Origin of the sequence: Pseudoalteromonas sp. SWN166 (assembly GCF_015864485.1) — a bacterium.
GTDB lineage: Bacteria > Pseudomonadota > Gammaproteobacteria > Enterobacterales > Alteromonadaceae > Pseudoalteromonas.
The window spans coordinates 115343-173013 of sequence record NZ_JADYXB010000002.1 but is presented as its reverse complement, the minus strand read 5'-3'; the positions used below and the strand labels follow the sequence as shown (position 1 = coordinate 173013).

Here is a 57671-nt window from a genome sequence, read left to right as displayed (position 1 = left end):
ACAGTTGCCTTCATCTAATGCATTACGGTAATCATCTGCTAGAGCTTTAACTTCTTGTTCAGAGAAAGAGCCTTCTGCAATCAGTTGATCAGCGTAAATTAAACGTGGAACTGGGTGTTTTTTAATTTTTTGGTACATTATAGGCTGAGTTGCATTAGGCTCATCAGCTTCATTGTGACCATGGCGACGGTAACATACTAAATCGATAACTACGTCGCGTTTAAACTGATTTCTGAAATCAAGTGCAAGTTGTGTAACAAATGCAACAGCTTCAGGATCATCAGAATTAACATGAAATATTGGTGACTGAACCATTTTGGCTATGTCAGTACAATATACAGTTGAGCGAACATCATCTTGTTTAGACGTTGTAAAACCTACTTGGTTATTTACAACAATGCGTATACTACCACCACAGCTAAAGCCATTAGTTTGTGACAAGTTAAATGTTTCTTGTACAACACCTTGGCCAGTAACTGCAGAGTCACCATGTATTGTAATTGGTAGAGCTTTAATACCAGAGCTGTCACCTAAGCGATCTAGGCGAGCACGAACTGAGCCCATAACTACCGGATTTACAATTTCAAGATGAGATGGGTTGAACGCAAGCGCCATATGAACATTGCCACCTTTAGTAGCAAAGTCAGATGAGTAACCCATGTGATATTTAACATCGCCAGAACTTAATGTTTCTTTGTGTTTACCGGCAAATTCATCAAATAATTCTGATGGATTTTTACCAAGTACATTCACAAGAACATTCAAACGACCACGGTGAGCCATACCAATAACAGCTTCTTGTTGGCCGCTTTCACCAGCGCGGTGAATAAGCTCTTTTAGCATTGGAACTAACGCATCGCCACCTTCGAGTGAGAAACGCTTAGCACCTGGGAACTTAGCCCCTAAATATTTTTCAAGACCATCAGCAGCCGTAAGACCTTTTAGGATACGTAGCTTTTCATCTTTTGAGAATTTTGGCCTAGACTGAACAGATTCTAAACGCTGTTGTAACCAACGCTTTTCCTCTGTTGATGTGATGTGCATATACTCAGCGCCAATTGAACCACAATATGTAGTTTTTAGTGCTTGGTATAGTTCACCTAAAGGCATAGTATCGCGCCCTACGGCAAACGACCCTACGTTAAACTCGCGGTCAAAATCACTTGAAGATAGGTCGTGGTACTCTAGCTCTAAATCTCGTACACGCTCTCGTTGCCAAATACCTAATGGATCTAGGTTTGCATTTTGGTGTCCACGAAAACGGAAAGCATTAATAAGTTGTAGAACTTTAACCTGTTTAAGGTCACCGCCACTACCCTCTGCTACCACTACTTCTCTATGCTTGTTTTTTGCAAGCTGTGCAAACTGCGCTCGAACTTCTGAATGTTTTATTTCAACATCCACACCATCAACTTTAGGTAATTGTTCGAACACTTCTCGCCATTCATCTGGCACAGAAGTCGCATCGTCTAAATACGCTTCATAAAGCTCTTCTACATAAGCAACGTTGCCGCCGTTTAAATGTGAAGATTCTAGCCATGCCTTCATCACACCTTCGTGCATTTATAAGCCCTTTTCTTTAGCGCAGAAATTAATAGTTATCATAACAAGATGGCTAATAATCTGTATTAGCCATCTTACGTTTACTAAGTAATCAAACCGCTCGGTTTAATAACATAGATTTGATTTGTCCAATTGCTTTGGTCGGATTAAGACCCTTAGGACAAACGCTAACACAGTTCATGATACTGTGGCAACGGAACACACTGAACGCATCGTCTAAATCCGCTAAACGTTCTTCAGTTGCTGTATCTCGGCTATCAGCCAAGAAACGGTAAGCGTGAAGAAGGCCTGCTGGACCAATGAACTTGTCTGGATTCCACCAGAACGAAGGACAAGATGTTGAACAACATGCACACAAAATACACTCATATAGCCCATCTAATTTATCACGTTCTTCAATAGATTGAAGGCGTTCGCCTGCTGCAGGCTGATCATTAATTAGATAAGGTTTAACTTTTTCGTACTGAGTGTAGAACTGACTCATGTCAATAACAAGGTCACGAACCACCGGTAAACCAGGTAAAGGACGTACTACGATTTTACCTTTGCCATTTTTTTGCAGCGTAGATAAAGGAGTAATACATGCTAAACCATTTTTACCATTCATGTTAACACCATCAGATCCACACACACCTTCACGGCATGAACGACGGAAAGATAATGTTGGATCTTGTTCTTTTAAAAGAATAAGTGCATCCAATACCATCATGTCGTGACCTTCCTCTGTTTGCAAGGTGTATTCTTGCATTCGAGGAGCGTTGTCAACATCTGGATTATAACGATAAACTGAAAATTGTACTTGTGCCATCGTCTATCTCCTAGTAAACACGTGCTTTAGGTGGGAAAGCTTCACGCGTTTTAGGCGCATAGTTTACATCACGCTTGCTCATTTCATCCGTTAATGGATTAAATACTGAGTGACATAACCAGTTTTCGTCATCACGATCTGGGAAGTCAAAGCGAGAATGTGCACCACGGCTTTCTGTACGGAAGTTTGCAGCTACTGCAGTTGAGTAAGCTGTTTCCATTAAGTTATCTAGTTCAAGACATTCGATACGCTGCGTGTTGAAGTCTGATGATTTATCATCAAGACGAGCATGTTGCAGACGTTCACGAATTTCTTTAAGTTCTTGAAGACCTGAAGCCATTGAATCACCTTCACGGAATACCGAGAAGTTAAGCTGCATACATTGCTGTAGGTCTTTTTTGATTTGAACTGGATCTTCACCTTGGCCAGCCGTTGAGTTTTCCCAACGATTGTAACGTGCAAGAGACGCTTCTAAGTCAGATTCTGAAGCCGCTTTAGATATTTCAACGTCATTCAGGTACTTACCTAAGAAGTTACCCGCAGCACGACCAAACACAACTAAATCTAGTAATGAGTTACCACCTAAGCGGTTCGCACCGTGTACAGATACACAGGCAATCTCACCTACTGCAAATAAACCTTGAACTACTGTTTCGTTGCCTTGAGCATCAATTTGTAGCGCTTGTCCATTTACATTAGTAGGAACACCACCCATCATATAATGACAAGTTGGAATTACTGGAATTGGCTCTTTAGCAGGGTCAACGTGAGCAAATGTTTTAGCAAGGTCACATACGCCTGGAAGACGTAAGTTAAGCGTTTCTTCACCTAAGTGGTCAAGTTTTAACTTAAGATGTGGACCCCAAGGACCATCACAACCACGGCCTTCACGGATTTCAGTCATCATTGAACGCGCAACAACATCGCGAGACGCTAAGTCTTTTGCGTTTGGTGCGTAACGTTCCATGAAGCGCTCGCCATCTTTGTTTAAAAGATAACCGCCTTCACCACGACAACCTTCAGTTACTAGCGTACCAGCACCTGCAATACCCGTTGGGTGGAACTGCCACATTTCCATGTCTTGCATAGAAATACCAGCACGTGTTGCCATACCAACACCGTCACCAGTGTTAATGTGAGCATTAGTTGTTGATGCAAATATACGACCTGCACCACCAGTAGCTAATACAACTGCTTTAGATTTGAAGAAAGTGATTTCACCAGTTTCAATCTCAATTGCAGTACACCCTACTACATCACCATTATCGTTTTTAACTAAATCAAGTGCATACCATTCAGAGAATACATTTGTTTTGTTTTTAACGTTTTGTTGGTAAAGAAGGTGTAATAAAGCATGACCAGTACGGTCAGCAGCAGCTGCAGTACGTGCGGCTTGTTCACCACCAAAGTTTTTCGATTGACCACCGAAAGGACGTTGGTAAACACGGCCATTTTCAAAACGAGAAAATGGTAAACCCATGTTTTCTAATTCAGTAATAGCTTCTGGGCCAGTTTGACACATGTATTCGATAGCGTCTTGGTCACCGATAAAATCGGAACCTTTAACGGTATCGTACATATGCCATTCCCAGTTGTCTTCGTGTGAATTACCAAGCGCTACCGTAATACCGCCTTGAGCAGATACAGTGTGTGAACGCGTTGGAAATACTTTAGATATTAATGCACACGTTTTGCCAGATTCTGTAATTGCTAAAGCAGCGCGCATACCTGCACCACCTGCACCAATTACTACGGCATCAAATTCACGAACAGAATATTTCACTTAAACACCCCATAATACGATTAGACCAATAGCTACGTAAGCAAGTGACATTAGGCTCAATACAAAACCTAAAGCTGCACGAAGCTTAGCGCACTTAACATAGTCTGTAAGAACTTGCCAAAGGCCAATGTGGGTATGAACCATAATGCAAACAAGGGTAATTAAAGTAAACCCTTTCATTGCTAGGTTAGAGAAGAGGCCTGTCCAGGCTTCGAATGTGACTTCTGGCGTCGCTAGAAAATAGCCGATAATAAAAATCGCGTACGCGCTGATTATTAATGCCGTGGTACGTAAAGATACGAAATCTTGTACACCATCACGTTTTAGAGTTGCTTGATTTAAAACCATATCCACACCCCTGCCAATACGGCAAACACAACACCAAGAGCCATTGAAACTTTAGCGCTGAGGTTACCTGATTCGAGTTCTTCCCAATGTCCCATATCCATAATCATATGACGAATACCACCGATAAGGTGATAAACTAATACAGAAACAGTGCCCCAAGCTATAAATTTGGCAATGAATCCGTTAAACAGACCCTTGACGAATTCAAAACTTTCAGCTGAAGAGAGGGACTCAGACCAAGCCCAAATGACAAACGTTAAAGCAAAAAACAATGCAACACCGGTGACGCGGTGAAAAATTGAAGCTTTAGCCGTTGCCGGCATAGATATAGTTGTTAGATCTAGATTTACAGGTCTTTGCTTTTTCACAGTTACTTGCCCATCTTTGCTCACAGTGGAGCTCATCTACTTGTTTTTCTAAAAACCCACCAAATATTACTGATGGAACTATCAAAATAAACGTATCAAAACAATTAAAGTTCACAATCATGTAAATTTTAAGATGTTAAGAAAGTGTTTACCCAAATACAATACGGTTTAAAACCACCGTTAGTATATATACCCACAGGGCTTTTTACAATTCTTGTTTATTTAGAGATGTTTGCGAATTAGCCAATAGTATTATATTTAATTAATACCGAATATTTATTATACATATATGCATAATGTTTATAAAAATTGACTTTAACCCCCTCTTTCACGTTAAAATGCGAAGATGTGCTTAAAACAGATTTTAGAACTTTAAAATCTAAAAATCAGAATAGATATCTTAATAGGAGATACATAACGATGGCAGATAAGAAAGCCACAGTCCATATTGATGGGCTAGATCCAATCGAACTTCCAATTTATCAAGGCACTGCTGGCCAAGATGTAATCGACGTACGTACGTTAGGTTCATACGGTCACTTTACTTATGACCCAGGTTTCATGTCGACTGGTTCTTGTGAATCTGCAATCACCTACATTGATGGTGGTAAAGGTGTTCTACTTCACCGAGGTTATCCAATTGAGCAATTAGCTGAGGATTCAAACTACATTGAACTTTGCTATTTATTGCTTAACGGTGAATTACCAACAAAAGAGCAATACGAAGAGTTTGCTAAGCAAATAACTCGCAGCACTATGCTGGATGAGAAAATTGCTAACTTTTTCCAAGGTTTCCGTTTTGATGCTCACCCAATGGCTATGCTGTGTGGTGTAGTGGGCGCTTTATCATCTTTCTATCATGAAGACCTTGATATTACTGATGCTAGCCAACGTAAAACAAGCGCTGTTAAATTAGTTGCTAAATTGCCAACTATTGCTGCAATGGCTTATAAAACAAATATCGGCCAACCGTTCGTTTATCCACGTAATGATTTAAGCTATGCAGAAAACTTCTTACACATGATGTTCTCTGTACCTGCTGAAGAATACAAAGTTAACCCTATAACAGCTAAAGCAATGGATAAAATATTCATGCTTCATGCTGATCATGAACAAAATGCATCAACGTCTACAGTACGTCTTGCAGGTTCATCGGGTGCTAACCCGTATGCATGTATTGCTGCTGGTATTGCATCTTTATGGGGACCTGCTCACGGCGGCGCAAACGAAGCATGTTTAAACATGTTAGAAGAGATTGGTTCAGTTGATCGTATCGATGAATATGTAGCAAAAGCGAAAGATAAAGCAGACCCGTTCCGCCTTATGGGCTTTGGACACCGTGTTTACAAAAACTTTGACCCACGCGCTACAGTAATGCGTCAAACGTGTCATGAAGTTTTAGCTGAGCTTAATATCCAAGATCCATTGCTTGATATTGCAATGAAACTTGAGAAAATCGCGCTAGAAGACCCGTACTTTGTAGAGAAGAAACTATACCCTAATGTAGATTTCTACTCTGGTATTATCTTAAAAGCGATTGGTATTCCAACAAGCATGTTCACTGTAATCTTTGCAATGGCACGTACTGTTGGTTGGATCACTCACTGGGATGAGATGCTATCTCAACCTGGTCATAAGATCAGCCGTCCTCGCCAAATGTATACTGGTTACACTCAACGTGACTACGTATCAACTGACAAGCGTTAATTAACGCTGTTAGTTTGAAAAAGGCCGCTTTTGCGGCCTTTTTTATTAACCTGTACTTGAGAAATATCATAAACAGATTACAATTCCTGCCTTTAAATGAAGATGTAGATGAGCCATGCCTGCTTTAAAGTTTGATATAAATAAAATTAGAAACGATTTCCCAACATTAAATCAAACAATAAACGGCTGCCCGCTGGTTTATTTGGACTCTGCAGCAACCTCACAAAAGCCTCAATCAGTTATAGATACAATGACTGAATTCTATACGTTTCAAAACGCTAATGTACACCGTGGCCGCCATACACTTAGCGATCAAGCCACTCATTTATATGAACAAGTACGAGATAAAATAGCGCAGTATTTTAATGTGTTTAGTAAAGAAATTGTATGGACTAAAGGTGCTACAGAAGCCATTAACTTGGTCACCAATGGTTTAAGAAATCGATTAGACGAAAATGATACCATCGTCATATCTGTTCTCGAGCATCACGCCAATATTGTTCCTTGGCAGATACTTAGCCAACAAACAGGTGCTAAGTTGGTTACGCTTCCACTCAATCAAGATGGTACGCTTGAAACAGAACAATGCTGTGAATTTATAAAGCAAACAAAGCCTTCCCTATTAGCTATTACACAAGCGTCTAATACGCTTGGTAATATCACCAATTTAAAGCCATTGATAAAAGCTGCTAAAGATGAAGGTTCACTTGTTTTAGTTGATGGTGCACAAGGTGCCATGCATTTAAAACCCGATTTACGTGAATTAAACTGTGATTTTTATGTGTGTTCAAGCCACAAAATGCTCGGTCCAACAGGCTTAGGTGTGCTTTATGGTCGATATGAAGAACTAAACGCTTTAGATATATACCAATCAGGTGGAGAAATGATCGATAAAGTTTACTTAACTCACAGTACTTATCGTCCTGCGCCCGCAAAATTTGAAACTGGAACACCAAATATTTCGGGGGTTTTAGGCTTTGGTGCTGCATTAGATTATTTAAATAAATTAGATCACGCACAAATGCGACAATATGAACAAAAATTATTTAGCTACGCTGCCCAAGCACTAGTTAAGGTCGAGGGTATTACAATATACAGCAACCTATCTGACAATATTGGTACTCTCTGCTTTAACTTAAATGATGAACATCCTTATGATTTGGCAACTTTACTTGACGGATATGGGGTAGCAGTTAGAAGTGGACACCATTGCACGCAACCCCTAATGACACATTTAGGGGTTAATGGAACACTAAGAGCGAGCTTTTCTTTCTATAACACTTACAACGATGTAGATATATTTATTAATTCACTTAAAAAATGCATCGCTTTATTAGACTAAACGTCACTTTAATAGAATTAATTAGGATAACTCATGACAAATACGTTTAACAAAGTTACAGAATCTATAAAAAATGCCCCCGCTTGGCAGCAAAAATATCGTGAAATAATGCTTTTGGGCAAAACTTTACCTGTGTTACCCGATGTTCTAAAAACTGATGACGCACTTGTGCCTGGCTGTGAAAGCAAAGTATGGATGTTTGTTGAATTTGATTTAACAGAAAATACACTTGTTGTAATTGGTGACTCAGATACACGTATAGTAAAAGGATTATTAGCCGTTATTTTAGCGCTTTACAATGGGCTCACACCAGAGCAAGTGGTGAATAAAAATGCGTATGAAGAATTTGAAAAGCTCGGCCTTATAAGCCACTTAAGCGCATCACGTGGTAATGGTATTAAAGCCATGGTTGATAAAATACAAACCATGGCACAACACAAGCTTAGTTAACCTGAAGTCTGGATAATAATATATCTCTAGCTGCATTTTTAACGCTAACTGCTTTGAATTTACTTGCGATAGGTTAGCCTCGACGCGTAAATTCGCTTTATTTTCACTGAAAATCACTGGCTAGAGAGGAGTATTATTAAATACCTTTATTATTTAATAATGTTATTAAGCTCTTAACCAGAGTTCAGATTAACTAAGCTTGTGATCGTTGTTTTTTATCTAAGTATTTACGCACGGCTTTTGCCGCAACAAAAAAGCCGAAACTTCCTGTGATCATAGTCACAGAGCCAAAGCCATTATTACAGTCCATATTCATCGTGCCATCAGCACTTTGCTTTGCATGACATACACTGCCATCGCTTCCTGGGTAAACCAATTGCTCTGTAGAGTAAACACAGTCAATATTAAACTTACGCTTAGGGTTATTACTAAAATTATACTGCTTGCGTAAAATATAACGTACTTTTGCAAGTAATGGATCTTGCGTAGTTTTTGCTACATCACCAAAGGTTATTTGGCTAGGGTCAGTTTGCCCGCCAGCACCACCGGTTGTAATTATAGGCAGCTTATTACGTTTGCAATGCGCTATTAATGCCGCTTTTTCTTTAACTGCATCAATACAATCTATTACGTAATCAAAACCTTGAATATGTTCTTGAATATTATCAAGGGTAATAAAGTCATCTATTACATTAACTTGGCACTGTGGATTAATGAGCTCGCAGCGCACTTTCATTGCATCTACTTTAGCTTGGCCAATAGTGCCAGTTAACGCGTGAATTTGTCTATTTACGTTAGTGGCGCAAATATCATCCAAATCAATCAATGTTATTTTACCAACACCTGTCCGTGCAAGTGCTTCAGCAGTCCAGCTCCCTACACCACCGATACCTACAACACAAAAGTGTGCATCTTGAAGCCATTCAAATTGTTGATGACCATATAAACGTTTAATTCCGCCAAAACGTATATCTGTAACTTTTTCGCTCATTTACCAATCCAGTTGCCATGGCGACTGCCATGCTTGAAAATCTTGATGTTTAATTAACGCTAAATACTCATCACCACTATCAGGTAATAAACTAAGCTGTATTTGCTCACCTTGCCATAAAAAGCTCAAGGCATATGCATGTAAATAGGTACGATTTGAAGGCGTACCTGAATACATTGCATCGCCTAAAATAGCTGAGCCAACACTTTTTAGTGCCACTCTTAATTGATGCGTCTTTCCAGAGTAAGGTTTTAAAATATATCCTCTAAACCCAGGCTTGTAGCTTAAAGAATAGAACCGAGTAATTGCAGGATTAAGCTTGCTCGTTAGTAACTTAAATGAACCTCGGCGAGATTTAGCCATATCGCCCTTTATCCAACCTTGCTTTTTTTTAGGTTTAGCATCACTAATCGCTAAATAAAATTTATCAATTGCATGCTCTGTAAACATCACAGTAAAAGCAGCCGCGGCGGCTTTATTTCTGGCTAAAATAATAAGCCCTGATGTCACTTTATCTAATCGATGAACAGCATAAAGCTTTTGCGATAATTGTTTTTCGGCTAACACAACAAAGCCGGGTCCGTCTTCTGAATGAAAATTAAGACCCGCAGGTTTTTCTAAAATATAAAAATCGTTATGAGTGAATACGATTTTTAATATTTTATTTATTTGTTCACTCACGCGTTGGTACTTTTAATATGCGCTATCACTTTTGCTAAGTCATCGGCCGTATCAACCCCTGCATGAGGTGCTATTTGAGCTTGTTCTATTTTAATTTTATAACCATGATACAACACACGTAATTGCTCAAGCGATTCAAGTAACTCAAGTGGCGATACACTCAGCTCTATATATTGTTTAATAAAACCCGCTCTGTATGCATAAATACCTACATGACGCTGGAACGGTGCTAAATTAAGAGCACTGCTGTCATTCATCATTGTACTTCTATCAAATGGTATACTTGCACGAGAAAAGTACAGCGCATTTTTATTGATATCACTAACCACTTTAACGGCATTAGGATTAAATACTTCATCACGCTCTTCAATAGCAACACTTAACGTTGCCATTGGTGCTGTTGAATCACTTAGTAGTGCAGCAACTTGAGATACATTTTCTGGTGCAAGTAATGGCTCATCGCCTTGTACGTTAACCACAATTGTATTGCTATCGAGATTAAGTAAATCAACCACTTCAGCTAAACGCTCAGTACCCGATTGGTGATCTTCACGAGTCATTACTACATCACTAGTAAATAAACTCACTGCATCGAATACTTTTTGATGATCGGTTGCTATAACAACTTTGCTAGCACCTGATAAACATGCTTTTTCGTAAACATGTTGAACCATTGGCTTACCGCAAATATCAGCAAGCGGCTTACCCGGTAGTCGAGTGGATGCAAAACGAGCTGGAATTACAACTACGAATTCCACTTTTCAACCTCTTCTAAAGACAACTCACGTGCTTCGTTTTCAAGCAATACCGGAATATCATCTTGAACGGGATAAGCTAGCTTAGCAGCAGTGCTAATTAATTCGTTGTTTTCTCTATCAAAGCGTAATTTGCCCTTACAAACTGGGCAGGCAATTATTTCGAGTAGTTTTGAATCAAAGGCCATTGAGTATTCCTTTTTCTTTTAATATTGAATTTAATGTGTTTATTACGTTATCGGTAGGTTGTGCATCTACAGGTAAATAATACCAATTAGGTTTTGCAAAGGAACTACATTTAACCGCGTCTTTTTCGGTCATTATAATGCAGTCATCACCAAACTGGGTAAAATCATCTGCGTTGTAAGCATAATGATCTCTAAAATGATGAGTCGATAGTAACGTAATGCCTTGTGCTTCTAATGAGTTTTCAAACCGTTTAGGGTTACCAATCGCACTTATTGCATGTGCATGGCTCACTGTAGGAATTACATCATCACTTGAATTAACTAAGCGAAGGTTACTTACTTGCAGCACGTAGCTATTATTAGCCTCACCGCCATTTTCAATTACTATATCAACGCTTTGTAAGCGTTTAGTGGTTTCGCGAAGTGGCCCTGCAGGCATAACAAAACCATTACCAAAGCGGCGTTCACTATCAACAATACAACACTCAATGCTGCGAGGCATTTTATAATGCTGCATTCCGTCATCAGAAATAATGACATCTAATGTATGGTTACTCTCTAATAAATCGATATTGTGTTGTCTATTAGGGCCAACCGCTATTGGGCACTTTAAACGGTGGTATAAAAGTACAGGCTCATCTCCAGCCTGCTGGGCATCAACAACTGAAGTGACTAATAATGGGTAATTATCTGATTGCCCACCATAACCTCGACTAATAATACCCACTGATAAGCCTTGCTCTGTCAAATATTCATAAAGCCACAAAACAAAAGGTGTTTTACCATTTCCGCCTACACTTATATTGCCGACTACAATAACAGGCGTTTTACACTCAAATGATTTAAGGATTTTAGTGCGGTACAAAAATTTACGAAATGACGATATAAGCCAAAACAAAGCACTTAAAGGCAATAACAACAAGGTAATTAAACCAAATGGTTTATACCAACTTTGTTCTATTTTGCTCACGCCTGATCACCAAACTGCATTTTGCAAAGCGCTGAATAAGTACCGTCATTTGCTAGTAAGCTATTATGATCGCCACTTTCTATTACACGACCATTATCAATAACATAAATTCGGTCGCTATTTTCGATAGTAGATAATCGATGCGCAATAACAATAGAGGTTTTATCTTTCATTAGCGTTTCTAATGCTTGCTGAATAAGCTTTTCAGACTCTGTATCAAGTGCTGAGGTTGCTTCATCTAAAATTAAAATAGGGGCATCTTTTAATATTGCACGCGCTATAGCAATTCGTTGGCGTTGGCCACCTGAGAGCATCACCCCATTTTCACCTACCATGGTATTTAATTTCTCAGGAAGGTCTTTAACAAATTCCCAAACATGGGCTTGTTTTGCAACTTGCTCTAACTCTTCAACAGACACATCGTGCTTTATGCCATAACAAATATTGTTGGCAATCGTATCGTTAAATAACACGACCTGCTGAGACACTAAAGCAAATTGGCGACGCAAATCTGTTAATTTATAGTCCTGTAGTGCTATGCCATCCAGTAATATTTCACTCGGTAGCTCTAAGTCATAATAGCGGGGTAACAAGTTAGAAATTGTTGACTTACCTGAGCCTGAGCGCCCTACTAAGGCAATACTTTCGCCCGCTTTAATCGTTAATGATAAATCGTTTAATACGGCTTCATCTTTCGTTGGATACTTGAAGGTTACGTTCTTAACTTCAATTAAACCTTTAACTTTATCAACTGAAACAGTGCCGGTATCTTTTTCCATTTCTTCGTCTAAAACTAAAAATATACTTTGCGCTGCAGAAATGCCTCGCTGCATATCGCTGTTTACATTGGCAAGTTGTTTTAGTGGGCGAAGTAACATCATCATAGAGGCAATTAATGCCATGAAGTCACCAGAGGTAATTGTATCAATCATTGATGGAAGAGACACCGCCCACAAAATAACAGCCATAGCGCTTGCCGCTAAAATTTGAATAATAGACACGCTAAGCGCTTTAGTAGCATCCATTTTAATACGTTGCTGACGGTTATGATTATTAATTTTTGAAAAGAGATTAATCTCTTGATCTTGACCACCAAAACCATGAATTACTTTATGCCCACTTAACATTTGCTCAGAACTGCGAGTCACTTGCCCCATAGCCGATTGAATATTTTTTGAAATATGGCGAAAGCGTTTAGATACTACGGCAACAATAATAGCCACTAATGGAATGATCACTAAAAATATCAGTGATAATTGCCAGCTGGTATAAAACATCACAGCCAGTAAAAATACAACAAACGCCCCTTCACGTACGACTATTAGTAATGCTTTAGTAATTGCTTGTTGAACTTGTTCTGTATCAAAGGTAATTTTTGAAATTAAATCACCCGTTGAGTTTTTGTCATGAAATGACACAGGTAAATGAAGTATGTGCTCAAATAACTCTTGGCGTAAAGAACGTACAACTTGGGAGCCTACATAACTTAAGCAGTAGGAAGACATAAAGTTGAACACTCCACGTCCGAGTACTAACGCGATAACGACAAAAGGAGCGTACTTTAAAACTTCTGTATTACGCTGGTTCAAACCTTGATCAATAAACGGCTTCATTAACTGAATAAATAAAGCATCCATTGCTGAATAACCTATCATCCCAATAATTGCGACGAAAGCCACGCTTTTGTAGGCGCCAACATATGAGACAAGACGTTTATAAATTTGTGTAGTACTTTGATCCATAACACTCTCTAAATACAGTAACAGTCTGTATTGTATCCTCCGATGAGATAAAACTAAACGTCAATCTTTGATAAACCAGTAACTTTCATGCGCTCTTGCTGTTTCTATAGCCAAATTCTTTGCATAAAATTTAATACTAATTTGTCCTTCAACACCTGTCGTAAATTGCTGAGCACTTATTTGTTTATAACGCTCAACTACAAGAGGCTTGGGGAATTCCCACTGCCCTTTATAGGCACTTGAATGAATCACCACTTCAGGCGCAACATTGTTAATGAAATTAACGCTTGAGGATGTATCGCTGCCATGATGTGGGCTTAACATTACGGTACTCTTTAACGATTTATTATCTGTTAATAGCGATGCTTCACGCGCTTTTGATATATCACCAGTAAGAAGTACGCTATAGGTATTATCTGACACTCTAACAACACAAGAGTCATCATTTTCATTACCAAACCCTTTTGTTCTAAAGCTTTCTACTTTTAACCCAGCAAAATTAAGACTTGTGACATCACATACATCTTGGGTGTTTTTAGGGTGGAAATGCTTTAATGTATGTTCTAATCCAGCATCAATAAAATGCTGTAATCCTCCAGCGTGATCATTATCTTCATGGCTTAAAATTGCTGTTTTTACTGTTAAATTATTTGCTTTTATATAAGGTAATAAGATACTTCTCGTGCGGCTAAAACGATTAAAATAACTGGGGCCAAAGTCATATATAAGTGCTTGATTATCCTTCTCGATTAACACCATGAGTCCATGACCTACGTCAAATACATGAACTTGCCACTTTGGCTTTTCTGTTAACCAATAATTTAATAAAAGCGTTATTGCTGGAATAAAAGCGAGCCATTTATAAGGAAGGAAATAAATCATCAACATAATAATATAAGTAAAAACGACAAATATTGGCTCAATCCTCCCTGTTGTTATCCATCTTAACGATTCAGGAATTTCGTTAAGCAACTGAAATAACTTATATAAACCAGTATCAAATAGATTTATTAAAATGCCTATATCTAAAAGCATACTCAGTAATGTAAAAACTATTAAAAATGGCAAAATAATGATTGAAAGCAGCGGTATAGCAATTAAGTTTATTATTAATCCCGCAATACTGACGCCATTAAAAAAATAGAGTGAAAGTGGTAATAAGCCAATAAATAACGCAATTTGTATTACAAACAGTGCAATAACTTTATTTTTTACTCGTGTATTTAGTATTGGTAATTTATTAATAACTGTAAAAATGATAGCGACTGCTAAAAATGAAAAATAGAGTCCTGGGTTGAGTAAATTAAATGGGTTAACAATAAGAACAATAACTAAGGAAAATAAAATACTACGCCAACGCAATGGCTGCTTAGCTAAAAAGTACAGTAATAGATAACATCCGAGCATAATGAGCGCTCGCGTTGCCGATACTATAAATTCACTTAAGAATACATAAATAAAGGCAGCTAAAAAACCGAGTGAACTGTAATAAAGAGTAAGGTTAGATGATTGTCCAATTGATAAATTAACTCTTAAAAATATGAATCGAGTAAATAGATAACCAAAACTAAAAATCAAGCCAATATGTAGACCTGAAATAGCGAGTAAATGGCTTAATCCCAGAGACTGCATTAATTGCTTATCTGCATAGCTCATCAAAGACTTATCACCACTGAGCAATGCGTAATAAAGCCACTGTAGCTTTGTATCCGCATAGATGTTTTTAAGAAAGTGTTGGTAATCTAAAATGATACTTTGGTCGTCGCCATTTATAATATCAAGGTTTTTATTAAGTACTTTGCCTTTAAATAATACCCTATTTATAAAAGCATAACGTTCATTATCAAATACATTAAAATTTTTATTACTACGAAAAGGTTTTAAATGAATTAACGCAGAAAACTCATCACCGACTATTAATGGCTGCACTGAATTAATGCTGAGCATTGCTTTAGGTGCTCTAAAGTTTGAAAAATGGCTCCCTTCTAATGCTACTATTTTAACTTTGATATATTGTGGTTTTTTATCAGAAATAACCTCTTCAATTACCAAAGTCGATTCTAGTGCATACTTTTCATCCGGTTTTGGTATTTCAAAACTATAAAAAACGTAAAAATGCAGTCCGACAAAGCAAATTGCGCAAATAAAGCCTAACAATACGTTTGAAAACGGCTTAAAATAAGCGCTCATTATTACAATGAAAATTGTGAATACTGTAAATTCGAGAGTTTGATAATAAAATACGGTTGCTATAGAGCCAATTACAAACCCAAGACTTATCCACACTGATGTAAATGGTTGCTTTAAATGGCTAAAAAAACGATCCAAAGATTTTTACCTGATCCAAATAAAATTAGACATCATAAATCACTAAGAATATTTGGGCGCCTTTTACAAGATGCAAATCTTTGGCATTTAAATAGACGTTCTGCTCGAGGTGCATTTGCAGTCGGGTTATTCTTTGCTTTCATCCCTGTTCCTTTTCAAATGGTTTTAGCCGCAGCAGGCGCTATTATTTTTAGAGTTAACTTACCTATTTCAGTTGCTTTAGTATGGCTTACAAATCCTTTAACTATGCCGCCTATTTTTTATGGCTCGTACTTAGTCGGTACGCTAATACTTAATCAACCCGAACAGCATTTTGTATTTGAAGCAAGTTGGTCTTGGTTTTTAGAAAGCATAGAAACTATTGGCCCTGCGTTTTTACTTGGCTCATTAGTGTGTGCTTCTATTGCATCTATTATCGGCTATTTTGCTATTGATATTATTTGGCGCCGCTCTGTTAAAAAAGCATGGTTAGCACGTAATAACTAGTAGCGTTAAAGCTAAATAATTACTATAAGATTCATGGCAATCCTGATCTTATAAAATATTATAGACGAAAAAAAACCAACTTTATTAAGTTGGTTTTTTTATAATCAATATTAATAAACTTTAAAAGCGAAATATACGTCTTAAGCCAACTAATGGTAATAACAATAGTGTATACCAAGGGAAGCTAGCAGAGTTACGCTCATAGACTTCTGCGTCTGGCGGAGCACAGTCATCTACTTCACCATTTGCGATTGGCGTTAGTTTAACTGCAACTGCAATACTCTCATATTCAATTTCACCATTAACATCAGTTACTACACCACCTAAAGAATCAAGCTTTTCAACTGTTTTAGTTGCAGTTCCAAATATTTCATTATTCTCGTTAATAGATGTGGCTTCGGCCATTGTATAAGCGTAATTAGTTTCGCCATCGGTATCAAAACAAGGCAGTAAATCGTTTAAATTAGTGATTTTATCTTCACCAATTTTATAAATAAACGCTTCTTTACGACGCGTATTATCAGAAACCCCAACTTCGCCTTCACCAACAATATAACCTTGATTATTTATGTCATTGCTATAAGAGCTTGAACTTGAAAAATAATCAGTTGGGAAAACAGTATTACCGGTTGCTATATCATGATAAAAGAACTTGTTACGAAGCGTACCTTCAATACGCTTAGTTGCATAACCTGTAATTACATCATTATCATTTATAGCAATTGATTTACCAGCCTGCCAGTCATCTTCTTGATCAATAAAATCAATAACTGCACCGTCTTTAAAGTACACTGGCATTGTAAGAATCGTATCGTCATTTTTGTAATAACGCGTATTCGATGAACCTACAATTATACCATTACTATTTACTGCTAAAGCAGTACTTGTAAAAGCATCATCTTCCGTTTCACCTTCATCAGGTGTAAGTGCTAAACCAAGCTCTTCAACTGAAGTAATATTCAGTGATTCGTCAAGTTCCCATTTAACAGCACGTTTATTAAATAAACCTCGTGAAATATTAGTATTTAATAAGTTGATACATACTGACGTTGGTTCGTCTTCATTATCACAGTTATCATCAATATTATCTTGTCTGTCATCTGGAATACTTGTAGACATATTACCTACAACAGTATATCCACTGTTTGTTTTAACAATATCGTTAGCACGACTTGTGCCGCCGTATTCATTAAACTCTGGTTCTAATGGAACTTTCAGACCGTCGGCACTTATGACCATACCACGTTCAATAAATTCATGAGTAAACCATGTTTCTGCTTCATCATCGCCATCGGGTATAAAAGACACTTTATCATAAGGTGCACTACCCCAACCAACCGTAACGCCATCTTCACTGACAGCATTAAAAATATTACTTGTTGAGCGAGTTAATCCATCATAATCAACCGATGCAACATCGAATAATGATTGCTCTGTTACTTGTGTATCGTTGTACTTTACACCAACTAACGAACTTAGTTTTTGATATTCAAAATTTGTAGAAATTGAAGATAAAAAACTAACCATAAAAGTATGTGCATCAGCATTAGTAAGTACTGCATCATTATTTTCAATATCGTCAAGTGTAAAGGTTATCTCTTTATCACTTAACTCAAATGCAGCCTTTGTATTATCGTAACTATTCTCGATAATATTCTCTGAAAAATCTATATAGCTGGTATCAATAGGTAAATTGTATAAACCATTTGCGAAACCAATAATATGCCCGCTTTCGCTTACATCTTTTACATAAGAATATTTAGCGTCTTCAAGAGTCCCTAATTCACTTAACTGGTACGTCGCACTTGTTGCTGAAGTGCTTAATGTCGCTAAAATACTGGCAGCGAGTAATTTATATTTCATTTTAGTCCTTACTACTGATTCTGTAATTCTTCAAGTTCTTCCCAGCGCTCAAGGGCAGCTTCAAGGTCAGACTCAAGTTGTGCTAAATGGTTCAATGCTTTAGTTGTAACATCACTCTCTTGTTTAAAAAAATCTGAGTCACTAACTACAGCTTGTTGAGCTTCTATTTCAGCTTCTAGCTTTTCCATTTTATTCGGAAGTTGCTCTAATTCAAGTTTTAATTTGTAAGAGAGTTTATTAGTCTTAGCTGAAGGTTTAGCAACTGGAGCGACTACTTTTTCAACTTTTTTTACTGGTTGCTGCTGCGTTTTTTTTTCTTGTTCAGCTAAGTAGCTAACATAAGCTTCATAGTCGCTATAACCACCTACGATATCTGTAACTTTACCATTACCTTCAAACGCCCACACGCTTGAACATGTATTATCAATAAATTCACGGTCATGGCTTACAATAAGCACTGTACCTTGATATTGATTAATAATGTCCTCAAGTAACTCTAAGGTTTCAATGTCCAAGTCATTCGTTGGCTCATCGAGAACAAGTATATTAGATGGTTTTAAAAACAGTTTAGCTAACAATAGTCTATTTTTTTCACCACCAGAGAGTGCTTTTACCGGTGTACGAGCTCGTGCAGGCGGGAATAAAAAGTCTTGCAAGTAACCAAGTACATGACGTGAACGGCCGCCCATCATCACTTCTTGTTTGCCTTCTGCTACGTTATCTTGAACAGTTGCTTCTTCATCAAGCTTTTCACGGTATTGGTCAAAATAAGCAAACTCTAAATTAACACCTTGTTTAGTCTCGCCGCTATCGGGGGCTAGATTACCAAACATTAATTTCAATAGTGTTGTTTTACCAATACCATTTGGACCTACTAGGCCGATTCTGTCACCACGCATTACCAGTGTTGAAAAGTCATCTGCAATTACTTTGTCTTTAAATGCATGAGAAAGGTGCTTAGCCTCAAACACCAATTTACCAGAGCGATCTGCTGTTTCAATATTAAAGTCAGTTTTACCTACTTGATCAACACGTTGCTTACGTTCGGTACGAAGCTGCTTTAACTCTCTAACACGTCCTTCGTTACGCGTTCTACGTGCTTTAACGCCTTGGCGGATCCACGTTTCTTCTTCAGCTAAACGCTTATCAAATAATGCATTTTGAGCTTCTTCAACTTTTAAGTCATGCGCTTTTTGTTCTAAATAAGTCGCATAATCACCAGGGTAGGATATTAGCTTACCGCGATCTAAATCTAAAATACGCGTTGCAACAGCGCGAATAAACGCACGGTCATGCGATATAAATACAATACCGCCTTTAAATTCTTTTAAAAACTGCTCAAGCCACATAACACTTGCCATGTCTAAATGGTTTGTTGGCTCATCAAGCAGTAATAAATCAGGCTCACTAACAAGTGCACGTGCAAGTGCCACTTTACGTAGCCAACCACCCGAAAGCGATTCAAGTTTAGCGTCTGGTGTTAGTTCTAATTGTGTTAAAACCAGTTGAATGCGGCTATCAAAACGCCAACCATCTACTGCTTCTAATTGAGTTGATAAACGCTCAAGTTTGTTTAATAGCTTATCAGTACACACTGTTTGCAACTCATTACTTACATGATGAAAATCAATTAGTAAGTTTGCAATCTCAGGCATACCCTGCGCAACATAATCAAATACAGTGCCATTTGCGCCTTTTGGTGGATCTTGTTCTAAACGAGAAATTCTAATCCCGCCTAGCTGATTTATTTCACCATCATCTAATACAACTTCGCCATCAAGCACTTTTAATAGAGTTGACTTACCCGCGCCATTTCGACCAACAACACACACCCTTTCGCCACTTTCTATAACGGCATCTGCTTTGTTAAGCAAAGCATGTGTACCAAAAGCAAGTTGTGCTTTTAAAATTCTAATTAAATCCATAGTTCTTATTTGCTCTTATTCTGCTTGTGCTAAAAATTCGCGCACAGTGTATAAAGTAAAAGGCCAAAATAATTGCTCGCCTTTTTCACTTTTTAATACAGGAATAGTAATTTGATACTCAGCTATAAGCCGCTCATCAGTCATAATATCGATTAGTAATAACTCACTAGTATCACTAAGTACCTCAGTGATAAGTTGCTCAGCGTGTTCGCACAAGTGGCAACCATCAGTGTGATATAAAACCCATTTAGCCATGCGTAATTAGCCAGCTATTATGGATTTTTTTATTACGTTTAAAGTCTGGTGATAATGTTTTATCTGAAATATTAACGGCTTTTAAACCTAAACCAATCAAGCCTACTTCATCCATCACAAAGCCACGTTTGTTATTAGAGAAAATCAACGTACCTGAAGGGCTTAAAATCTTTTTAACCCAGGTTAATAATTTAATATGATCGCTCTGCACATCAAATGCATCTTTCATACGTTTTGAATTTGAAAACGTTGGAGGATCTAAAAATATCAAATCGTATTGCGCCGTTGCATGCTCTAACCATTTTAAACAATCTGCTTGTTCAAAGCGGTAACGTGTATTACTAATACCATTTAAGTCAAAGTTATCTTGACCCCATTTTAAATAGGTCTTTGATAAATCAACTGTTGTAATCGCTTTAGCGCCACCAAGTGCAGCGTGTACAGAGGCCGTACCTGTGTATGCGAATAAGTTTAAGAAACGTTTATCTTTAGCATTTTCTTGAATATAACGGCGCATTAAACGGTGATCTAAAAACAAGCCCGTATCTAAGTAGTCAAATAAGTTAACTTTAAACTTAGCACCAAACTCTTCAACAACCATAGTTCGGTTTTGTTTGGCCATGGCTGTATATTGATCTTCGCCCTTTTGCTTTTTACGTACTTTTACAGCAATGTTTTCAGGTGAAATTTCAAGCTGTTGAGCTGTTAAACTGATTACGTCTTGCAGGCGTTTTTCTGATGTTTTTTCATCAATTTCTTTAGGCGCTGCGTATTCGAAAATAACCGCAGAATCACCATAAATATCAACTGCAACGTTATACTCGGGAATATCAGCCTCGTAAACACGATAAGCCGTAATTTCATTTTGCTTAAGCCAGTTTTTCAAACCTTGCTTATTCTTTTTTAAACGATTTGCAAATGACGTTGAGCCTTCAAAGTTAAGCGCTTTTTTGTCATCTGTCGTTAGGCTTACTTGCTTATCATCTAATTGATATAAGTTAAGTTCTACATCAAGCGGGCCATTTTTAAATTTATAACGCTTAAGGCGCACAAGTTTTAAAAGTTTAAATAAGCTCTCGTCCATACCTAGTAAGGCAAGTTTCCAGTGATTAAAATGCTTTTTAAAGCCAATACCTAAATTACGATGTAAATCAACAAGTTCGGCCATAGAACCAATACGCTCACCATACGGTAAGTTTGAAATTACAACACCCGGTAGTTTTGCAACAGCGGTAAGTTTAGTTGCATCACTTTGCTTAAATTTAATTACATCATCAAGCTCAGCACGTTTGGCATTATCAATCGCTTTGCTTAATACTTGCTCATCGTAATCGTGACCAATTAACCACAATTTAGGATCGGTAATGTTAGCAAGTAACTCTTCTTTAAGTTCTTTAAACTTTGCGGCTCTAAAGCTTGGTAAGCGCTCAAAAGCAAAGCCTTCACGGAATAATCCCGGTGCTTCGTTTCGTGCCATACCGGCGGCTTCTATTAAAATAGTACCTGCACCACAACATGGATCAAATAAAGGCTGTTTAACATTATCAAGCCAGCCACTGCGCTTAATTAACGCGGCAGCTAAATGCTCTTTAATTGGCGCTTTACCTTGACCTTGGCGGTAACCACGTTCAGACAAACGAGGGCCTGAATAGTCAATATACATCGATACGCCGTAACGATTTAATCGTGCAACTACGCGCACGTTGGCATCTTGCTTATCAACGTTAGGACGTTGCTCGTATAAATCATTAAAATAGTCAACAATCGCATCTTTGATTACAAGACCCGAAAATTGCGTGTTTTTTAATGAGTCATTGGTACCGTTGAAGTCGACAGCGAATGTTTGCGTAGGTCCAAACCATTCTTGCCAAGGTTGCGAGCGCGCAAAATTATACAGGCTATTTTTGTCATCTACGCCTTCTTTTTCTTCAATAAGCATAAGCACACGCGTTGCAAAACGAGTTGATAAACAAACCTTTTGCGCAAGTAATGAGTCAGCCTCAAAACGAACAGAACCAACAGTTTGCTTAGACACGGTTGCGCCAAGTTCTGTTAGTTCATCAACCAATAAATTTTCGATTCCGATAGAAGTAAGTGCGATAAATTGCAAAGTAATAACCCTTAATAGCTAATTGCGCAGGATTATAACATAGGTTGGGCGACAAACACGCCATAAAGACACGCTTAAAGCTTAATTTTGATAAGGGTCTGTTGAACTTTCAAGGTTAAATTTGCAGCAGTCTGTTTGGCATTTAGGCAAGGCAGAGCCTATGCAGTGTGGTTATTCCCCATAAATGGGCGAGAACGTAGCATTAATGCCAAACAGGCGCTGCCCAAAGGGTTCTTCCTAGGGGCTATTTACTCTTTGTTGCCTAAATGGATGTAGGTAAGGGGCGTGAGCAGGACGCGGAAGCTTTGCTCGGTTTTTACTTAGCCCACTAGGTTACAAATCTCGCGCTGCGATTAAATAGCCCCTAGTTTGAACAAATTTTAATCCGCAAAGATCAACAGACCCTACGCGGTTTGACTTTGATATTGCTGATTTAGGATGGGGTGGACTCGATTATTCAAAATACGGATTACTTCAAATTGCGCTAAAGATAAGTTTTCGTCTAATTTAAAGGTTTCGCTTAAATTTAAACAAATAGATGCATCAGGGCAATGCTCTACAATTAAAAAATCACCCGATTGCGCCTTAGACGTTAATTTAACTATCGCTTCTACACTTGGCTCTGTGCCAGTGTATTCTTTAAAAAACCAACTTTTAGCTAGTACAGGTTTTAAGTGGTACTTAACGGCGGTTGCATTTAATGATATTTGACAAATTTGAGCTGCTGACCACAATTCAAAACCATCTAAATAATTATAAACTTGTTCGTAAAATGCAGCATCTTCAAGGCTAAAACGTGGATTGTTAAAAACAGAATCGGTAAGTTGTCTTAATTTATAAGGCGTGCATAATTGCATGTCGTCATTTAAATCAAGTAACAAACGATTTTTATCAGGACAAGCAATCCACTGCCATTGCTTTGATGCTTGTAACATTTGCTCCTCCTTGGGAATGTTTAATAATTATTATTGTTTAGAGTATAACCGCTTTTGACCATTTATAAAACGTTTGCTTAGAACATTTATTGAACGATCAAAAGCTTAGATAACTGATCCTTATAAGCCGTTAACGATCGACTTTACCAATTGTGGACCTTTGTAGATGAACCCAGTATAAACCTGGACTAAATTTGCGCCTGCATCTAACTTTTCTTTTGCAGATGTAGCATCGTCAATACCACCGACTCCAATGATTGGTAACTTACCTTGTGTTAAGCGCTTTAACTCACTTACTATCTCTGTAGAGCGCATTCTAACAGGGTGACCTGATAAACCGCCCGCCTCTTGTGCATATTGCTGCCCGATGACTGCGGCTCGTTCAAGCGTTGTGTTTGTGGCAATTACACCATCAATTTTATTATTTAAAAGTGACTCACTTACTTGCTGTATTTGTATTTGATCGAGATCCGGTGCAATTTTTACCAGCATTGGAACCTGTTTGTTATGCTTTGCAATTAAATCTAACTGTTCATTTTTAAGACTTTGTAGTAAATTATCAAGCGCTGCACCGTACTGTAAATCACGAAGCCCTGGTGTATTTGGCGATGAAATATTTACTGTAATGTATGAGGCGTGCTCAAATACTTTACGCATACAGTGAATGTAATCATCTTTACCTTGCTCATTCGGCGTATCTTTGTTTTTACCTATATTAATACCCAGTACACCGCTATATTTAGCTGCTTTTACATTTTCAATTAAGTTATCAACGCCTTTGTTATTAAAACCCATACGGTTAATAATTGCGTTTGACTCTGGCAGCCTAAAAATACGTGGCTTGTCATTACCTATTTGAGGACGTGGCGTCACTGTACCTACTTCGATAAAACCAAATCCCATTTGGCTAAAAGCATCAATACATTCTGCATTTTTATCAAGGCCAGCAGCAAGCCCTACAGGATTTTTAAATTCAAGGCCCAAAAAGTTTACGGGTTTATCTGAAACATTTTGTGACCAAGCTAAATTTAGAGGCGTATTAGCAAAACGACGAAGATTATTAAGTGCAAACTCATGCGCCCACTCCGCATCACGGGTAAACATAAAACGGCGAGCTAAATCATAAAACATCAATATAATCCTCTTTTTAAATTCCAGACAAAAAAACACCTCAGACAAGGCTGAGGTATTGTATAACAATTTTAACAATCAGTTATTTATTTACTAAACAAATAGCTGATTAAAGCTAAATTATTTTCCTGATGTATCACAGTTATGACTTAGTAGCATTAGTTCACGCAGTGCAACTGAGAACTTAGCAAAGTCATGGCTTTGTGATGTTTTGAACTCAGCCAACATTTGTTTCCAACGTTGAAGTAATAAATCTTGGCTATCCATCCACTCATCTATTTGACTATCAACATCGCTTTCATCACCTTCAAAGCTATTTAATACAACTTCAGATAATGTACGTTGTTGCCAATCTAGCTCTTCACGATAAGATGAACGAGCAAGCGCTTGCCAATGATTTGCGACTGGTTGCTTAGTAATTTGCTCTAAGAACCAATGCAGACCCATTCTTGCGCCTAGTTTAAAGTAAGTATTCGATACCATCGAAATACTCTTACCTGAACTATTAGCAACTTCAGCTAAATCCATCACAGAAAACAAGCTTGATAAAGAAACAATGCGCTTAGCTATATCTGCTGGAACACCCGCATCAATTAACTTATTAGCTTCAATTACAATGCGGTCATTCTCTTTTTCAATCATGTACGTATTTAAGTTATCGCTTAAATCTTTAAATGTTGGAGCAAAGAATTCAATTCCTTGTTCAATCGTTTGTGCCTTATTACGATGACGTAAGAACCAACGCGTTGTACGGCGAACAGTACGACGAAGTTGGTAAAGCATTTCAGTTTGAACCGCTGCTGGTATTTTATTATCAAGTGCGCTGATAGAAGACCATGTATCACGCATTTCAAATATTTCGCTAGCAATTGAGTAACACATAGCAATTTCAGCTTCATTAGCACCGGTTTCTTCATGCATACGTACCATGAAGTTTAAACCCATATCGTTAACGATACTGTTAGCGAGTTTAGTCGCAATAATTTCTTTACGAAGCGGATGATTATCCATCGCATCGTTAAACTTCTCACGTAGTGGACGCGGGAATGACTTAACAAGCAACTGACGGTAATAAGGGTTTTCAGTAATTTCATCACTTACTAACGACTCTTTTAATACCATTTTTGCGTATGACACTAGCACTGAAAGCTCAGGGCGAGTTAAATCTTTACCCGCTGCTGCACGTTCTGCTAATTCTTCATCGCTTGGAATGAACTCGATAGCACGGTTTAACTTGCCATCTTTTTCAAGCGCATGAATAAAGCGAATCTTTTCTTTTAGTGTTGAAGTACCTTTAGACTGCGTAATTGAAATAGTATGCGTTTGACGGTAACAGTCTTTTAATACTAATTCAGATACTTCGTCAGTCATTGAATAAAGTAGCTCGTCACGTTGTTTACGCGTTAAGTCACCTTCAGCAACCAAGCCATTAAGTAAAATCTTAATGTTAACTTCGTTATCTGAACAGGCAACACCCCCTACGTTATCAATAAAGTCAGTATTTACACGACCGCCTTTAGCTGCAAATTCAACACGACCTAATTGAGTTGCGCCTAAGTTACCCCCTTCACCAATTATTTTAGCGCCCAAGTCTCTACCGTTGATACGTAGTGCATCGTTTGCACGATCCCCTACATCTGCATCAGTTTCTTTAGAGTTTTTAATGTATGTACCAATACCGCCATTCCACAGTAAATCAAACTCCATCATTAATGAGGCTTTCATTAACTCATTTGGAGTCATAGTTGCTTTTTTAGTGCCCAACATTTTTTTCATTTCAGGGCTAAGCGTAATTGATTTTGCAGCACGAGAGAAAACACCACCACCAGCAGAAATTAACTCTTTGTTGTAATCTTCCCAAGATGAACGCGGCATATTAAATAAACGTTCACGCTCTGGGTAAGATGTAGCAGCATCAGGGTTAGGATCAACAAAAATGTGCATATGGTTAAAGGCAACTTGTAAGCGAATATGCTTAGATAACAGCATACCATTACCAAATACATCACCCGCCATATCGCCAATTGCCACAACTGTAAAGTCGGTAGTTTGACAATCGATATCCATTTCACGGAAATGACGTTTAACTGACTCCCATGCGCCTTTAGCCGTTATACCCATTTTCTTATGGTCGTAGCCCACTGAGCCACCAGATGCAAATGCATCGCCTAGCCAGAAATTGTATTCATTAGCTATGCCGTTTGCGATATCAGAGAACGTAGCTGTACCTTTGTCGGCTGCAACTACTAGGTATGCATCATCTTCATCATGACGAACAACGTCGCGCGCTGGCACTACTTCACCACGCTCAATATTATCAGTAATATCTAAAAGACCACGGATAAAGATTTTGTAACACTCTTGGCCTTCTTTAATAAACGCTTCGCGCTCACTAGGTAGTTGTTTACATACAAAGCCACCTTTAGAACCAACAGGTACAATTACTGTATTTTTAACTTGTTGTGCTTTAACTAAGCCAAGTACTTCAGTACGGAAATCTTCACGACGGTCAGACCAACGTAAGCCACCACGTGCTACTTTACCGTAACGTAAATGCACACCCTCTACGCGAGGAGAATAAACAAAAATCTCAAACGCTGGAAGAGGAAGCGGTACATCCGGAATTAAGCTAGGTTGTATTTTAAATGATACATACGACTTAAACTGACCTGCATCATCTTTTTGGAAATAGTTAGTACGCAGCGTTGCAACAATCATATCCACGTATAAACGTATAATGCGGTCATCATCAAGGTTTGCTACATTTTCAAGTTCTAAGTAAATTTGCGTGCTTAGCTTCTCAAGTGTCTTAGCACTTGCTGGGCTCTTAACTGAGAACTTTTTAGCAAATAAGTTAACAATTTGCGCAGCAATATTTGGGTAGTTAGCAAATGTGCTCTCAATGTAAGTTTGAGAGAACGTAACACCAATTTGGCGCATATACTTAGCATAAGCACGTAAAATAGAGGCTTCACGGCCAGTTAAGCCACCCATTAACACTAAACGGTTAAAACCATCATTTTCAAGGCGATTGCCCCAAACATTGGTTAATGCAGCGCGAAAACGTGCTGAAATCTTATCAAAGTCTGCCATCCCTTTGCTGTCAATAAGCATAGAGAAGTCCATTATCCAATTAATACGCCCATCGCTTGTTTTAACTGAATATGGCGTTTCACCAACAACACGCAGACCAAAGTTTTCAAGCATTGGCATAACGTCAGATAAGTGAATTGGCTCGTCTTTATGGAATAAGCTTAATCGTACAATATTGCTATTAGCTTCTTCTTGCGGACGGTAGAAAAGCATTTCCAGCTTGTTTTCATCGCTAAGTAATTCTAACTTTTCGATATCAACAACCGCAGCACTTGGCAGTACTTCATCTTTGTATGAGCGTGCAAACGCATTACAATATTTACGATTTAAATCGTTACCACGTGCTTCGCCCGCTGACTCTAAAAGTGCAGACTGAAGTTTATCTTCCCACGTGCGCGCAGCTTCTACTAAATTGTTTTCGATGTCTTTCACGTTATATTCGATCTTGTTGTCGGTCACACGAACGGTGTAATGTGTACGCGCCAGTGTTGACTCAGAGAAATAAGTAGTAAATTCGACTTTATCGTCAGAATTAAATGCATTAGCTAATATATCTTGCGTTTCACGGCGCAGCGCTGTGTTGTAACGCTCGCGAGGTACATAAACCATGCAAGATAAAAAGCGACCATACGCATCTTTACGTACAAACAAGCGACACATATCACGCTCTTGTACTTGTAAAACACCCATAGCAACTTCAAGTAGCTCACTTTCGCGCGCTTGAACAAGCTCATCACGTGGGTAGGTTTCTAAAATATTTAAAACAGCTTTGTAAGCGTGCGTGCCTTTAGCAAAGTCACACATTTCCATAATGCGATTAATTTTACTTTTTAATACGGGTACATCAGTAGCGCTGTTATTGTAAAAGCTTGATGAGAACAAACCAATAAAGCGGTCTTCTCCAATTACATTACCTTCATCGTCGAAACGCTTAATACCTACATAATCAATGTAAGCTGGGCGGTGAACGCGAGAAACAGAGTTAGTTTTAGTTAAGATCAATAAGTTGCTGCTACGTGCTTCTTGGCGAGCAACTTCTGGTAATTCTGATAATAATCGTGTGTGTTCTTCAGTAGAATTTTTCATCAAGCCAAGGCTTGATTCCATTTTACCTTTTAATTGGTAATCACCTTGAACTGGGCTTAGCTCATATTCACGGTAACCCATTAGGGTAAAGTTATCTTTAGCTAACCAATCTAAAAACTCAGTTGTTTCTGACACTTCTTCTTTTGTTTTATTATGATGACGCTTAGGTAACTCTTTGGTCACTGCCATCAATTTTTTACGGATTGGTTGCCAATCATCAACAGCAACTGACACATCAACAAGAACCGATTCTAACTCTTTTTTGAAAGACTCAATCACAGAAGAATCTGTCTGACGGTCGATTTCAATAAAGAATACTGTTTTAGTAGATGAAGATTCTTGCTCTGCTTTTAAATTTGATAATCCAGAAATTTTAGCGTTTGTATCGCGCTTAATTTTTAATGGGCAATGAAGTAATAAGTGAGAGGCGATATTTTCACGAGTCATGGCCATACGAACAGAATCAACTAAAAACGGCATGTCTTTAGTAATAATTTCTACAATTGTATGCGATGACTGCCAGCCATCTTTTGCCACTTCAGGGTTGAAAACGCGGATAACAGCGTCGTCGGTAGTATTTTTTTCTAGTGCGTTCCAAAGGCTTAATGCTGCGCCATATAGGTCACTATCGTTGCGATTTGCCAAATCCTCTTTAGACATGTTGCTGTACAAGGCTTTGGCGAATTTCTCAACGAGTAACACATTATCAGCGCGAACTTTTTTCTGGATCAGCTTACAGACATTATCTAGGATAACCGAGGCTTGGCCTTCATTTCGTGTCATTGTATGTTCCTTAATCTATTACTGCTCAGGAGCAGAAATTTGTACAGCTATTCATTAGCGTGGAGTCAATCAAATTCTAACCCTTTTGCAGCTAATAAACAGCCTTTTCGATGAAAACATTTTAAGCATTTCAGCTATTTGGTCATCTATTCACAAATTGTAGATATAAATGGCCTTTACAGGCCATTTAGGAGCAAAATTATTCACATTATTTTTTCTGGTCAGTCCAGAGAAGACTTCCAATAGCGGGTAATAACAATACCGCACCTAACATATTTACTAAAAACATGAAGGTTAGCAATATACCCATATCAACTTGGAATTTAAGATCTGAGAATATCCACGTACTCACACCAATAGCTAATGTAATCCCTGTAAACAATACAGCACTACCACGCTCAACAAGTGCATTACGATAAGCAATACTCAGTGGTACGTTTTGCTTAAGCTGCCCCATCATTGACGACAGTATATAAATACCATAATCAACCCCAATACCAACACCTAACGCAATTACAGGCAGTGTAGAAACGGTTAAGCCTATTTCTAATTGAACCATAAGTGCTTGTGCAAGTGTTGATACAATATAAAGCGGCAATACTACGGCTATTGTTGCTTTTACGCTTCTAAAGCTCATTAGGCATAAAATAATAACGGCACCATAAACGTAAAGCATCATTGGTATTTGCGCCTCTGCAACCGACTCATTAGTCGCTGCCATTACACCAACAGGGCCAGACGCTAATTTAAATGCTAATTTATCAGTGCCCTCTTCTTTAGCAAATTGCTTAACACTTTTAATCACAGTATCGATAGTTTGTGCTTTGTGATCATCTAAAAATATAATCACAGGCATAACAGAACAATCCCCGTTAAGTAGGCCTGTACTCGTTTCTACTCGAGATGTTGACTGTACTAAGCTTGCTGAATTTCGTGGCAAACTCTGCCATTTCAGATTGCCTTCGTTGTACCCTGCGTTAACCGATTGAGCTACAGAACTCAAACTAACAGCAGACTGCACACCGGTCACATTTTCTACTTTATATTGGAAACGGCTAATCCTCTGCATCACATCATGTTCAGTACATGCTGCAGGATATGCCTCTACTATTACCTTTAAGATATCTGACGAAATAGTGTACTTGTCTGATATTAAAAATGTATCTTGATTATAACGCGCATCTTGATGCAGAGATGGCGCGCCTGCGTGTAAGTCGCCTATACGCATTTTATCTGCTTGCCAGTAACCTAGTGCAAATAAAACAAGGGTAAAACCAATAATCATTTTAGCTACTTTAGGATCTGTAGCTTTTACAAGAAGGTCTCTAATTTTATCAAGCATGTTAGGCTTTGCAGCGTCGCCAGATTGAATATGTACACTGTTTTCAAAGTTCATGTACGATGCCCAAACTGGCAGTAAAATTAAATTAGTAAATATAATGACGGCTACACCTAAACTCGCTGTAATAGCAAGTTCGCGGATAATACCAATATCAATAGTAAGTAATGTTAAAAAGCCGACAGTGTCTGAAAGTAGTGCAATACCACCGGGTATTAATAGAGCCCTAAAACTTGACTGACAACAGATACGGGTACTTTTTCCTTCACCTACTTTTTTACCAATCGCATTTATCATCTGCACACCATGGCTTACACCAATCGCAAATACTAAAAACGGTACCAAAATAGACATAGGGTCAAGGCCAAAGCCTAAACTTGAAAGCAGGCCAAGTTGCCAAACAACTGCAATAATAGAACAGGCAATAGGTAAAATGGTTAACTTCAAACTACCACAAAATAGCCAAACCATAATAAATGTAAAGGCGATAGCAATGGCAAAAAATACAACCACGCCTTTTGCGCCTTCAGCTATATCACCTGCCATTTTTGCAAAACCAATAATATGAATACTTACTTTATCTGTACTTAAAGGTTCTCTTAAATCACTTTCTAGCTTTTGTGCAAAAGCTAAAGTGTCTAATTTTTGTTGAGTTTGAGGATCTGTTTCTAAAAGCTGGGCCGTTACCATTGCACACGAGTAATCGCTGGCAATCATACGTCCTACCACTTTTGCTTTTTCGATGTTTTCTTTTACAACACCTAAACCACGCGTATCCGCTTTAAAGTTAGCAGGAATAATTGGACCGCCTGCAAAGCCATCCTCGACTACTTCAACAAAACGAGCACTGGGTGAAAATATAGAGTTAACTAATGGACGATTTACGCCAGGAATAAAATAAAGCTGATCGTGAACCGCTTTTAATTGAGTAAAGAACTCTGGATTAAATATATTGCCGCTGTCATCACACACTGAAATCAAAATACTGTTTGCACCACCAAACTGTTTTTCATGCTTAGTGTATACTTTCATATAGTCGTGATTTAACGGGATGTTTTTATTAAACGAGGCATCTAATTGAATTTGAGTTGCTTTGAATACCAGTAAACAGCTTATAAGCGCAAAACTTATAAGCATAATTAAGCGATGTCTAAAAATCGCCTTTTCAATAAAATCGAGTAACTTATGCATTAAGGGGTTAACTCCTTCACTTTAATGCCATCTTCTGTCGCCATGATTAGTTTGTTATTTAAAATCACGCCATCTAAAATTGCTTTACCATCGGCTAACTGCTCATGGGTGAGTAACCCATCTTGAAGATGAAAAATAACGCCACTATTGGCGAGCATGAGCCATTGTTTGTTATTGTAATTAATGATGTTGTTGATCGTCGCAGTTTTTACATTTTCGAAATGCTGCCACTCTTGTTCGCCATTTTGCTTAGCAAAAACATTACCTCGAAGCCCCGCTACAATTTCTTGCGTACTATCAGAGGCAACTGCAAAGAATGATCCAGGATAAATTTCCTCAATCCTTTGCCAAGTTTCGCCATCATCAATGCTTCTGGCCATTAAACCCATTTCACCAACCAACATTAATCCGTTATCTGTTTTTTCGATTCGATTAAAGTGCGGTAAAATTGAAGCTGTTTCTGCTTCATACCCTTCGGGATCGTTTTCTTTTAAATCGTTTAAGTAATCTCTGTCATCACTAAACAGTAACGAATCTAAAAAGCGCTTTTGCCAATGTTTACCACCGTCGGTGGTTTGATAAAACATACCATAGGCGCCCACTGCAAAACCTTTTAAATCATCTTCAAATAGGATATCAAGGCAGGGTTTATCTAGTTCTGGTTTAACTTGTTGTAACTGCCAATTAATACCACCATCGGTAGTATTGATAATGGTGGCATCGTGTCCACATGCCCAGCCATTATTTTCATCGCTAAAGTCAACAGCTGTTAATAGCACTTGAGTCGGTACAAGTTCAGCTTGTTGCCATTTATTACCAGTGTCACTTTTAATAACGGTACCATGCTTGCCTACTGCAATTAGCCCGTTACCTGTGTTTGTTATATCAGTAAGTAGGGTTTTATCTGCTTTAATTGCACTGATTGCATTTTCAGGGACATCCTGAGCAACACTCGCACCACTTATGATCAGGCTGGCATATACTAAATACTTCATAAATTTTAATCGCCTTGAACGAGAGAATTGTTTGTCTTTATATACTGAGGAAAGCGTTGCGCGATTTGGTATAAGACAAACGCGATGTGAAAGGAAAAGGCACTTAACATACGTTAAGTGCCTAACTTCTAACTATCTACCTGCGCGACGTAATGCGCTTGACGTAAACTCGTTATCGTTAAACGATTGTGAAAAATCGTACATTTTTTCTTGGTTATCTAAACCAATTGCTAAATAACGACGTGAATTTAAATCATGATAAACCTCAAGCGTACTCCACTGAGTAGGTACTTCGTAGTAGTTAAGGCCATAAGCCATTGCTACACGGTAAAGTTGGTCGCGGTTATCATAAATATCCGTAACCTGTACTTGCCAGCTATCTTCATCAATGTAAAACACACGTTTTTTATAGATATGGCGTGTATCGTCTTTTAAGTTAGCTTCAACAACCCAAACACGGTGTTTTTCGTAGCGTGTATGCTCTGGGTTTATGTGGCCAGGCATTAAAATGTCATCGTATTCTAACTTATCACTATGAAGCTTATAGCTGTTGTAAGGAATGTATAATTCTTGCTTACCTTTCAACGTCCAGTTGTAACGATTAGGTGAGCCATTGAACATGTCAAAGTCATCAGTAGTACGTAAGCTATCCGCTGCTGTTCCTGGTGCATCATATGCAACATTAGGTGCACGACGAACGCGGCGTTGTCCCGAGTTGTAAGTCCATGCTTGGCGTGGCGTTAATATTTGGTCCATCGTTTCATGAACAAGCAGTGCTGTACCTGCTAAGCGTGCAGGCTCTGTAACACTTTGTTTAAACTTAAACAAAATGTTTGAGTCTTGCAGCTCTGCGGGTGTTGCACTCGGATCTGAATATTTAACTAATAGCTGTTCATCAAAGCCAACATAGTTATAAGAGCCTGACGCCGTTGGTGCTGCTTGACCACCAAAACGTTCAATAGATTGCCCACGGTAACGTAATAAGTGATTCCAAATTGCCTCTAAACCCGTTTTAGGAATAGGAAAAGGAATACCAATTGCTGTATTTTTAATACCATTTCCGCCTTCAACTAATTCAGCTGTTGGTGCAAACTTTTTAGTTGCGTCATAAACAAACTGTGGATAAGACGCTGAGCGACGTGTTTCATACACTGGCATTTTAAATGTGTCTGGGTATGCTTCAAATAAAGCAATTTGACCCGGACTTAAATTGGCTTTGTACTTTTCGATATTACTTTTATCAATAGTGAAAAGCACTTTGTCAGTGGTATATGGGTCAAGGTGATGCATACCCGGTTCATAACCTGCTGGTGCAGATGTAATGCCATTATTCCATGCTGGAATAGAACCATCAGCATTCGCTGCTTTTTCTGCGCCCAATGGCGTTAAATTTTGACCTAATTGAGCAACTTCGTCAGTGCTTAATTTAGCTAAGGCTGCGCTGCTTGCAAACAAGCTACAAAAAGCAGTAGCAATGAGGGTAGGTTTTATAATCATAGTAATGTTACCCCTAAATAGAATATTTTAAGTTAAAAGAAACGTAATCGCGGTCTGAGAAGGTATTAATACCGCCGCCGCCCCAAAACGAGTTGTAGCTCACATCAAGTGACCACGCATTTTGGTAGTTAAAGTTCATGGTCGCACCTAAAGATTTACGGTCTTCAATAAATAAGAACATAGGATCTGGTGTATTACCATTTACGTCATGAGAAAATACAAAACGTGGAGAGAAGTTAATACCATCGTAAAGGTCATAATAATCACCTTTAGCAATTAAGCGGTAACCCCAAGAAGATGCAGTAGCAAATGATTTTTCTTCAGCACCGTTTGATAAACCAAGCTGTAATGTTGAGTAATCAGTAGTGCCTGGGCCAGTAATAACGCCACTACGGCCAGTACCAGATACATTCAAACGCATTTCGTCATATTCTGGCATGTTATGAATTTTTACAGCACCCACTTCACCAACAACAGCCCAACTATCAGCCCCTAATGAAGGGCCAAATAAATGAGTAGCCGTAAATTGAATTTGAGATGTATCACGTTCAATATAGCCCTTGGCAACTTCACCCGCTCCAACAGAGCTTATAGCATCGCCAAAACTCATTTGCGAAATACCCGCAAAATCAGGACGAATACCGGCAAGCGCTAACTGCTCTGGCATAGCTGTATAAAGTAACTCTACGTCATCAATTTGCAGAGGCTCGTCTTGACGAAAAGCAAATTCACCCGCAAAAGCTGTTTCACCAATAGTGGTGTTAAAGCTTAAACCGTATAGTTTAATATCTTCAGGGTAGTCGTTTTCAGCTTTAGAAAAAGCAGTTAAATCAGCCACATTATCAGAGGTAATCTCTGTAGTCATAATCATTGCTAAATCTTGAGCTATAGCAGCCTGAGAAAAGTTTGATACGCGACCAGAGATAAGCGGACGACGACTGTGGTAGTTCACGTGGTATAACGCAATTTCAGTATCATTAAACTCAGGTAAAAACACACCTAAGCGAAGACCATACTGACCGCCATCTTCAGGTTCTGTTTTACCATTATCCCCTTTACCTTTAAGCGCGACCTTAGTTGGATATGCAAGGTACATTTGAGCTAATAAAGCACTCCCTTCGGCACTTGAAGGATCTATGCCTCGTGCAGCTGCTGCTAATGCAAAGTCAGATGTTAAGTTATTTAAACTATCCGTTAAAAAAGCAACATCAATATCAGGGTTAGACGTAAAGCCTAATTGAACATTTTGTTGGTAACCATTTTCTGCTGCAAAGTCATTAGTAGAAAAATACGTGCCGGCTGCTGGTAAACGCGTTTCTTGCCATTGATATTGGTAGAAACCTTCAAGCGTGATGTTTTCAGTAATACCAAGCGATGCCCAAAGCATACCGATTGGTATAAATGCTTCTTTAAGCTCAGCGCCTGGTGCTTTTAATCTGTCAATATCAACCGGGTTTACGTTAATGCCATGAGATATAAGCGTACTTTCCCCCCAGTTAACTACTTGCTGACCTAAACGAACAGATAAAGGATTATTTCCGTCGTTTAAATCAAAATCGGCCCATACAAACGCATCTAGTAAACGTATGTCGGCACAACTTTGTGCTTTGGTGTCTTTATCGTCACATGGATCAACACCCTGCCCTGATGTAGGATTTGAGTATGCATGATTGCCATCCATTAATGCAAAGTCATAAAAATACATAAAGCGAGTGAACAAACCGTAGTTATCTTTATTTATTGAAAGGTCGTGTGTTCCCTTCAATAGTTTTGAGAATGAGTCACCACTGTCAAAATTTAAATTACCCGCATCACCATTGTTTGAGTAAGAGCCCGGTTGTGCCCATACATCTTGTGATGAGTAAATAGTGTTACTTAGCGCAGGGTTGTATCCTGTCCAATCAAATGCTGGGTTATTACTTTTGCCAATTAGGTTAAAGTCTCTGTCTTCTACACGAACACTTTGCCCATATGAAAAGGTTGAATCGAAGGTAATATCAAAACCTCCAGCTTCAAATGTTACAGCTTGAGTACTTGCTGCAGATAAACCTAAACTAGCGGCTGCTAAACCTATAGCGATTCTATTTTTAACAAAAAGCGATCTTCTTATCATTTTGGTTCCCCCCTGTCGCGGGTCATTTTGTGTGATCAAGTTATTGTTTTTAGTGTAATCATAACGATAGAAGCGAATCAGTAAAATTACAAATACTCGCTCTAATCTGTCATATACTTCTTATTCTGGTTAACGCTTACGTATTGGTAAGACGTCGTACCAGATAATTTATACACGTAATTTAACAATAGGACAAATTGAAATTAACAAAAATACAATATTTTTATGTATATATAACATAAAAACCGAGTGTCAGGCCACTCGCTCTAGGCGGATGAACTTGTTTTCGGGGGTTAATAAGAGTCTAAAACGGCCACGTACACCCAAGCTCGAAATGAAGGGCCTCAAATGCGTAGCAGCAAAACGAATTGTTTTACCGCCATCCTCTACAACTTGTAAAGAGCTAAAACGGCCATGGTAGTAATCCATGCACTCGTTATAGCTCAATCTTAAGGTAAAATAATACTCAATCATTTATGCGAGCGCTTTTTCAACCTTTTCATACAAGTCAGCACTTAGGCCATCTAAGTTGGCTAAGCGTTGTAATTGCAGCTTCATTGCTTGTGAGCGTACATCATCGTAACGCTTCCACGACATAAACGGTGTTAACATACGAGATGCATTTTGTGGATTAATTGCATTAAGTTTTATTAATAAATCACCTAATAACGCATAGCCTTGAGCATCTGCTCGATGAAATTGTGCTGTATTAAAGTGGCTAAAACTTCCTACAAGTGCACGTACACGGTTAGGATTTGAAAAATCAAAACACGGGTGTTCGTAAAGTGCCTTAATATCATCTATAGCAGTACTGCCTGATTGCATAGCTTGTAGTGCAAACCACTTATCCATGACTAAAACATCATGACGCCACTGACTATCAAAATGACTCAAAAGCTCATCTCTAACAGGGTGTGAAGCTTTTACCACAGCGCTTAAGGCACCAAGTACATTAGTCATATTAGTCGAGCTTGCAGCTTCTTGAATAAAGGTTACAGCTTCTGGACTTTGTGTTTTAGCAAGGTAGTGCAGACATATTTGCTTTAAAGCACGATTCGCAACAGCGCTTGCACTTATACTGCCATCATCTTCAAGAGATTCGTAACAACTAAGCAGCTCATCAGCAAGTTCATCAGCAATTTGTTGCTCAAACTTTTCTGTTATTTCAATAATGTCATCTACAGGTATTACATCAAATTCAGCAGCTAACGTGTCAAAACTTGGTAATTTAAACAGCTCTGCAATTAAAGCTAAATCGCCCTCTTTAGTGTTTATAAGTACACGTAGCGCATTTATAATTTCGCTGCTTAATACACTATTCGTTGCATCGGTGATTTGTGCTTTAACGGCTTTAATAAATAGTTGCTGTTGTGCATCCCAACGTGAAAAATCACTGCGCGCAAAACGCATAATATGTAATAGTTCTGGCTCTGTTGTTTGCTGATTTAAAATACAAGGCGCAGAAAAATCTTCGAGTAAAACGGCAACTGGTTTCTCTACTATATTATCAAAGGTAAATGTTTGAGTCGTATTTGTTACATCAAGCACATGATCTAGCTTTTTACCTTTATATTGTAGAGCAATACTTTTTCCATGGGCATCAAGTAATTCAATAGCAAATGGAATATGAAGTGGTTTATTATCTGGCTGATTAGCCGGTGCTGTTTGATCTATTGTCAAAGTGTATGTATTAGAGCTGCTATCAAAGTTTTGAACCGCATTTAAACGCGGTGTACCTGATTGGCTGTACCATTGCTTAAATTGCCCTAAATTAACGCCTGATGCATCGCTCATCGCACTTACAAAGTCATCACATGTAACTGCTTGCCCATCGTGGCGCTCAAAATAAAGAGTCATACCTTTTTGAAAGTTAGTTTCACCCAATAATGTGTGCATCATACGGATAACTTCAGCACCTTTATCGTATACAGTGACAGTATAAAAGTTATTCATTTCAATAACTTTCTCAGGACGAATTGGATGAGCCATAGGGCCTGCATCTTCACTAAACTGATGTGTACGCATTACTTTAACCGCATCAATACGGTTAAGTGCACGAGAACCTAAATCACTACTAAACTCTTGGTCTCTAAATACAGTTAAGCCTTCTTTTAGCGATAACTGAAACCAATCTCTGCAAGTAACTCGATTACCAGTCCAGTTATGAAAGTACTCATGCCCTACAATGGATTCAATCGTATGATAGTCTTTGTCTGTCGCTGTTTCTTGATTGGCTAATACGCATTTACTATTAAAAACGTTTAGCCCTTTATTTTCCATCGCGCCCATGTTGAAAAAATCGACGGCTACAATCATATAAATATCAAGGTCATACTCTAAATTAAAGCGTTCTTCATCCCACTGCATTGCCTTTTTGAGTGAGGCAATAGCATGGGGGGTTTTAGATAAATTACCTTTATCAACAAACAATGCTAATTCTACATCTCTGCCGCTTTTAGTCGTGTACGTATCTTTTAAAACATCAAAATCGCCTGCTACAAGTGCGAACAAATAACTTGGCTTTTTGAATGGGTCTTGCCATTTCACAAAATGACGACCATCTTGTGTTTCACCACTGTCTACTTGATTACCATTAGAAAGAAGTTGTAGATACTTTTTATCGGCAATAATAGTTACATCAAACGTGGCTAGTACATCGGGGCGGTCCATATAATAGGTTATTTTTCTAAAACCCTGCGCTTCACACTGCGTGCAGTACGCCCCGCCTGATAAATACAAACCTTCTAGAGAGGTATTCGTCTCAGGTGATATCTCAGTAACAATGCTTAATTGGCAATTATCTGGCAGATTATTAATTATTAGTTGCTCACCAATAATTTCGTAATCAGTTATATCAACCGTATCTATAGATAAAGACAGTAAACGTAAGTCAATGCCATCAAGTACTAAAGGTGTTTTTTTATCACCAACACGCGTAAGTGTTAGTAAAGAGCTGACTTTGGTTGATAATGGCTGTAAGTCAAAAGTTAGCTCTGTGTGGTCAATTAGGAAGTCTGGGGCTTTATAGTCTTTAAGGTATTGTGCTTGAGGTTTGCTTGATTCAGTCATAGATACTCCAAAATAGCGCCTTTAAAGTTAAAAGGCGCTATTAAAATTAGGCAGATTGTTTTGGTTTAATACGTAAAATTTTAATACCTAAGTAGGCATAAACAACTGCTAAAACAGGGTTAATTAAATTAAAGAAAGCGTAGAGTGCATAATCGAAAGGGTTTATTAGTAAAACGCTTTGCATGTAAGCACCACAAGTATTCCAGGGAATAAGTGGGCTAGTAATTGTACCGCCATCTTCTAATGTACGAGATAAATTAACAGGCTTCAAACCACGTTTTTCATATTCATCTTTAAACATACGACCAGGGACAACAATCGCGATATACTGATCGGCTGCTATAATGTTTGTACCAATACAGGTTGCAATTGTTGCTGCAATTAATGAGCCCGTACTTTTAGCTATTTTAAGTATGCTTTTAACAAAAATGTCCAGAAGGCCCGTTTTTTCCATGATTGCACCAAACATCAGTGCTGTCATAATCAACCACGTAGTTGTAAGCATTCCTGACATACCGCCACCACTAAGTAGCGAGTCCATTTTATCATCGCCTGTACTTATACTAAAACCATCAAAAAACGTCGTCCAAACAAGCTTAAAGTAACCTACTAACTGTCCTTGAGACATATCAATTTGGCTAGCAATTAAATCTGACTGAAATAACATAGCCCAAATAGCGCCCACAACAGCACCAATAGAGATAGCAGGAAACGCTGGCATTTTTTTAATCGCTAAAACTAATAATACAATTAGCGGGATCAGCATTTCAAAACCAATATTAAAATTTTGCTGCAAAATAGCTGTTATTTCATCAATACGCCCTGCTTCGCTTGAAGCCGTTGCATTAAATCCCATGAATATAAATATAATAAGTGCAATTACAAAGCTCGGTACTGTCGTCCATAGCATGTGTTGAATATGCTCAAATAAATCAGCGCCTACAACTGCTGGCGCTAAATTGGTTGTTTCAGACAGCGGGCTTAGCTTATCACCAAAGTACGCACCAGATATAACAGCGCCTGCTGTAACTGTTTGCTCAAGCCCAAGACCCGTTGCAACACCTAATAAGGCAACACCTATCGTAGCGGCCGTAGTCCAAGAGCTACCAATGCTCATAGCTACAATGCCACAAATTAAACAGCTCGCTGCATAAAACCAGCTAGGGTTTATAACTTGTAAGCCATAATAAATTAAAGTTGGTACAGTTCCAGAAAGTAGCCAAGTGCCAATTAACGCACCTACCATAAGTAAAATTAAGATAGCACCGAGCGAAAGCGTTATGCCTTCGATCATAGCTTGTTCTAACTTTTTCCACGTATAACCATTTTTAAGACCAATTAAAGCCGCTGCAAAAGTAGCAAATAAAAGTGCAATTTGGTTCGGACCTGAAGAAGAGTTATCACCAAATAAGTATACGGCTGCACCAAGCAAACAAATTAATACAGTGATAGGAATTAATGCATCAAAAAACGAGGCGGGCTTGATTGGTTTATCATCCAATAGCTTCAAAGTAGAGACTCCTGCACACTTGCTGTGTGTTTAATTATTATTTTTAGCACGTAAAGCGCATTAATTGAGCATGATTGTTCTAGCTCAACTTTATGTAATCAGAGATTATAACAATTTAGTAAATTTTAGGTAGTAAAAAAGGCGCTAAAGCGCCTTTTTTATAGAGGTAAAACCAGTTGTTACTTCTTAGCTATACGACCATAATTAATATAATCTTGAGTAATTAATGCAGCTTCTTCCAAAAATGGGTCAAGCTCTTCAATTACTTCTGGTAAATCGTCTAAGTTTTCTACCGGCTCTTTACCTAAGCGCTTAAGACGTTCGTTAGTACGTACAAGTGCACGTGCTTCACCTTCGTCCTTTTCTTTAATACGGTCTGCTTCAACTAAAGAGATAGTTTTACGGTCTTTCTCTTCGTTGTATAAGGTAATGTCATTAAATACATAACCAAATTCTGGTTCTGATTTAATTCGTACTTCGTGCTGTTTCTCTAGGTACGTAATAATAGGTGTTAAATTACCTAGTTTTTTGTATTTCGCTTTAACAATGCTATCCCATGGAAGTGCATTATCTTGCTTACTTTCGCCCCACTCTGCAGGATCAATTGCTGATGGAAACGAAATATCAGGGATAACACCTTTATGTTGCGTACTACCACCGTTAATACGGTAGAACTTAGCAATTGTATATTGCACGCTACCCAGCTCATTATCGTATAGGTCGTAAGCGCGGCCTAAGCCTTTGTGCTGCTGTACAGTACCTTTACCAAATGTTTGCTCGCCAATTATAACCGCACGACCGTAATCTTGCATTGCTGCTGCAAATATTTCAGAAGCAGAGGCACTGTAACGATCAACTAAAACAGTTAAAGGACCATCGTAATAAGTGATACCGTCACGGTCTTTCTGCTCTTCAATACGATTATTTAAGGTATGAATTTGAACAACAGGACCTTGATCGAAAAACAAACCAGATAACTGTGTTGCTTCATATAAAGAACCACCGCCATTTTGGCGTAAGTCGATAATAATACCATCAACTTTTTCTTCTTTAAGTTTCGCTAATTCAACTTTTACATCTTTCGAAAGGTTATTGTAAAAGCCAGGAATTTCAATCACGCCTACTTTGCTTGTTAAATCAGAGTATTTTGCTTCAAATACTTCTGATTTAGCCGCTCTATCTTCAAGTCGAATTTTATCACGCGTGATTTCAACAACTTTAGGTGCACCATGAGCGTCAACACCCTTTAAATACTGCAAACGTACTTTAGTCCCTTTAGGACCTTTAATTAAATCAACTACGTCATCTAAACGCCAGCCAATTACATCTACAAATTCTTCACCATCTTGGGCAACACCAATAATGCGATCATCAGCTTTGATCTGATCTGTTTTATCTGCAGGGCCTCCCGGCACTAAACTGCGAATAACTGTGTAATCTTCATCAGGGCTTAATACGGCACCAATGCCCTCAAGCTCTAAGTCCATATCCATTTTGAACTGCTCTGCACGACGCGGCGATAAATAAGACGTATGCGCCTCAATACTGCGTGCCAGTGAGTTCATAACAATTTGAAAAGCATCTTCTGAATTAGATTGTACTAAACGTTTTTCTGCATTTTTATAGCGTTTGGTCAGCACTTCTTTAATGCCTTCCCAATCTTTACCTGTCATTTTTAAACGCAGTGCATCGTACTTTACACGTTCACGCCAAATTTCATCTAGCTCAGCTTGAGACACCGGCCATGCTGAATCTTCACGGTCAAAAAAGTATTCATCTTCTTTATCAAACGTCATTTCTTTTTCAAGTAAAGTAAGTGAATACTCGTAACGTTCAAAACGGCGTTTAAGACTTAAGTTAAAAATATCAAATGTAAAGTCTAATTTACCGGTAGTAATAGCGTTATCAAAGTCATCACGATATTGCTCAAAAGAAGCAATATCGCTGGCTAAGAAAACGCTTTTATTAAAATCAAGGGATTCGATATAACGATCGTACACTTTACTAGAAAGCTCATCGTTAAATCGAACCGGTGTATAGTGTGAACGAGCAAATAAGCTAGCCACTCGTTTGCTAGCAGTACCATGTTGACTCTCTTGCTTAAGCTGGGGTAAATCGTCAATTGTGACGGCTTCTACAGCAGCAAATAATGAACCTGAAAACAGGGCAGCAACTAACGGAATGAGCGTAAACTTTTTACTCATACACAACTCCTTAATTTATTGACAACTTAAACGATGTATAAGCTGTCAGCTTTGGTTTTAACTTGCATACCTGTCACTAATTCAACATGAACGTCATCTTTGTTCACTTCAGTGATTACTGCATTTACAAGTGCTTGGCCAAGTTTAACCTTAACCTTATTATTAACCTTGACCTCAGTTGCTGGTAAAGGTTCAATTTTTCCTGAACGTTTAGCCGGCGCTGCTTTAGCAGGTTTGTTAGCAGCAGGTGCGTTTTTATCGCCTGCTTTGCTAGCATGAGCTGGTTTTTTCTTGAAAGATTTAGAATCAGAATCTTGACGTGGACGCTGTTGTTTTTTGCGTTTTGCCATTTTAGCGCGGCTTTCTTCCAATGCTTTTTGTGCATGGTCGATATGCTCTTGCTCAACTTTTTCACCTTGATTGCCATCAAGATCAATACGAAACTCTGACTTAGTCACAGCTTCTAAGTAACGCCAGTTAGACGTGTATTTTCTAAGCGCTTGACGAATTTGAGTCTTGCTTACTTTTTCAGACCCTTCAATACGCTCAGCAATATCTTTAAAAATACCGACTTTAAGCGGCTTGATGCCATCTTTTTGTTTAAAACATTGTGGGAATTCTTGATATAAAAATTCCAACACTTCATTAATATCTTTTAGCTTGTTTGTGGTTTCCATTTTAGAACCTATTTTTCACATCTTTTCATCAAGGGACGAATCGACGTAGTGTATTACCCAGTCGACCAACTCTTCGAAATCGGCTTCTATAACAGCCATATCACCTCGAAGGTGTTCCCAAATACCATTAATTGTTTCATCAATAAATTCACATTCTGAATCATCTGGAAGACGATCCCATGCAATATGAATTAAATCATTGAGCGTTTCCGCTACATGTTCTTCTTCGCCTTCCCAGTCGCCAACATCTTGCACAGCAAATAGGTAGTCTTGAACATTTAGCAAATCTTTCATTACAGGCTCGCCTCTAAGCATTTCACTAATGCTTCAAGGCCAGCTTTGTCATCAGCATCAAATCGGCCAATACTTGGACTATCAATGTCTAGTACTGCAAATACTTTACCATGTTTCATGATAGGTACAACCACTTCAGAGTTAGACGCTGCATCGCAGGCTATATGCCCGTCAAAAGCGTGAACATCTTCAATCAATTGTGTTTCTGCGGTTGCCGCAGCAGTTCCACATACCCCTTTTCCTACTGGAATACGGATGCATGCAGGGTTGCCTTGAAACGGACCAAGTACTAATTCAGTAGGAGAATCCATAAAGTAAAAGCCCGCCCAATTTACATCTTCTAAAGAGGTAAATAATAGCGCGCTTATATTTGCCAAATTGGCAATTACATTAGATTCACCAGCTATCAGCGATTGCGTTTGCTTAACTAATGACTGGTAAAAATCTTGCTTTTGCATACCAAACTACTTCTTATTAAACATACAGTAGCTAAAGGTACTCTTTGTCGTGAAAAATTGGAACCTTTTGGAGGTAAAAAAAAGGAAATCGCACCGTTTATCAGCGTGCTTGGTTAATAATGCTGCGATTATTTTTTTACCGATTTACGAAGACCAAATAAAAACAGTCCAGCAGCAAATGCTGACATAACACTATTAATCAAAAATATCTCGCCAGTTGAGGCACTTAATAAGTAACTAAATATAGCGCCACCTAATAAACCGAGTGTTAAAACTCCCGAATAATTAACTTTAGAATACTTAAACATCAGTAAGTATCCTGGCACAACAAAGGCCGCCATTGTTAAACCTACAATATGCGCATTTGATATAGCCGTCATCAACAGTTGAAAAAATACAGATAAGAAATCACCCTGTAGCGTTAACGCATAATACAAACCTAGCAAGCTGCCAATAATTACTGGGGACAATAATGAAAGCGCGACGCTTTTTGCAAGTTGATGTTTCATCTAATAATCCTTAATACAGCATATAAAATTTAATGTATTAAGCATGCACCAAGATCTAAAGCTTAGAAATAGAGACTATGGTCGTAACTTATGATGATAAAACATACAACATATAAGCTAGGTAATTTAATAAAGCCCAGTTTTTAAAAGAAATAACAAATAGCTCAGCAGTTACAACTGAGCTATTTTTTGTGATAAATCGATATTTTTATTTATCGCCAACTCTTCAAGCACTATGACTCTTTCAACTAAAAAGTCTAATTTTTTTTGCATCGTAACAATCGTATTTTTCTGATTTTTATCTTGTAATAAAAGTAACGTCTCTTTAGCAGTCGCTTTATTGGTAAAGTAATCTTTAATTAGCACTAAAAGTAAAAAAGGCGACAAAAAAATCATTATAATTAAAAATAATTCAAACATTATTATCTCCTTTAAGTATTTTGTGTTGCTAATTTGTAATGTTGAGACGAAAAACCTGGGCGTTTTTTGAACAATGTAGGAAGTGTTATTTGACGCGGCTTACCACGACGGATAAGTAAGTTTACGTAGAGTATGCTTAAAATTATTGCAGTCGCCTTGAACAAATTGCCTTTTAAGTCCCCTGCTGCACCACCTGACATGTTAAATATGCCATAAGCCGCATTCATAAATATATGCATCCATAGTGGAAACCAAATACGGTATCCACATTCGCAAAATAACCACGCAAACCAAGTTCCTGCTATTGTTGTAATTGCAACAGCCATCACAGCTGAAATAGCATCGTGTCCTTGATAAATATGACCCAAACCAAATATCGTTGAGCTAATTAATGCGGCGGGAATAAACCCCCAACGACAAAAACGAAATAACACGCCGAACAAAGCAGCCCTAAAAATTATTTCTTCAAAAATCCCCGCGTATATTGAACCTGTAATTATTCCCGTAATTGAAAGGTTTAGCGCGTTACTTAAATAAGCGTAACCTATCACCATAGGTGTGCAACAGATCACCGCTGCGAGTAAATAACGTTGAAAACCTTCAATGTCGATACCTAAAACGTTGTACAAACTCTCATGTTTAAATAATAATGTTGCCACAACTAGCAATGGCCCATAAATGAATAAGTATTTAGCGGGAAATAACAAAAGGGCTGATTGTTGATCAAGATCAGATAGGACACTTACCCAGTTATCCCCCCAAAACTCTTTCATCATGTAATGACAAAATATAAATGTGATGATTAGTAGCAGTGCTTTAATTGTATGTTTCATACGTACCTTCTTAAGTTACAATTTTAAATTCAACTTAATCATGGCAATCACTAATCATGAAATCGATCAATTAGGGCTAAATTTCACTTTTAGGTGCTAACTACACGTTTTTGGGGCCATTAACAAACATCAGGGGTTAACAACAAGGCTTGTTTAATGGCATCAACATAAGTTCGCGAAACTGGAATTGTGAAATCAAATGAGCTCATCGATAACTGTAACCCTCCGGCATTCCCTTTACTTACTGCGACTAATTGTAAATTAACTGCATAAGACCGATGACAGCGATATAAAAATGTATTTTGGGGTAATTGCTTTAATAAACCAGTTAACGTTATGCGCAGCAATTTATGAGAAACAACATTGTTTTCTATCGTTGCGAGCTCACAGTAATTATCGGCTGACTTAATAAACAATATATCCGATAGCGCAATTATTAGCTTGTCACCTTTATTATCGCCAATAAGTGTTATTAAGCGATGCGGGAGGACGTTATTTTTTTCTACCTCTTCACAAGAACGTTGTTTAGTCTTAACAACCGGTATTATTTCAGTAGTTAAGACCATATGCTTTGCATGACGATTGACAACAAATATGAAACTAATCGGGAATAATCCAACTGCTAATGTATATACAATGAAGAGTATTTGGTTTTGCCAATGCCAAGCCCCTAACATAGCAACAACAAAATATCCGTGGTTAAACAAAGCAGTAATTAAAATATAAAGGCTGGGGGTCACTATTATTCGAAGTTTATTGCTAAGGTTTAACCGAATTAAAAATATCTCAATAAAACCCGAAAGCAATAAAGCGCAAAACGTGACTAAGCCGTAACCTGAAAGGCGGAGTAATTTATAAGGTTCAGTATCGTTGGTTGTACCAAAAGGTTGGAATACGAATAGAATAAATAGAGTTACTATCGAAAATAAAATTGCCCTGTATACAACCAACTTTCTTGACGCTAAATCATCTTTAAGCCACAACGTCATATTTTATATACCTTTAAAAACACGCTTGCTAATAAAATACCACAAATTCATCGCTAATTACTGGTTTCATTTTCTCAGTTATATGAAGTCTATTTAACAATAATGCATTTTAGTTTTCTATAGGCACAAAAAAGCCCGCTAAATTAGCGGGCTTTTTTGTTATATGGTGGAGAGATAGGGATTTGAACCCTAGATGGGCTATAAACCCATGCCGGTTTTCAAGACCGGTGCATTCGACCACTCTGCCATCTCTCCGATACTGCTAAGTTAAAAGTAAGAGTGTACTAATAACTATTTAAATGAATGATACTTTAATTACCACACACTTATTAAATAAGTGGTGGAGAGATAGGGATTTGAACCCTAGATGGGCTATAAACCCATGCCGGTTTTCAAGACCGGTGCATTCGACCACTCTGCCATCTCTCCGCACGGCCTGCATAATAGGGAACCCCATCGCTTTTGTGAAGCTTTTTTTTTAATTAATTGTTTAAGTGCTTAAAAAACAATTAATTTGTCTAAAGTTAGAGCGAAATGTTTTTAATTTAGTCTCTAATGCACATTTATTTAAATATTTAACTCTATTGATCTACAAAGGTTTGCCCAAACATATAAGAGTTGTTAATCTAATTTTAGTTAAATTATCGAAACACACACGTTTCACTTAAAGGAGCTCTACAATGGCGTTCAATCAATCGTACAATACCGCTAAACCGGTAATGTCTACCATTGAAACAAACAAGGTACTTAAAAACACCTATTTTTTACTAGCGATGACACTTGCATTTAGTGCAGTTACAGCCGGTATTTCAATGGCACTACAATTGCCTTACTTTATGGGAATTGTATTTACACTTGTTTCGTTCGGTTTATTATTTGTTGTAAACAAAAAAGCAGAAACTGCATCAGGCGTATTTTGGGTATTTGCTTTTACTGGTTTAATGGGCGCAGGTTTAGGCCCGTTGCTTAACCATTATGCTGCAATGCCTAATGGTCCAATGCTTATTATGCAAGCGTTGGGCTCTACTGCGCTAATCTTTTTTGGTTTATCTGCTTATGCACTGAACACTAAAAAAGACTTCTCATTCATGGGTGGCTTTTTAACGGTTGGCTTAATCGTTGTGATTGTAGCTAGCATTGTTAATATTTTTGTTGGCAGTTCACTTATGTTTATGGTGCTTAATGCGGCAGTTGTATTGATCATGTCTGGTTTGATTTTATTCGATACAAGCCGAATCATTAATGGCGGCGAAACCAACTACATTCGCGCAACAGTGTCTTTATACCTAAGCGTATATAACTTATTTACGTCTTTACTTGCTCTACTTGGCGCAAGTGATGACTAATTAAATAGTTCTGTTAAAATAGCCCCTTAATTGGGGCTTTTTTATTGGAATTGTTTTGTCACGTTTTGTTCTTTCATTACATACACCACCATCCGATCACGATACAACGCAAAGGTTAGTTAAGTTTGCGAATGCATGTTTAGTCCAAGGGCACACCATTGATGCTATTTTTTTATACCAGCAAGGTATTTATCATGCATCTACCCACTTTGATTTATCCTCAGACGAACTTCAAATTTCAGCACTTTGGCAGCAACTCGCCGATCAAAAACTAAATCTAATGCTGTGTGTTACCGCCGCTGAAAAACGCGGGTTAGATATTAAAAACACAGGTGTATTTAAAGTCGCAGGGTTGGCTGAATTTGCAATGCTTGCAAGCGACGCAGATAAATGGGTGCAATTTAAATGATAAACGTATTAGTAATGAGTCAGTGCAGTCCATTTGACGATTTAAATATTCGTGATGCACTTGATATGACATTGATATTTGCTGCCGTTGACCAAAATGTAAGTTGGTTGTTTAGCGGCCCCGCTGTTTTGGCTTTAAAAAAGCATCAACAACCAAACAATATTGGCTTAAAAGATTTTTTTAAAAACATTAAAACACTCGAAATCTATGATGTTGAAAACATCTACGTGTGTGAAAAGTCATTGCTTGATTATGGTTTAAATAAGCATGATTTACTCATAGAGGCAAAAGCACTCAACTTTAGCCAACAACAAACATTAATTAAAGCGCAGCAACATGTGGTGAATTTATGAGTACATTACATATTTTTTCTAAGCCGCTTAACTATTACTGCGCAAATCAGCTAGAGAACTTAATTTTATCAACCGATAACGTGCTACTTGTTGGTGATGCCTGCTTTGCAAAAAAACAATTTAGGCAATTTGCAGATACACTGTTAATGCTTGATCAAGATGCGCAAGTACGTGCAATAAAATTAACAGATAACGATAAAGCAATTAGCTATGAAGACTTTGTAGCACTGACTTTATCAACTAATCAATCAATTACGTGGTAACTCATGCTTGAATTTAATAACCAACAGATTGAAACCGACAAACAAGGCTACTTGCTTGACCATACTTTATGGTCAAAGGAACTTGCACCTGTAATTGCTACCCAAGAAAACATTACCCTCAGCCCTCAACACTGGGAAGTCATTAACTTTGTTCGTGATTTTTACATTGAATATAACACCAGCCCAGCCATTAGAATGCTTGTAAAAGCTATGGCTAAAGCACTCGGTGAAGACAAAGGGAATAGCCTTTATTTATATAAATTATTTCCTAAAGGCCCTGCAAAGCAAGCGACCAAAATTGCCGGATTACCAAAACCAGCTAGGTGTATCTAATGAGAAGTAAATCAAGCAATAATCAAGTAACACAAGCCAAACCTAAAAGAAGTACTGGCCGAACTTATTCTCGCAGTGCACTTAACAAAACGCCTTCAGGTAAAAGAGAAATAAAGCCGCAAATAGCATCTAAAGACAGAAAAATTGTATTATTCAACAAACCATTTGATGTGCTATGCCAATTTACAGATGACGCCGACAGACAAACGCTTGCAGAGTTTATCCCTATTAAAGAAGTTTACGCAGCAGGAAGATTAGACAGAGACAGTGAAGGTTTATTGCTTTTAACAAACTGCGGTAAATTACAAAACACCTTAACTGCACCTGATAAAAAAACCAATAAAACCTACTGGGCACAAGTTGAAGGTGAACCAACAAGTGAATCAATTAATGATTTATGTAATGGCGTAAAACTTAAAGACGGGCTGACACTCCCTGCTAACGTTAAAATAATAGATGAGCCTACAATTTGGGCGCGTAATCCCCCTGTACGCGAGCGAAAAGCAATCCCAACTACGTGGCTAAGTATCACCATTAACGAAGGTAAAAATAGACAAGTTCGTCGAATGACCGCACATATTGGCCATCCTACACTTCGCCTTATTCGCTATAGCATTGGTAACTATACGTTAGATGATATTAATTGTGGTGAATACAAAGTAATTAAGGGTGTAGTTGATGCATAAACCGCATGTCACGGTTGCAGCAATAGTAAAAAAGCAAAATGAGTTTTTGCTCGTCAAAGAGCGCGATAAATTTACACAGCAGGTTTGCTACAATCAACCTGCTGGTCATTTAGAACAAAACGAAACGCTTGCACAAGCCGCAAGCAGAGAATTACTTGAAGAAACAGGCTTAGCGCTTGAGCCAGTCGGCTTTTTAGGTGTGTATAATTTGCATGCCGAAAATGGAGTGCACTATTTACGGTTCTGCTTTTTATTTGAAGCGCCCGATAACATACAAACTCCAGTGCCAATAGATACCGATATAATCAGCGCCAATTGGTACACGTTAGAGCAAATAAAATCACTAACGCTTAGAAGCCCTTTAGTATTGAAGTGTATTAACGACAACCTGAATCGACCAGTATTAAGCCTAGAAACTATTTATAATTAGCTATATTGGGGAGTAGCTTAAATAAAATAATTAACTCTATTTTATTTACTCTGAGCTTAGCGCTATACAGTTACGCCCTTGTTTTTTAGCATAATACAGGGCGTTATCAGCGGCTTTTACAAAGCTGATTTCATCACTATTTGTATAGTCACTGATGGTATTAATACCCATACTTATAGATAAAAATCCGGTAAAGCTATCCTGGTGTGCAATAGCTAAGTTCTCTACAGATTTTTGTATTTGCTCAGCTATAAACAACGCCCCTTGCCTATCGGTTTGAGGTAATAAAACAACAAACTCCTCTCCCCCATAGCGAGCAACAAAATCTTCTGAGCGACTAACCGTTGAAGCAATTGTTTGAGCCACATCATATAAACACGTATCGCCCGCTACATGCCCATACCGGTCATTAAATTGTTTAAAATGGTCAATATCGATAATAATCATCGATAGCATGCCTTCGCATTCTTTTGCTCGTTCGTACTCATGCGTTAGTTTTTCATCAAACCGACGCCTATTTGCTATTTTGGTTAATGCATCCAAAAAGGCCATATCCCTAAGTATATCCTCTGCTTCTAAACGCTCTGTAGCATCCTTAAAAACAGCTAAAAACTCTTCACCTATATCAATTCCTGAAATTTCCATCATCACTTGTGAACCATCACGACATGAAACTCGATAGTTATTTGCGGGTATATCGTTGTTATTATTTAGCGCCTTTTCAAGTGAGTCTTGCCAAAGATCTTTTACAAGTGCTCTGTATTGTGGATCTGGATACGCTTTTTCCCACCACGATTTAAGATTAGGTACATCCTCTACCGTATAACCAAAAACATCTACAAAGCGTTGATTAACTTTTAAAATATCACCCGTTTTGGCACACACATTACATACCGGCATTGGCAAAACGGTAAATAACCTAGCGTAATGACTTATCTCATGTTTGCGCATAGGGTTGAGTGTACTTTTAGGTAAGTAACTCATTGGCATATCACTTTTTTCAATACTAAGCTTTTCGTCCATTTCTAAAGCAAAATACCATTCAAGCCACCAATGCTCTACACGCTCAAGCACCTTTAGCTCAATGTTCTTTTTAGCGGTTGAGCCCTTAATTAAACTAAATAACTCATGTACATGGTTTGGTTCTTGGAAAATGTGGGGGTTTTTGAGTTTTATTAACTCATAAAAAAGGTGATAGGCTGACTTTTTAAACTCTGTCGTTTTACTGAAGAGTAATTCACTATCCACAAAATCAGATTCGTTTGTGTAGTGTTCAACTAAAGAATTTATCTTGTCTATTTGATAGGCGTAATTCATATATTCATTCCATTGACTATATATCAAGCGACTTAAAGTGGTTTACATTCATATACTCACCACTATTTTTATTTTATTAAGTGTATATTTACTCTAGTAGTTTTAAAAGAAAATACTATTAATAAAACTCAATAACTACATGAATTATTCTATAGTCTTAATTTATTAGTAAAGATCACTTTAATATTACTAAAGTTACAGCCTGATAACGCGCTTAAGTCTAGTTTGCTATTTGTTATATAAATAAAATACTGACTAATTCCCCTCTTTGCGCCCTTAGTCTCTTTAAGCACAAACAAAATACATGCTATAATCGCGGCCTTTCCAAGTTAACAGCAATCTGTATAAGCGAAATTATTCATGAGCGAAAATAGTCACATTAAAGTCATTGTTGGCATGTCCGGCGGTGTTGATTCTTCTGTATCTGCGTATTTATTACAACAACAGGGCTACCAAGTAGAAGGCCTGTTTATGAAGAACTGGGAAGAAGATGACAATGATGAATACTGTGCTGCAGCTGATGACTTAAAAGATGCGCAAGCAGTGTGCGACAAATTAGGCATTGAGCTTCACACTGTTAACTTTGCAGCAGAATACTGGGACAACGTATTTGAGTACTTTTTAGCAGAGTACAAAGCAGGCCGTACACCTAACCCAGATATAATGTGTAACAAAGAAATTAAATTTAAAGCTTTTTTAGAATTTGCAGCTCAAGCACTCGGCGCAGACTTTATTGCAACGGGTCACTATGTTCGCCGTGAGCTTCGCGATGACAAATACGTAATGTGTCGCGGACTTGATAACAATAAAGATCAAAGCTACTTTTTATATACGCTAAGCCACGAGCACCTCAGCCAAACTTTATTCCCTGTAGGTGATATCGAAAAACCTGAAGTACGCCGCATAGCAGAAGAGCAAGACCTAATCACTCACGATAAAAAAGATAGCACTGGCATTTGCTTTATCGGTGAGCGTAAATTTAAAGACTTTTTACAAAAGTTCTTACCAGCACAGCCAGGTGTTATCGAAGACACTGACGGTAACAACGTAGGTGAGCACGAAGGCTTAATGTACCATACGCTTGGACAACGCAAAGGCTTGTTAATTGGCGGTATGAAAGAAGGCTCTGGTGAGCCATGGTATGTTGTTGATAAAGACTTAGAACGTAACGTACTTATTGTAGGCCAAGGTAAAGATCACCCTCGTCTATACAGCAACGGTCTTAACGCTAATCAACTGCATTGGGTAGACCGAATTGGTCCTAAAGGCACAACTCGCTGCACAGTAAAAACACGTTACCGCCAAGAAGACTTAAGCTGTACTTTACTTGTAGGTGAAGACGGTATGGCACGTGTATTATTTGACGAGCCGCAAAAAGCAGTAACACCTGGTCAATCAGCTGTATTTTATGCAGAAGATGTGTGTTTAGGCGGTGGTATTATTGATTCGGTGATCAAGTAATGAATGAACACCAAGTCATGGCGCTTGCCGCCATGTGCCAGGCTGCTAAACAAGTTCAAAAAACTGCCCAATACGGCAACAATAATGAACATGATTTAGAAATCTTACTTTCAAGTATTATCCAAACATCGCCTGCATCGCCAGAAGATGTTTATCAAGGCACTGACAACTTACGTGACGGTTACAAAACATTAATGGCGCAGCTAACTGCTGGCGCTCAAAAAGATGTTGAAATAGTTAAATACGTAGGTGGTTTAATGCAACTTGAGCGCGCACTCAGTGCAAACGACAAAAGCTTAAACGAATTAGGTAAACGAATAGATGATATTCATCGTCGTTTAGATCATTTTGCTATTACCGACGAGAGCGTTGTCGCCGGTTTAGCAGATATATACTCGTCGGTGCTGAGCCCCCTTGGGCACCGAATACAGGTTTATGGTAAACCCGAGTTATTAAAACAGCAGCTCACTCAAAATAAAATCCGTGCATTATTATTAGCCGGCATTAGAAGTGCGGTGTTATGGCGACAAATGGGCGGTAAACGCCGTCACTTTTTCTTTGCAAAAAGAAAAATACTCGCCATTGCTAAAACTAAGATTTAATTATCGTTCAAACTAAAATTTAGGAGTTATTATGGAGCTTTCAGCGTTAACGGCTATCTCTCCAGTGGATGGTCGCTACGGCAGCAAAACCACTGAACTACGCAGTATTTTCAGCGAATTTGGCTTAATCAAATACCGCGTAACCGTTGAAGTGCGTTGGTTGCAAGCGTTAGCTGCAGCAAGCGATATTAAAGAAGTACCTGCATTTAGCGAACAAGCTAATGCACTACTAAATGCCATTGTAGATAACTTCAGTGAAGCTGATGCACAGCGCGTTAAAGATATTGAACGCACTACAAACCACGATGTTAAAGCGGTTGAATACCTACTAAAAGAAAAAGTAGCCGATAACAGTGAACTTCATGCAATTAACGAATTTATTCACTTTGCTTGTACCTCAGAAGATATTAACAATCTATCTCATGGTTTAATGCTAAGTGAAGCGCGTAAAAATGTTTTACTTCCTTATTGCGATGAACTTTTAAGCGCAATTAAAGCGAAAGCAATTGAATACAAAACAATCCCAATGATGACGCGTACGCACGGACAACCTGCTACACCATCAACTATGGGCAAAGAGTTTGCTAACGTATATATGCGTTTAAAACGTCAACGCGGGCAAATTGCACAAGTAGAGATGCTAGGTAAAGTTAATGGTGCTGTTGGTAACTACAACGCTCACCTTAGCGCGTACCCAGATTACGACTGGCATACACATGCAGATAAATTTGTATCAAGCTTAGGTTTAACACTAAACCCATTTACTACACAAATTGAACCGCATGACTACATTGCAGAGTTGTTTGACGCTATTGCACGTTTTAACACTATATTATTAGATTTTGACCGTGACATGTGGGGTTACATCGCCCTTAATCACTTTAAGCAAAAAACAATTGCTGGTGAAATTGGCTCATCCACAATGCCACATAAAGTTAACCCAATTGATTTTGAAAACTCAGAAGGTAACTTAGGTTTAGCAAACGCTATTTTTGCTCATCTTGCACAAAAATTACCAGTTTCTCGCTGGCAGCGTGACCTTACCGATTCAACGGTATTACGTAACTTAGGTGTAGGTATGGGTTATGCACTTATTGCATACCAATCAACACTAAAAGGTGTGAGCAAACTTGAAGTTAACGAGCAACGTTTAGCTGACGAGCTTGATCAAAACTGGGAATTGCTAGCCGAGCCGATTCAAACAGTTATGCGTAAATATGGTATTGAAAAGCCGTACGAAAAACTTAAAGATTTAACACGCGGCAAACGTGTAAATCAAGAAATAATGGCTGACTTCATTGATGGTTTAGACCTTCCTGAAGACGCTAAAGTAGAAATGAAAAAACTTACTCCAGCTAACTATATTGGCCGTGCTGTTGAGTTTATTGATGATTTAGTTTAAAACTAAATTATTCTTTTAAAAAGCGAAAGGTTAGCCCTTTCGCTTTTTTTGTTTTAGCACTAATTTATGAGCCTTTGTATGTACCAACTAAAAATAAATAACCTCTCCGAGCAAGAATTTCTCACCCATTTTTGGCAAAAAAAACCGCTTTTAATCAAACAAGGTTTTGCTGATTTTCAAGACCCGCTTGATGCTAATGAATTGGCCGGCCTAGCAATGGAAGAAAGCATAGAGTCACGTATTATTACGAATCATAAAAACGATTGGCAAACATACCAAGGTCCATTTGAAGACTTTGAGCAATTAACAGACGAGCAATCTACTTTACTCGTACAAGCGGTTGATCACTGGCATCCAGATGCTGCACAGCTACTGGAACCATTTAGATTTATTCCTAACTGGCGTATAGATGACTTAATGATCAGCTATTCAACGCCTGGCGGTGGTGTTGGCCCGCATTTAGATCAGTACGACGTATTTATTATTCAAGGCGAAGGTAAACGCCATTGGCGTGTAGGCCTGCCTGATCCAACACTTAAACAGTTTGCTCAAAACAAAAAGTTACTGCAAGTAGAAGCATTTGAAGCCGTAATCGATTGCATATTAGAGCCTGGCGACATTTTATATATTCCACCAGGGTGCCCTCACGAAGGTTACGCTGTAGAAAATGCACTAAACTATTCAGTTGGTTTTAGAGCGCCAAATCAGCAAGATTTATTATCGAGCTTTGCCGATCATATTATTGATACCGAAAGCGGCCAAAAACGTTATACCGATCACAACATAACGCTCAGAAAATCTAAAGGTGAGCTTACTAATCTTGAAGTGGAAAAAGTTAAAACATTAATGGCTGCCCTTTTAGAAAACGACGACTTGTTTAAACAATGGTTGGGGTCAACGCTTAGTCAGCCTAAACATGAGATGGATTTAGCACCTATAGAGCCTCCATTTACATCAGAACAAATAGCTGATGACTTAAACAATGAAGAAGCTGTGTTTGAACGTTTAGGTGGTACGCGTGCTATTTACCAGCAGCTCGAAACCGAGGTGTTACTAAGTGTAAATGGCGAAAATTACGCTATACCGTTAACTGACTTACCGGCGGTAAAACTACTTACCGATAATACTGAGTTTGAAAGTTCAGCATTAAATTTAGCAAACCCAAGTTTAGTTTTTACTCAAACCTTTACTACACTTGTTAATGAGGGGATCTGGTTTAATATAGACCAAGAGTAATAATACCAATTTTATTAATAATGATGAGCATTTTGCAGCGTAAA

At 38.2% G+C, this 57671-nt stretch carries 50 protein-coding genes and 2 tRNA genes (1 of these 52 cut by a window edge); 15 read left to right on the top strand and 37 right to left on the bottom strand.

Annotation, left to right across the window (positions count from 1 at the left end; all coding sequences use genetic code 11):
• From sucA to sdhC, 5 genes are all read right to left on the bottom strand, one after another.
• Positions 1–1563 carry the 5' portion of a 2-oxoglutarate dehydrogenase E1 component gene (sucA, locus tag I6F49_RS02020; RefSeq protein ID WP_197178150.1) on the bottom strand. 1257 nt of this gene lie to the left of the window's left edge, so the window shows 1563 of its 2820 coding nt (coding positions 1–1563); it begins with the start codon at positions 1561–1563; its stop codon lies off the left edge, out of view.
• A gap of 91 nt (positions 1564–1654) precedes the next feature.
• Positions 1655–2371, bottom strand: a complete 717-nt coding sequence (locus I6F49_RS02015; protein ID WP_002961804.1) for a succinate dehydrogenase iron-sulfur subunit — start codon at positions 2369–2371, stop codon at positions 1655–1657.
• 10 nt (positions 2372–2381) lie between these two features.
• A complete protein-coding gene (gene sdhA / locus I6F49_RS02010; RefSeq protein ID WP_166419628.1) occupies positions 2382–4154 on the bottom strand; it encodes a succinate dehydrogenase flavoprotein subunit in 1773 nt (590 codons plus the stop codon).
• Positions 4155–4502 carry a succinate dehydrogenase, hydrophobic membrane anchor protein gene (gene sdhD, locus I6F49_RS02005; protein ID WP_166419629.1) on the bottom strand — a complete coding sequence of 116 codons (348 nt, stop codon included), beginning with the start codon at positions 4500–4502 and terminating at the stop codon, positions 4155–4157.
• Complete coding sequence (gene sdhC / locus I6F49_RS02000; RefSeq protein WP_166419657.1) at positions 4493–4870, bottom strand: succinate dehydrogenase, cytochrome b556 subunit; 378 nt, start codon at positions 4868–4870, stop codon at positions 4493–4495. The genes sdhD and sdhC overlap by 10 nt, the downstream gene beginning before the upstream one ends.
• Positions 4871–5290: 420 nt before the next feature.
• On the opposite strand from sdhC, the gene I6F49_RS01995 reads away from it, so the two are divergent.
• The 3 genes from I6F49_RS01995 (at position 5291) to I6F49_RS01985 (ending at position 8369) form a co-directional block, all read left to right on the top strand.
• The gene (locus I6F49_RS01995; RefSeq protein ID WP_166419630.1) at positions 5291–6577 is read left to right on the top strand and encodes a citrate synthase; all 1287 of its coding nucleotides are present in this window, start codon (positions 5291–5293) and stop codon (positions 6575–6577) included.
• A 115-nt stretch (positions 6578–6692) separates the two neighbouring features.
• Complete coding sequence (locus tag I6F49_RS01990) at positions 6693–7919, top strand: aminotransferase class V-fold PLP-dependent enzyme (protein WP_197178149.1); 1227 nt, start codon at positions 6693–6695, stop codon at positions 7917–7919.
• Positions 7920–7952: 33 nt separating this feature from the next.
• Positions 7953–8369 (top strand): SufE family protein, encoded by a 417-nt coding sequence (locus tag I6F49_RS01985; protein WP_197178148.1) that lies wholly within the window; start codon positions 7953–7955, stop codon positions 8367–8369.
• Positions 8370–8562: 193 nt separating this feature from the next.
• On the opposite strand, the gene tcdA is transcribed toward I6F49_RS01985, so the two are convergent.
• From tcdA to I6F49_RS01950, 7 genes are read right to left on the bottom strand one after another with little or no spacing between them, the layout of a single operon-like run.
• Positions 8563–9360 carry a tRNA cyclic N6-threonylcarbamoyladenosine(37) synthase TcdA gene (gene tcdA / locus I6F49_RS01980; protein ID WP_197178147.1) on the bottom strand — a complete coding sequence of 266 codons (798 nt, stop codon included), beginning with the start codon at positions 9358–9360 and terminating at the stop codon, positions 8563–8565.
• On the bottom strand, positions 9361–10041 hold the full coding sequence (locus tag I6F49_RS01975; RefSeq protein WP_197178146.1) for a TIGR01621 family pseudouridine synthase: 681 nt from the start codon (positions 10039–10041) through the stop codon (positions 9361–9363).
• Positions 10038–10799 carry a 3-deoxy-manno-octulosonate cytidylyltransferase gene (gene kdsB, locus I6F49_RS01970; RefSeq protein ID WP_166419635.1) on the bottom strand — a complete coding sequence of 254 codons (762 nt, stop codon included), beginning with the start codon at positions 10797–10799 and terminating at the stop codon, positions 10038–10040. The genes I6F49_RS01975 and kdsB overlap by 4 nt, the downstream gene beginning before the upstream one ends.
• On the bottom strand, positions 10787–10984 hold the full coding sequence (locus I6F49_RS01965) for a Trm112 family protein (RefSeq protein ID WP_024599582.1): 198 nt from the start codon (positions 10982–10984) through the stop codon (positions 10787–10789). The genes kdsB and I6F49_RS01965 overlap by 13 nt, the downstream gene beginning before the upstream one ends.
• On the bottom strand, positions 10974–11954 hold the full coding sequence (gene lpxK, locus I6F49_RS01960) for a tetraacyldisaccharide 4'-kinase (protein WP_197178145.1): 981 nt from the start codon (positions 11952–11954) through the stop codon (positions 10974–10976). The genes I6F49_RS01965 and lpxK overlap by 11 nt, the downstream gene beginning before the upstream one ends.
• Entirely contained in the window at positions 11951–13696 is a 1746-nt protein-coding gene (gene msbA / locus I6F49_RS01955; protein WP_197178144.1) for a lipid A export permease/ATP-binding protein MsbA, read from the bottom strand. The genes lpxK and msbA overlap by 4 nt, the downstream gene beginning before the upstream one ends.
• A gap of 60 nt (positions 13697–13756) precedes the next feature.
• Complete coding sequence (locus tag I6F49_RS01950) at positions 13757–16024, bottom strand: DNA internalization-related competence protein ComEC/Rec2 (RefSeq protein WP_197178143.1); 2268 nt, start codon at positions 16022–16024, stop codon at positions 13757–13759.
• Between I6F49_RS01950 and I6F49_RS01945 the strand changes: the two genes are divergently transcribed.
• The gene (locus I6F49_RS01945) at positions 16004–16510 is read left to right on the top strand and encodes a DUF2062 domain-containing protein (protein ID WP_197178142.1); all 507 of its coding nucleotides are present in this window, start codon (positions 16004–16006) and stop codon (positions 16508–16510) included. The genes I6F49_RS01950 and I6F49_RS01945 overlap by 21 nt on opposite strands.
• A 120-nt stretch (positions 16511–16630) precedes the next feature.
• Here the strand turns inward: I6F49_RS01945 and I6F49_RS01940 are convergent, their stop codons facing one another.
• From I6F49_RS01940 to I6F49_RS01825, 24 genes are all read right to left on the bottom strand, one after another.
• On the bottom strand, positions 16631–18373 hold the full coding sequence (locus I6F49_RS01940) for a DUF3466 family protein (RefSeq protein WP_197178141.1): 1743 nt from the start codon (positions 18371–18373) through the stop codon (positions 16631–16633).
• 11 nt (positions 18374–18384) lie between these two features.
• On the bottom strand, positions 18385–20298 hold the full coding sequence (gene uup, locus I6F49_RS01935; protein ID WP_197178140.1) for an ATP-binding cassette ATPase Uup: 1914 nt from the start codon (positions 20296–20298) through the stop codon (positions 18385–18387).
• A 15-nt stretch (positions 20299–20313) separates the two neighbouring features.
• Positions 20314–20553 (bottom strand): glutaredoxin family protein, encoded by a 240-nt coding sequence (locus I6F49_RS01930; RefSeq protein ID WP_166419642.1) that lies wholly within the window; start codon positions 20551–20553, stop codon positions 20314–20316.
• Entirely contained in the window at positions 20546–22663 is a 2118-nt protein-coding gene (gene rlmKL, locus I6F49_RS01925) for a bifunctional 23S rRNA (guanine(2069)-N(7))-methyltransferase RlmK/23S rRNA (guanine(2445)-N(2))-methyltransferase RlmL (RefSeq protein WP_197178139.1), read from the bottom strand. Before rlmKL ends, I6F49_RS01930 begins: the two co-directional genes overlap by 8 nt.
• A 404-nt stretch (positions 22664–23067) precedes the next feature.
• Positions 23068–23598 (bottom strand): cell division protein ZapC domain-containing protein, encoded by a 531-nt coding sequence (locus I6F49_RS01920; RefSeq protein WP_166419644.1) that lies wholly within the window; start codon positions 23596–23598, stop codon positions 23068–23070.
• A 120-nt stretch (positions 23599–23718) separates the two neighbouring features.
• Entirely contained in the window at positions 23719–24729 is a 1011-nt protein-coding gene (pyrD, locus tag I6F49_RS01915; protein ID WP_197178138.1) for a quinone-dependent dihydroorotate dehydrogenase, read from the bottom strand.
• A gap of 120 nt (positions 24730–24849) precedes the next feature.
• The gene (locus I6F49_RS01910; protein ID WP_197178137.1) at positions 24850–29691 is read right to left on the bottom strand and encodes an NAD-glutamate dehydrogenase; all 4842 of its coding nucleotides are present in this window, start codon (positions 29689–29691) and stop codon (positions 24850–24852) included.
• Positions 29692–29899: 208 nt separating this feature from the next.
• Positions 29900–32221: an efflux RND transporter permease subunit gene (locus I6F49_RS01905; RefSeq protein ID WP_197178136.1), complete on the bottom strand. Its 2322-nt coding sequence runs from the start codon at positions 32219–32221 to the stop codon at positions 29900–29902.
• Positions 32221–33216 carry a WD40/YVTN/BNR-like repeat-containing protein gene (locus tag I6F49_RS01900; RefSeq protein ID WP_165740267.1) on the bottom strand — a complete coding sequence of 332 codons (996 nt, stop codon included), beginning with the start codon at positions 33214–33216 and terminating at the stop codon, positions 32221–32223. The genes I6F49_RS01905 and I6F49_RS01900 overlap by 1 nt, the downstream gene beginning before the upstream one ends.
• 132 nt (positions 33217–33348) lie before the next feature.
• Positions 33349–34713 (bottom strand): DUF1329 domain-containing protein, encoded by a 1365-nt coding sequence (locus I6F49_RS01895; protein WP_165740268.1) that lies wholly within the window; start codon positions 34711–34713, stop codon positions 33349–33351.
• Between the two features lie 13 nt (positions 34714–34726).
• Positions 34727–36826 (bottom strand): DUF1302 domain-containing protein, encoded by a 2100-nt coding sequence (locus I6F49_RS01890; protein ID WP_197178135.1) that lies wholly within the window; start codon positions 36824–36826, stop codon positions 34727–34729.
• 252 nt (positions 36827–37078) lie between these two features.
• Positions 37079–37300 (bottom strand): DUF2835 family protein, encoded by a 222-nt coding sequence (locus tag I6F49_RS01885; protein ID WP_010552655.1) that lies wholly within the window; start codon positions 37298–37300, stop codon positions 37079–37081.
• Positions 37301–39895 carry an aminopeptidase N gene (pepN, locus tag I6F49_RS01880; protein ID WP_197178134.1) on the bottom strand — a complete coding sequence of 865 codons (2595 nt, stop codon included), beginning with the start codon at positions 39893–39895 and terminating at the stop codon, positions 37301–37303.
• A gap of 46 nt (positions 39896–39941) precedes the next feature.
• Positions 39942–41405 carry a Na+/H+ antiporter NhaC gene (gene nhaC, locus I6F49_RS01875; RefSeq protein ID WP_197178133.1) on the bottom strand — a complete coding sequence of 488 codons (1464 nt, stop codon included), beginning with the start codon at positions 41403–41405 and terminating at the stop codon, positions 39942–39944.
• A gap of 179 nt (positions 41406–41584) precedes the next feature.
• Positions 41585–43609 carry a carboxy terminal-processing peptidase gene (prc, locus tag I6F49_RS01870; protein ID WP_197178132.1) on the bottom strand — a complete coding sequence of 675 codons (2025 nt, stop codon included), beginning with the start codon at positions 43607–43609 and terminating at the stop codon, positions 41585–41587.
• Between the two features lie 26 nt (positions 43610–43635).
• Positions 43636–44286, bottom strand: a complete 651-nt coding sequence (proQ, locus tag I6F49_RS01865; protein ID WP_197178131.1) for an RNA chaperone ProQ — start codon at positions 44284–44286, stop codon at positions 43636–43638.
• A 15-nt stretch (positions 44287–44301) separates the two neighbouring features.
• Positions 44302–44580, bottom strand: a complete 279-nt coding sequence (locus I6F49_RS01860) for a hypothetical protein (protein ID WP_166419658.1) — start codon at positions 44578–44580, stop codon at positions 44302–44304.
• Entirely contained in the window at positions 44580–45038 is a 459-nt protein-coding gene (locus I6F49_RS01855) for a GAF domain-containing protein (protein ID WP_166419653.1), read from the bottom strand. Before I6F49_RS01855 ends, I6F49_RS01860 begins: the two co-directional genes overlap by 1 nt.
• 128 nt (positions 45039–45166) lie before the next feature.
• Positions 45167–45547: a hypothetical protein gene (locus I6F49_RS01850; protein ID WP_007586920.1), complete on the bottom strand. Its 381-nt coding sequence runs from the start codon at positions 45545–45547 to the stop codon at positions 45167–45169.
• A 171-nt stretch (positions 45548–45718) separates the two neighbouring features.
• Positions 45719–45967, bottom strand: coding sequence for a hypothetical protein (locus I6F49_RS01845; protein ID WP_197178130.1), 249 nt, complete (start codon positions 45965–45967; stop codon positions 45719–45721).
• An 11-nt stretch (positions 45968–45978) separates the two neighbouring features.
• On the bottom strand, positions 45979–46800 hold the full coding sequence (locus tag I6F49_RS01840) for a CPBP family intramembrane glutamic endopeptidase (protein ID WP_197178129.1): 822 nt from the start codon (positions 46798–46800) through the stop codon (positions 45979–45981).
• 119 nt (positions 46801–46919) lie between these two features.
• Positions 46920–47789: a LytTR family DNA-binding domain-containing protein gene (locus I6F49_RS01835; protein ID WP_197178128.1), complete on the bottom strand. Its 870-nt coding sequence runs from the start codon at positions 47787–47789 to the stop codon at positions 46920–46922.
• A gap of 164 nt (positions 47790–47953) precedes the next feature.
• Positions 47954–48044 (bottom strand) — tRNA-Ser (locus I6F49_RS01830).
• Positions 48045–48127: 83 nt separating this feature from the next.
• Positions 48128–48218: transfer RNA gene (locus I6F49_RS01825), tRNA-Ser, on the bottom strand.
• A 251-nt stretch (positions 48219–48469) separates the two neighbouring features.
• Here I6F49_RS01825 and I6F49_RS01820 point away from each other — a divergent pair.
• From I6F49_RS01820 to I6F49_RS01790, 7 genes are read left to right on the top strand one after another with little or no spacing between them, the layout of a single operon-like run.
• Positions 48470–49135 (top strand): Bax inhibitor-1/YccA family protein, encoded by a 666-nt coding sequence (locus I6F49_RS01820; RefSeq protein ID WP_197178127.1) that lies wholly within the window; start codon positions 48470–48472, stop codon positions 49133–49135.
• A 55-nt stretch (positions 49136–49190) separates the two neighbouring features.
• Positions 49191–49544: a sulfurtransferase complex subunit TusD gene (gene tusD / locus I6F49_RS01815; RefSeq protein WP_197178126.1), complete on the top strand. Its 354-nt coding sequence runs from the start codon at positions 49191–49193 to the stop codon at positions 49542–49544.
• Positions 49541–49897, top strand: coding sequence for a sulfurtransferase complex subunit TusC (tusC, locus tag I6F49_RS01810; RefSeq protein WP_007580210.1), 357 nt, complete (start codon positions 49541–49543; stop codon positions 49895–49897). The genes tusD and tusC overlap by 4 nt, the downstream gene beginning before the upstream one ends.
• Positions 49894–50160, top strand: a complete 267-nt coding sequence (locus tag I6F49_RS01805; RefSeq protein WP_197178125.1) for a DsrH/TusB family sulfur metabolism protein — start codon at positions 49894–49896, stop codon at positions 50158–50160. The genes tusC and I6F49_RS01805 overlap by 4 nt, the downstream gene beginning before the upstream one ends.
• 3 nt (positions 50161–50163) lie before the next feature.
• Positions 50164–50493 carry a TusE/DsrC/DsvC family sulfur relay protein gene (locus tag I6F49_RS01800; protein ID WP_197178124.1) on the top strand — a complete coding sequence of 110 codons (330 nt, stop codon included), beginning with the start codon at positions 50164–50166 and terminating at the stop codon, positions 50491–50493.
• The gene (locus I6F49_RS01795; RefSeq protein ID WP_197178123.1) at positions 50493–51179 is read left to right on the top strand and encodes a pseudouridine synthase; all 687 of its coding nucleotides are present in this window, start codon (positions 50493–50495) and stop codon (positions 51177–51179) included. Before I6F49_RS01800 ends, I6F49_RS01795 begins: the two co-directional genes overlap by 1 nt.
• A complete protein-coding gene (locus tag I6F49_RS01790) occupies positions 51172–51609 on the top strand; it encodes an NUDIX domain-containing protein (RefSeq protein WP_197178122.1) in 438 nt (145 codons plus the stop codon). Before I6F49_RS01795 ends, I6F49_RS01790 begins: the two co-directional genes overlap by 8 nt.
• 45 nt (positions 51610–51654) lie before the next feature.
• On the opposite strand, the gene I6F49_RS01785 is transcribed toward I6F49_RS01790, so the two are convergent.
• Complete coding sequence (locus I6F49_RS01785; protein WP_197178121.1) at positions 51655–52926, bottom strand: sensor domain-containing diguanylate cyclase; 1272 nt, start codon at positions 52924–52926, stop codon at positions 51655–51657.
• Positions 52927–53286: 360 nt separating this feature from the next.
• On the opposite strand from I6F49_RS01785, the gene mnmA reads away from it, so the two are divergent.
• The 4 genes from mnmA (at position 53287) to I6F49_RS01765 (ending at position 57627) form a co-directional block, all read left to right on the top strand.
• Complete coding sequence (mnmA, locus tag I6F49_RS01780) at positions 53287–54387, top strand: tRNA 2-thiouridine(34) synthase MnmA (protein ID WP_197178120.1); 1101 nt, start codon at positions 53287–53289, stop codon at positions 54385–54387.
• Positions 54387–54989, top strand: coding sequence for a high frequency lysogenization protein HflD (gene hflD, locus I6F49_RS01775; RefSeq protein ID WP_197178119.1), 603 nt, complete (start codon positions 54387–54389; stop codon positions 54987–54989). The genes mnmA and hflD overlap by 1 nt, the downstream gene beginning before the upstream one ends.
• Before the next feature lie 31 nt (positions 54990–55020).
• A complete protein-coding gene (purB, locus tag I6F49_RS01770) occupies positions 55021–56391 on the top strand; it encodes an adenylosuccinate lyase (protein WP_197178118.1) in 1371 nt (456 codons plus the stop codon).
• Positions 56392–56469: 78 nt separating this feature from the next.
• The gene (locus I6F49_RS01765) at positions 56470–57627 is read left to right on the top strand and encodes a ribosomal protein uL16 3-hydroxylase (RefSeq protein ID WP_197178117.1); all 1158 of its coding nucleotides are present in this window, start codon (positions 56470–56472) and stop codon (positions 57625–57627) included.
• Positions 57628–57671 lie beyond the last annotated feature (44 nt).

Coding starts and splice junctions, on each gene's coding strand:
- I6F49_RS02015 (WP_002961804.1), bottom strand. CDS start 2,371: ATGGCACAAGTACAATTTTCAGTTTATCGTTATAATCCAGATGTTGAC.
- sdhD (WP_166419629.1), bottom strand. CDS start 4,502: ATGGTTTTAAATCAAGCAACTCTAAAACGTGATGGTGTACAAGATTTC.
- I6F49_RS01995 (WP_166419630.1), top strand. CDS start 5,291: ATGGCAGATAAGAAAGCCACAGTCCATATTGATGGGCTAGATCCAATC.
- I6F49_RS01990 (WP_197178149.1), top strand. CDS start 6,693: ATGCCTGCTTTAAAGTTTGATATAAATAAAATTAGAAACGATTTCCCA.
- I6F49_RS01985 (WP_197178148.1), top strand. CDS start 7,953: ATGACAAATACGTTTAACAAAGTTACAGAATCTATAAAAAATGCCCCC.
- tcdA (WP_197178147.1), bottom strand. CDS start 9,360: ATGAGCGAAAAAGTTACAGATATACGTTTTGGCGGAATTAAACGTTTA.
- I6F49_RS01965 (WP_024599582.1), bottom strand. CDS start 10,984: ATGGCCTTTGATTCAAAACTACTCGAAATAATTGCCTGCCCAGTTTGT.
- msbA (WP_197178144.1), bottom strand. CDS start 13,696: ATGGATCAAAGTACTACACAAATTTATAAACGTCTTGTCTCATATGTT.
- I6F49_RS01945 (WP_197178142.1), top strand. CDS start 16,004: ATGGCTAAAAAAACGATCCAAAGATTTTTACCTGATCCAAATAAAATT.
- I6F49_RS01940 (WP_197178141.1), bottom strand. CDS start 18,373: ATGAAATATAAATTACTCGCTGCCAGTATTTTAGCGACATTAAGCACT.
- uup (WP_197178140.1), bottom strand. CDS start 20,298: ATGGATTTAATTAGAATTTTAAAAGCACAACTTGCTTTTGGTACACAT.
- I6F49_RS01930 (WP_166419642.1), bottom strand. CDS start 20,553: ATGGCTAAATGGGTTTTATATCACACTGATGGTTGCCACTTGTGCGAA.
- I6F49_RS01920 (WP_166419644.1), bottom strand. CDS start 23,598: ATGTTACAAGCATCAAAGCAATGGCAGTGGATTGCTTGTCCTGATAAA.
- pyrD (WP_197178138.1), bottom strand. CDS start 24,729: ATGTTTTATGATTTAGCTCGCCGTTTTATGTTTACCCGTGATGCGGAG.
- I6F49_RS01910 (WP_197178137.1), bottom strand. CDS start 29,691: ATGACACGAAATGAAGGCCAAGCCTCGGTTATCCTAGATAATGTCTGT.
- I6F49_RS01905 (WP_197178136.1), bottom strand. CDS start 32,221: ATGCATAAGTTACTCGATTTTATTGAAAAGGCGATTTTTAGACATCGC.
- I6F49_RS01900 (WP_165740267.1), bottom strand. CDS start 33,216: ATGAAGTATTTAGTATATGCCAGCCTGATCATAAGTGGTGCGAGTGTT.
- I6F49_RS01895 (WP_165740268.1), bottom strand. CDS start 34,713: ATGATTATAAAACCTACCCTCATTGCTACTGCTTTTTGTAGCTTGTTT.
- I6F49_RS01890 (WP_197178135.1), bottom strand. CDS start 36,826: ATGATAAGAAGATCGCTTTTTGTTAAAAATAGAATCGCTATAGGTTTA.
- I6F49_RS01885 (WP_010552655.1), bottom strand. CDS start 37,300: ATGATTGAGTATTATTTTACCTTAAGATTGAGCTATAACGAGTGCATG.
- pepN (WP_197178134.1), bottom strand. CDS start 39,895: ATGACTGAATCAAGCAAACCTCAAGCACAATACCTTAAAGACTATAAA.
- prc (WP_197178132.1), bottom strand. CDS start 43,609: ATGAGTAAAAAGTTTACGCTCATTCCGTTAGTTGCTGCCCTGTTTTCA.
- proQ (WP_197178131.1), bottom strand. CDS start 44,286: ATGGAAACCACAAACAAGCTAAAAGATATTAATGAAGTGTTGGAATTT.
- I6F49_RS01860 (WP_166419658.1), bottom strand. CDS start 44,580: ATGAAAGATTTGCTAAATGTTCAAGACTACCTATTTGCTGTGCAAGAT.
- I6F49_RS01855 (WP_166419653.1), bottom strand. CDS start 45,038: ATGCAAAAGCAAGATTTTTACCAGTCATTAGTTAAGCAAACGCAATCG.
- I6F49_RS01850 (WP_007586920.1), bottom strand. CDS start 45,547: ATGAAACATCAACTTGCAAAAAGCGTCGCGCTTTCATTATTGTCCCCA.
- I6F49_RS01845 (WP_197178130.1), bottom strand. CDS start 45,967: ATGTTTGAATTATTTTTAATTATAATGATTTTTTTGTCGCCTTTTTTA.
- I6F49_RS01840 (WP_197178129.1), bottom strand. CDS start 46,800: ATGAAACATACAATTAAAGCACTGCTACTAATCATCACATTTATATTT.
- I6F49_RS01835 (WP_197178128.1), bottom strand. CDS start 47,789: ATGACGTTGTGGCTTAAAGATGATTTAGCGTCAAGAAAGTTGGTTGTA.
- I6F49_RS01820 (WP_197178127.1), top strand. CDS start 48,470: ATGGCGTTCAATCAATCGTACAATACCGCTAAACCGGTAATGTCTACC.
- tusC (WP_007580210.1), top strand. CDS start 49,541: ATGATAAACGTATTAGTAATGAGTCAGTGCAGTCCATTTGACGATTTA.
- I6F49_RS01805 (WP_197178125.1), top strand. CDS start 49,894: ATGAGTACATTACATATTTTTTCTAAGCCGCTTAACTATTACTGCGCA.
- I6F49_RS01800 (WP_197178124.1), top strand. CDS start 50,164: ATGCTTGAATTTAATAACCAACAGATTGAAACCGACAAACAAGGCTAC.
- I6F49_RS01795 (WP_197178123.1), top strand. CDS start 50,493: ATGAGAAGTAAATCAAGCAATAATCAAGTAACACAAGCCAAACCTAAA.
- I6F49_RS01790 (WP_197178122.1), top strand. CDS start 51,172: ATGCATAAACCGCATGTCACGGTTGCAGCAATAGTAAAAAAGCAAAAT.
- I6F49_RS01785 (WP_197178121.1), bottom strand. CDS start 52,926: ATGAATTACGCCTATCAAATAGACAAGATAAATTCTTTAGTTGAACAC.
- mnmA (WP_197178120.1), top strand. CDS start 53,287: ATGAGCGAAAATAGTCACATTAAAGTCATTGTTGGCATGTCCGGCGGT.
- hflD (WP_197178119.1), top strand. CDS start 54,387: ATGAATGAACACCAAGTCATGGCGCTTGCCGCCATGTGCCAGGCTGCT.
- purB (WP_197178118.1), top strand. CDS start 55,021: ATGGAGCTTTCAGCGTTAACGGCTATCTCTCCAGTGGATGGTCGCTAC.
- I6F49_RS01765 (WP_197178117.1), top strand. CDS start 56,470: ATGTACCAACTAAAAATAAATAACCTCTCCGAGCAAGAATTTCTCACC.